55 protein-coding genes and 1 riboswitch (2 of these 56 running past the window's edge) are annotated in these 55,859 nt (G+C 71.3%); of the genes, 25 read left to right on the top strand and 30 right to left on the bottom strand.

What is annotated here, in order from left to right; all coding sequences use genetic code 11:
- Both qcrC and ctaE read right to left on the bottom strand, forming a co-directional pair.
- A protein-coding gene (gene qcrC / locus ABD205_RS11155) for a cytochrome bc1 complex diheme cytochrome c subunit (protein WP_425572848.1) crosses the window boundary here: on the bottom strand, positions 1 to 743 show its 5' portion. 133 nt of this gene lie to the left of the window's left edge; 743 of the gene's 876 nt are visible here — the first part of the coding sequence; the start codon lies at positions 741 to 743; the stop codon falls past the left edge of the window.
- Between the two features lie 31 nt (positions 744 to 774).
- The gene (gene ctaE, locus ABD205_RS11150) at positions 775 to 1,422 is read right to left on the bottom strand and encodes an aa3-type cytochrome oxidase subunit III (RefSeq protein WP_344044892.1); all 648 of its coding nucleotides are present in this window, start codon (positions 1,420 to 1,422) and stop codon (positions 775 to 777) included.
- A gap of 65 nt (positions 1,423 to 1,487) precedes the next feature.
- Between ctaE and ABD205_RS11145 the strand changes: the two genes are divergently transcribed.
- The 6 genes from ABD205_RS11145 to ABD205_RS11120 are packed head-to-tail and all read left to right on the top strand — an operon-like array spanning position 1,488 to position 7,623.
- Positions 1,488 to 2,435, top strand: coding sequence for a cytochrome c oxidase assembly protein (locus tag ABD205_RS11145; RefSeq protein ID WP_344044891.1), 948 nt, complete (start codon positions 1,488 to 1,490; stop codon positions 2,433 to 2,435).
- A 31-nt stretch (positions 2,436 to 2,466) separates the two neighbouring features.
- On the top strand, positions 2,467 to 3,792 hold the full coding sequence (locus tag ABD205_RS11140) for a hypothetical protein (protein ID WP_344044890.1): 1,326 nt from the start codon (positions 2,467 to 2,469) through the stop codon (positions 3,790 to 3,792).
- A complete protein-coding gene (locus ABD205_RS11135) occupies positions 3,789 to 4,196 on the top strand; it encodes an Rv3143 family two-component system response regulator (protein ID WP_344044889.1) in 408 nt (135 codons plus the stop codon). The genes ABD205_RS11140 and ABD205_RS11135 overlap by 4 nt, the downstream gene beginning before the upstream one ends.
- A gap of 2 nt (positions 4,197 to 4,198) precedes the next feature.
- On the top strand, positions 4,199 to 5,233 hold the full coding sequence (gene trpD / locus ABD205_RS11130; RefSeq protein WP_344044888.1) for an anthranilate phosphoribosyltransferase: 1,035 nt from the start codon (positions 4,199 to 4,201) through the stop codon (positions 5,231 to 5,233).
- 48 nt (positions 5,234 to 5,281) lie between these two features.
- On the top strand, positions 5,282 to 6,322 hold the full coding sequence (locus ABD205_RS11125; RefSeq protein ID WP_344044887.1) for an acyltransferase family protein: 1,041 nt from the start codon (positions 5,282 to 5,284) through the stop codon (positions 6,320 to 6,322).
- A complete protein-coding gene (locus ABD205_RS11120; protein ID WP_344044886.1) occupies positions 6,319 to 7,623 on the top strand; it encodes a hypothetical protein in 1,305 nt (434 codons plus the stop codon). Before ABD205_RS11125 ends, ABD205_RS11120 begins: the two co-directional genes overlap by 4 nt.
- On the opposite strand, the gene ABD205_RS11115 is transcribed toward ABD205_RS11120, so the two are convergent.
- The 4 genes from ABD205_RS11115 to ABD205_RS11100 all read right to left on the bottom strand — a co-directional run bounded on the left by ABD205_RS11115 (position 7,613) and on the right by ABD205_RS11100 (position 15,931).
- The gene (locus tag ABD205_RS11115; RefSeq protein ID WP_344044885.1) at positions 7,613 to 12,277 is read right to left on the bottom strand and encodes an Ig-like domain repeat protein; all 4,665 of its coding nucleotides are present in this window, start codon (positions 12,275 to 12,277) and stop codon (positions 7,613 to 7,615) included. The genes ABD205_RS11120 and ABD205_RS11115 overlap by 11 nt on opposite strands.
- A 125-nt stretch (positions 12,278 to 12,402) precedes the next feature.
- Positions 12,403 to 13,857 (bottom strand): hypothetical protein, encoded by a 1,455-nt coding sequence (locus ABD205_RS11110; RefSeq protein ID WP_344044884.1) that lies wholly within the window; start codon positions 13,855 to 13,857, stop codon positions 12,403 to 12,405.
- 9 nt (positions 13,858 to 13,866) lie between these two features.
- Positions 13,867 to 14,145 carry an Lrp/AsnC family transcriptional regulator gene (locus ABD205_RS11105; protein ID WP_344044883.1) on the bottom strand — a complete coding sequence of 93 codons (279 nt, stop codon included), beginning with the start codon at positions 14,143 to 14,145 and terminating at the stop codon, positions 13,867 to 13,869.
- A 4-nt stretch (positions 14,146 to 14,149) separates the two neighbouring features.
- The gene (locus ABD205_RS11100; protein WP_344044882.1) at positions 14,150 to 15,931 is read right to left on the bottom strand and encodes a DEDD exonuclease domain-containing protein; all 1,782 of its coding nucleotides are present in this window, start codon (positions 15,929 to 15,931) and stop codon (positions 14,150 to 14,152) included.
- 110 nt (positions 15,932 to 16,041) lie between these two features.
- Here ABD205_RS11100 and ABD205_RS11095 point away from each other — a divergent pair, with 110 nt between their 5' ends.
- From ABD205_RS11095 to ABD205_RS11080, 4 genes are all read left to right on the top strand, one after another.
- Positions 16,042 to 16,248 (top strand): hypothetical protein, encoded by a 207-nt coding sequence (locus ABD205_RS11095; RefSeq protein ID WP_344044881.1) that lies wholly within the window; start codon positions 16,042 to 16,044, stop codon positions 16,246 to 16,248.
- Positions 16,249 to 16,378: 130 nt separating this feature from the next.
- Positions 16,379 to 16,576: riboswitch (cyclic di-AMP (ydaO/yuaA leader) on the top strand.
- A gap of 80 nt (positions 16,577 to 16,656) precedes the next feature.
- Entirely contained in the window at positions 16,657 to 17,577 is a 921-nt protein-coding gene (locus ABD205_RS11090) for a C40 family peptidase (RefSeq protein ID WP_344044880.1), read from the top strand.
- 43 nt (positions 17,578 to 17,620) lie between these two features.
- Positions 17,621 to 18,853, top strand: a complete 1,233-nt coding sequence (locus ABD205_RS11085) for a hypothetical protein (protein ID WP_344044879.1) — start codon at positions 17,621 to 17,623, stop codon at positions 18,851 to 18,853.
- On the top strand, positions 18,850 to 20,115 hold the full coding sequence (locus ABD205_RS11080) for a M48 family metalloprotease (RefSeq protein WP_344044878.1): 1,266 nt from the start codon (positions 18,850 to 18,852) through the stop codon (positions 20,113 to 20,115). The genes ABD205_RS11085 and ABD205_RS11080 overlap by 4 nt, the downstream gene beginning before the upstream one ends.
- On the opposite strand, the gene ABD205_RS11075 is transcribed toward ABD205_RS11080, so the two are convergent.
- The 10 genes from ABD205_RS11075 to ABD205_RS11030 all read right to left on the bottom strand — a co-directional run bounded on the left by ABD205_RS11075 (position 20,112) and on the right by ABD205_RS11030 (position 31,401).
- Positions 20,112 to 20,315: a Flp family type IVb pilin gene (locus ABD205_RS11075; RefSeq protein ID WP_344044877.1), complete on the bottom strand. Its 204-nt coding sequence runs from the start codon at positions 20,313 to 20,315 to the stop codon at positions 20,112 to 20,114. The two genes, ABD205_RS11080 and ABD205_RS11075, sit on opposite strands and share 4 nt — an antisense overlap.
- An 82-nt stretch (positions 20,316 to 20,397) precedes the next feature.
- Positions 20,398 to 20,616, bottom strand: coding sequence for a Flp family type IVb pilin (locus ABD205_RS11070; protein ID WP_344044876.1), 219 nt, complete (start codon positions 20,614 to 20,616; stop codon positions 20,398 to 20,400).
- 170 nt (positions 20,617 to 20,786) lie between these two features.
- Positions 20,787 to 21,461, bottom strand: coding sequence for a response regulator (locus tag ABD205_RS11065; protein WP_344044875.1), 675 nt, complete (start codon positions 21,459 to 21,461; stop codon positions 20,787 to 20,789).
- Positions 21,458 to 23,062 carry a sensor histidine kinase gene (locus tag ABD205_RS11060; RefSeq protein ID WP_344044874.1) on the bottom strand — a complete coding sequence of 535 codons (1,605 nt, stop codon included), beginning with the start codon at positions 23,060 to 23,062 and terminating at the stop codon, positions 21,458 to 21,460. The genes ABD205_RS11065 and ABD205_RS11060 overlap by 4 nt, the downstream gene beginning before the upstream one ends.
- On the bottom strand, positions 23,062 to 23,988 hold the full coding sequence (locus ABD205_RS11055; protein ID WP_344044873.1) for a type II secretion system F family protein: 927 nt from the start codon (positions 23,986 to 23,988) through the stop codon (positions 23,062 to 23,064). The genes ABD205_RS11060 and ABD205_RS11055 overlap by 1 nt, the downstream gene beginning before the upstream one ends.
- A 1-nt stretch (position 23,989) precedes the next feature.
- On the bottom strand, positions 23,990 to 25,873 hold the full coding sequence (locus ABD205_RS11050; protein WP_344044872.1) for a type II secretion system F family protein: 1,884 nt from the start codon (positions 25,871 to 25,873) through the stop codon (positions 23,990 to 23,992).
- Entirely contained in the window at positions 25,873 to 27,411 is a 1,539-nt protein-coding gene (locus ABD205_RS11045; protein ID WP_344044870.1) for a TadA family conjugal transfer-associated ATPase, read from the bottom strand. The genes ABD205_RS11050 and ABD205_RS11045 overlap by 1 nt, the downstream gene beginning before the upstream one ends.
- Positions 27,408 to 28,592 carry a CpaE/TadZ family protein gene (locus ABD205_RS11040; RefSeq protein WP_344044868.1) on the bottom strand — a complete coding sequence of 395 codons (1,185 nt, stop codon included), beginning with the start codon at positions 28,590 to 28,592 and terminating at the stop codon, positions 27,408 to 27,410. The genes ABD205_RS11045 and ABD205_RS11040 overlap by 4 nt, the downstream gene beginning before the upstream one ends.
- A gap of 4 nt (positions 28,593 to 28,596) precedes the next feature.
- Positions 28,597 to 29,337, bottom strand: a complete 741-nt coding sequence (cpaB, locus tag ABD205_RS11035; RefSeq protein WP_344044867.1) for a Flp pilus assembly protein CpaB — start codon at positions 29,335 to 29,337, stop codon at positions 28,597 to 28,599.
- A 273-nt stretch (positions 29,338 to 29,610) separates the two neighbouring features.
- On the bottom strand, positions 29,611 to 31,401 hold the full coding sequence (locus tag ABD205_RS11030; RefSeq protein WP_344044866.1) for an AMP-dependent synthetase/ligase: 1,791 nt from the start codon (positions 31,399 to 31,401) through the stop codon (positions 29,611 to 29,613).
- Between the two features lie 144 nt (positions 31,402 to 31,545).
- Here ABD205_RS11030 and ABD205_RS11025 point away from each other — a divergent pair, with 144 nt between their 5' ends.
- Genes ABD205_RS11025 through ABD205_RS11005 form a run of 5 tightly spaced genes read left to right on the top strand, consistent with a single transcriptional unit; the run spans position 31,546 to position 35,671 of the window.
- Positions 31,546 to 31,983, top strand: coding sequence for an SRPBCC family protein (locus ABD205_RS11025; RefSeq protein ID WP_344044865.1), 438 nt, complete (start codon positions 31,546 to 31,548; stop codon positions 31,981 to 31,983).
- Complete coding sequence (locus ABD205_RS11020; protein ID WP_344044864.1) at positions 31,980 to 33,224, top strand: ArsA family ATPase; 1,245 nt, start codon at positions 31,980 to 31,982, stop codon at positions 33,222 to 33,224. The genes ABD205_RS11025 and ABD205_RS11020 overlap by 4 nt, the downstream gene beginning before the upstream one ends.
- The gene (locus ABD205_RS11015) at positions 33,221 to 33,619 is read left to right on the top strand and encodes a DUF5304 family protein (RefSeq protein ID WP_344044862.1); all 399 of its coding nucleotides are present in this window, start codon (positions 33,221 to 33,223) and stop codon (positions 33,617 to 33,619) included. The genes ABD205_RS11020 and ABD205_RS11015 overlap by 4 nt, the downstream gene beginning before the upstream one ends.
- Complete coding sequence (locus tag ABD205_RS11010) at positions 33,616 to 34,551, top strand: ROK family glucokinase (RefSeq protein WP_344044861.1); 936 nt, start codon at positions 33,616 to 33,618, stop codon at positions 34,549 to 34,551. The genes ABD205_RS11015 and ABD205_RS11010 overlap by 4 nt, the downstream gene beginning before the upstream one ends.
- 22 nt (positions 34,552 to 34,573) lie before the next feature.
- The gene (locus ABD205_RS11005) at positions 34,574 to 35,671 is read left to right on the top strand and encodes an ROK family protein (protein ID WP_344044860.1); all 1,098 of its coding nucleotides are present in this window, start codon (positions 34,574 to 34,576) and stop codon (positions 35,669 to 35,671) included.
- Here the strand turns inward: ABD205_RS11005 and ABD205_RS11000 are convergent.
- A complete protein-coding gene (locus tag ABD205_RS11000; protein ID WP_344044859.1) occupies positions 35,619 to 36,071 on the bottom strand; it encodes a hypothetical protein in 453 nt (150 codons plus the stop codon). The genes ABD205_RS11005 and ABD205_RS11000 overlap by 53 nt on opposite strands.
- A 10-nt stretch (positions 36,072 to 36,081) precedes the next feature.
- A complete protein-coding gene (locus ABD205_RS10995) occupies positions 36,082 to 36,864 on the bottom strand; it encodes an alpha/beta hydrolase (RefSeq protein WP_344044858.1) in 783 nt (260 codons plus the stop codon).
- A gap of 25 nt (positions 36,865 to 36,889) precedes the next feature.
- On the opposite strand from ABD205_RS10995, the gene ABD205_RS10990 reads away from it, so the two are divergent.
- The 4 genes from ABD205_RS10990 to ABD205_RS10975 are packed head-to-tail and all read left to right on the top strand — an operon-like array spanning position 36,890 to position 39,789.
- A complete protein-coding gene (locus tag ABD205_RS10990; protein WP_344044857.1) occupies positions 36,890 to 37,615 on the top strand; it encodes a lysophospholipid acyltransferase family protein in 726 nt (241 codons plus the stop codon).
- The gene (locus ABD205_RS10985) at positions 37,612 to 38,109 is read left to right on the top strand and encodes a flavin reductase family protein (protein WP_344044856.1); all 498 of its coding nucleotides are present in this window, start codon (positions 37,612 to 37,614) and stop codon (positions 38,107 to 38,109) included. The genes ABD205_RS10990 and ABD205_RS10985 overlap by 4 nt, the downstream gene beginning before the upstream one ends.
- The gene (locus ABD205_RS10980) at positions 38,106 to 38,939 is read left to right on the top strand and encodes an arylamine N-acetyltransferase family protein (protein ID WP_344044855.1); all 834 of its coding nucleotides are present in this window, start codon (positions 38,106 to 38,108) and stop codon (positions 38,937 to 38,939) included. Before ABD205_RS10985 ends, ABD205_RS10980 begins: the two co-directional genes overlap by 4 nt.
- On the top strand, positions 38,932 to 39,789 hold the full coding sequence (locus tag ABD205_RS10975; RefSeq protein ID WP_344044854.1) for a coiled-coil domain-containing protein: 858 nt from the start codon (positions 38,932 to 38,934) through the stop codon (positions 39,787 to 39,789). The genes ABD205_RS10980 and ABD205_RS10975 overlap by 8 nt, the downstream gene beginning before the upstream one ends.
- A gap of 6 nt (positions 39,790 to 39,795) precedes the next feature.
- On the opposite strand, the gene ABD205_RS10970 is transcribed toward ABD205_RS10975, so the two are convergent.
- Both ABD205_RS10970 and ABD205_RS10965 read right to left on the bottom strand, forming a co-directional pair.
- Positions 39,796 to 41,265, bottom strand: coding sequence for an FGGY family carbohydrate kinase (locus ABD205_RS10970; protein ID WP_344044853.1), 1,470 nt, complete (start codon positions 41,263 to 41,265; stop codon positions 39,796 to 39,798).
- The gene (locus tag ABD205_RS10965; protein WP_344044852.1) at positions 41,262 to 42,077 is read right to left on the bottom strand and encodes a DUF1028 domain-containing protein; all 816 of its coding nucleotides are present in this window, start codon (positions 42,075 to 42,077) and stop codon (positions 41,262 to 41,264) included. Before ABD205_RS10965 ends, ABD205_RS10970 begins: the two co-directional genes overlap by 4 nt.
- Before the next feature lie 56 nt (positions 42,078 to 42,133).
- On the opposite strand from ABD205_RS10965, the gene ABD205_RS10960 reads away from it, so the two are divergent.
- Complete coding sequence (locus ABD205_RS10960) at positions 42,134 to 43,192, top strand: 6-phosphofructokinase (protein WP_344044851.1); 1,059 nt, start codon at positions 42,134 to 42,136, stop codon at positions 43,190 to 43,192.
- A gap of 207 nt (positions 43,193 to 43,399) precedes the next feature.
- Here the strand turns inward: ABD205_RS10960 and ABD205_RS10955 are convergent, their stop codons facing one another.
- Positions 43,400 to 44,329: an NADP-dependent oxidoreductase gene (locus ABD205_RS10955; protein WP_344044850.1), complete on the bottom strand. Its 930-nt coding sequence runs from the start codon at positions 44,327 to 44,329 to the stop codon at positions 43,400 to 43,402.
- A 10-nt stretch (positions 44,330 to 44,339) separates the two neighbouring features.
- Positions 44,340 to 45,098, bottom strand: coding sequence for an endonuclease/exonuclease/phosphatase family protein (locus ABD205_RS10950; RefSeq protein ID WP_344044849.1), 759 nt, complete (start codon positions 45,096 to 45,098; stop codon positions 44,340 to 44,342).
- A gap of 30 nt (positions 45,099 to 45,128) precedes the next feature.
- On the opposite strand from ABD205_RS10950, the gene ABD205_RS10945 reads away from it, so the two are divergent.
- Together ABD205_RS10945 and ABD205_RS10940 are read left to right on the top strand one after the other, a co-directional pair.
- Positions 45,129 to 45,716, top strand: coding sequence for a hypothetical protein (locus ABD205_RS10945; RefSeq protein WP_344044848.1), 588 nt, complete (start codon positions 45,129 to 45,131; stop codon positions 45,714 to 45,716).
- 46 nt (positions 45,717 to 45,762) lie between these two features.
- Positions 45,763 to 47,106: a class II 3-deoxy-7-phosphoheptulonate synthase gene (locus ABD205_RS10940; protein WP_344044847.1), complete on the top strand. Its 1,344-nt coding sequence runs from the start codon at positions 45,763 to 45,765 to the stop codon at positions 47,104 to 47,106.
- A gap of 59 nt (positions 47,107 to 47,165) precedes the next feature.
- Here ABD205_RS10940 and ABD205_RS10935 read toward each other — a convergent pair whose 3' ends face one another.
- The 7 genes from ABD205_RS10935 to pknB form a co-directional block, all read right to left on the bottom strand.
- Positions 47,166 to 48,089, bottom strand: a complete 924-nt coding sequence (locus ABD205_RS10935; protein ID WP_344044846.1) for a DUF559 domain-containing protein — start codon at positions 48,087 to 48,089, stop codon at positions 47,166 to 47,168.
- Between the two features lie 237 nt (positions 48,090 to 48,326).
- Positions 48,327 to 48,782, bottom strand: a complete 456-nt coding sequence (locus ABD205_RS10930; RefSeq protein ID WP_344044845.1) for a GNAT family N-acetyltransferase — start codon at positions 48,780 to 48,782, stop codon at positions 48,327 to 48,329.
- Positions 48,783 to 48,808: 26 nt separating this feature from the next.
- Positions 48,809 to 49,693 (bottom strand): NADase-type glycan-binding domain-containing protein, encoded by an 885-nt coding sequence (locus ABD205_RS10925; RefSeq protein ID WP_344044844.1) that lies wholly within the window; start codon positions 49,691 to 49,693, stop codon positions 48,809 to 48,811.
- A gap of 23 nt (positions 49,694 to 49,716) precedes the next feature.
- Complete coding sequence (gene aroF, locus ABD205_RS10920; RefSeq protein ID WP_344044843.1) at positions 49,717 to 50,757, bottom strand: 3-deoxy-7-phosphoheptulonate synthase; 1,041 nt, start codon at positions 50,755 to 50,757, stop codon at positions 49,717 to 49,719.
- Positions 50,758 to 50,961: 204 nt separating this feature from the next.
- Entirely contained in the window at positions 50,962 to 51,825 is an 864-nt protein-coding gene (locus ABD205_RS10915) for a deoxyribonuclease IV (RefSeq protein ID WP_344044842.1), read from the bottom strand.
- A gap of 117 nt (positions 51,826 to 51,942) precedes the next feature.
- On the bottom strand, positions 51,943 to 52,107 hold the full coding sequence (locus ABD205_RS10910; RefSeq protein ID WP_344044841.1) for a hypothetical protein: 165 nt from the start codon (positions 52,105 to 52,107) through the stop codon (positions 51,943 to 51,945).
- 121 nt (positions 52,108 to 52,228) lie between these two features.
- On the bottom strand, positions 52,229 to 54,184 hold the full coding sequence (gene pknB, locus ABD205_RS10905) for a Stk1 family PASTA domain-containing Ser/Thr kinase (RefSeq protein ID WP_344044840.1): 1,956 nt from the start codon (positions 54,182 to 54,184) through the stop codon (positions 52,229 to 52,231).
- A gap of 113 nt (positions 54,185 to 54,297) precedes the next feature.
- Here pknB and ABD205_RS10900 point away from each other — a divergent pair, with 113 nt between their 5' ends.
- Genes ABD205_RS10900 through ABD205_RS10890 form a run of 3 tightly spaced genes read left to right on the top strand, consistent with a single transcriptional unit; the run spans position 54,298 to position 55,560 of the window.
- On the top strand, positions 54,298 to 54,681 hold the full coding sequence (locus tag ABD205_RS10900; protein ID WP_344044839.1) for an Rv2175c family DNA-binding protein: 384 nt from the start codon (positions 54,298 to 54,300) through the stop codon (positions 54,679 to 54,681).
- 2 nt (positions 54,682 to 54,683) lie between these two features.
- Entirely contained in the window at positions 54,684 to 55,124 is a 441-nt protein-coding gene (locus tag ABD205_RS10895; protein WP_344044838.1) for a guanyl-specific ribonuclease, read from the top strand.
- Positions 55,125 to 55,149: 25 nt separating this feature from the next.
- Positions 55,150 to 55,560: a barstar family protein gene (locus ABD205_RS10890; RefSeq protein ID WP_344044837.1), complete on the top strand. Its 411-nt coding sequence runs from the start codon at positions 55,150 to 55,152 to the stop codon at positions 55,558 to 55,560.
- Positions 55,561 to 55,580: 20 nt separating this feature from the next.
- Here ABD205_RS10890 and ABD205_RS10885 read toward each other — a convergent pair whose 3' ends face one another.
- Positions 55,581 to 55,859 carry the 3' portion of a polyprenyl synthetase family protein gene (locus ABD205_RS10885; RefSeq protein WP_344044836.1) on the bottom strand. It continues 801 nt past the right edge of the window, so only the last 279 of its 1,080 coding nucleotides appear in the window; its start codon lies beyond the right edge, outside the window; it ends in the stop codon at positions 55,581 to 55,583.

Raw genomic sequence — 55,859 nt, 5'->3', positions numbered from 1 at the left:
CTGAAGCCGCCGTAGCCCGGCTGCTCCTTCATCGACTGGATGTAGGCGATGACGTCACGCTTCTCCTCGGGGGAGAGGTTGCCGTTGGAGAAGTTGTCCATCGGGCCGGGGCCGGTGAGCATGGCCTCGTAGATGTGTCGCGGGGAGGTGTCCAGGATCCGCGGGGCGTAGCCGCCACGTGGCATCGCGCCACCGGCGCCGGTGAAGTTGTGGCAGGCGGTGCAGTTGGTCAGGAAGATCTGGCCACCGCGGACGATCGCCTCCTGCTTCTCCTGCTCGGTCATGCCCTCGGTCGAGTAGTCAGCCGACGTCGGGATGGCCGGTCCGGGCGCGAGCGAGGCGACGTACGCCGCGAGGGCGGCGATCTCGTCCTCGCTGTACGCGTCGCGCTTGACCGGGCCCTGCTGGCCGGGGCGCGCGAGCGGCATCCGGCCCGTGCCGACCTGGAAGTCGACGGCGGCCGCGCCGACGCCGGCGAGGCTCGGCCCGATCAGCTTGCCGTTGATGTCGACCTGGCCCTCGCCGTTCTGCCCGTGGCAGAAGGCACAGCCGACGAGGAAGAGCTCACGGCCCTGCTTGACGAGCGCGTCGTCGCTGGCGGCCGAGGAGGCCGAGGACGACGGTGAGACGGCGGCGTACACGCCACCGGAGAGCAGCAGGCCCAGGAGCAACACGACGAGCCCGGCGACCGGGCCACGACGGTACCGCGAGAGCCGACCGGCGGAGCGGTTCAGGAAACGCAATTCGAAGTCCTCACTCAGTCTGCTGCGCAGGTCACTTGATGATGTAGATCGTGGCGAACAGGCCGATCCAGACCACGTCCACGAAGTGCCAGTAGTACGAGACGACGATGGCGCTCACCGCCTGCTCGTGCGTGAACGTCCGGGCGATGTAGGTGCGGCCCAGGACGAAGAGGAAGGCGATCAGACCGCCGGTCACGTGGAGACCGTGGAAGCCCGTGGTCAGGTAGAACATCGTGCCGTACGCCGAGTTCGGGATCGTGATGCCCTCCTGGATCAGGGAGGCGTACTCGGTGGCCTGGCCGGCGATGAAGATCGCACCCATGATGTAGGTCAGGATGAACCACTCGCGCAGCCCCCAGCCCGTGACCTTCAGGAGGCCGGCGGAGCGGCCGACCTTGCCGGCCTCAGCCTTGAAGACGCCCATCTGGCAGGTCACCGACGAGAGCACCAGGATCGTGGTGTTGACCGCGGCGAACGGGACGTTCAGGTGCGCTGTGTTCTGCGGCCACAGCTCGGGGCTGACCGACCGGATCGTGTAGTACGCCGCGAAGAGGGCCGCGAAGAACATCAGCTCGCTGGAGAGCCAGATGATGGTCCCGACGCTGACCATGCTCGGTCGGTCGTGCTGACCCGTCAGACGGGATGCCGGAATAGCTGAAGCAGTCGCCACGGACGCCATTATGTCGGTCCTTCTTCCCGAGGGCACCCCGACCCCCTGTCTGGTGGCGTCATAAAGTTCACAGAGTGCTCGTCCCCCCGCTCAACACCCTTCCCGACCTCCCGCCGTTCGGCCTCTCCCGGCTGATCACGGAGTGGGGACTGTCCCCGATCCCGTTCATCGTGACGATCTGGGCGGGCGGCCTGTACCTGTGGGGTGTCTGGACGCTGAAGCGGCGCGGGGACCACTGGCCGGTCGGCCGGACGATCGCCTTCGTGGTGGTCGGGCTGGGCTTCTTCTACGTCGCCACGTGCTCGGGTCTGGCGGCCTACGACACGACGCTGCTGTCGGTGCACATGGTCCAGCACATGACGCTGTCGATGCTCGTGCCGCTCGCGCTGGCGCTCGGGGCACCCGTCACGCTCGCGCTCCGGACGCTGCCGCACGGGCCGCGGCGGTGGCTGCTCGCCGTACTCCACTCGCGGGCGGTGAAGGTGCTGTCGTTCCCGCCCCTCACGTTCCTGCTGTACGTCGTCTCGCCCTGGGCCCTCTACTTCTCCGGGTGGTACACCGCGTCACTGCACTCCGACTACGTCCACGAGATGATGCACGTGCACCTCGTGCTGGTCGGGGCCCTGTTCTTCTGGCCCATCGTGGGGATCGACCCGATCCCGGGGCGGGTGGCCTACCCGTTCCGGGTGCTCCTGGTCGTGCTGACGCTGCCGTTCCACGCGTTCCTCGGCATCACGATCATGGGGCAGACCGAGCTGCTCGGCGGTGACTGGTACCCCCGCCTGCACGACGGGCCGATGGGCGCCTGGCTGCCGGACCCGCTCGCTGACCAGCACCTCGCCGGGGGGATCCTCTGGGGTGCCGGGGACCTGGTCGGGCTGGCGTTCTTCGGCGTGCTGTTCACCCAGTGGGTGCGTGCGTCGATGAAGGAGGCCGTGCGCGAGGACCGGCGTCTGGACCTGCTGGAGGCCCGGGAGCGCGCCGCCCAGCGGTCCGGCACGAATATGTCCGACTCCACCTGAGACGGCATCCGGTTATGGCACCCTTCGTGCCATGCGAGGGACTCGGTGGGCCGCGTGGCTTCCCGTCCTCGTCTTCGTCGGAACAGCGTTGGTCTACTCGGCGACGATCTCCCGGCTTCCGAGCTACGACGCCACCACGGCGAACATGGTGTCCTGGAACATCGCGAACACCGGCAGCCCCGACGTCGCGCTGACCGACTTCCCGGGCTTCAACGGCCTGTCGACCCGCGACGGGTGGCTCGTGCACGACGCCCACGGCCACGAGATGATCGGGCGGGCTCCGGGCGTCATCGCCGCCAGCGTCCCGGCGTACCTGCTCGCGGGGCGGGGGGCGTTCACGGTCGTGCCAGGCGCCCTGACCGCAGCACTGCTGACCGCGGCGGCGATGGCCTGGCTCTTCTGGCTGCTCGCCCAGCTGGTGCCGACCCGCGTCGCCCTGCAGGCGGTGCTCGTCCTCGGATTCACCACGCCCGTGTGGACCGTCGCCGCGGACGCGATGTGGCCGCACAGCCTGACGCTCCTCGGCATGGTCGGCATGGCGGTCTGCGCGCGCTCCGACCGATGGTGGATGGTCGGGTTCTGGGGCGGTTTCGCGGCGACCGGTCGCCTCCACGTCGCCATCGTGTGCCTCGTGCTCGCCGTCGGCTGCTCCTGGCAACGCCGTCGGTGGGCGCCCATGCTCCAGGCCGGCGCGATCGGTCTCCTCTGGATCGGTGCGATCTCGCTCTGGACCCACTGGATGTACGGCAGGTGGGACCCGACGTCGGGCTACGTGGCGAGCAAGTTCGTCGACTACGCCGCCGGACATCGGTTCGACCTCGTCAACCTCCTCGGGTTCCTCGTCTCGCCCCACCGCGGCCTCCTCGTGTGGACACCGGTGCTCGTCCTGCTCCTGCCCGCGCTGGCGAGAGGCTGGCGTGAGCTGCCTGACTGGACCCGCTGGCTGGCCCTCGGCGGTGGTGTCTACCTGCTGGTGCAGGGGCTGCTGAACAGGTTCAGCGGCGGCTTCTTCTTCTACGGCTATCGCCTACCGCTGGAGACACTGGTCTGCGTGACGCCGGCGCTCGTGCTCTCGCGCGAGCACTGCGGAAGGGTGGCGCGGGCCCTGTTCGCTCCGCTCGTCATCCTCCAGGGCGCCCTGGTGATCCCCGGAGCGCTGACCGACCTGTACACGCCTCCGGTCGACTCGTGGACCACGAATGCGCTCTGGTACTGGTTCACCCGCAAGCCCGTCGCCATCGCCGGGCTGGTGCTCGCGAGCGGCCTGGCGACGGCCCTGGCCGTCCGACTTGCCGGTGCTCGAACGGTGACAGAGCCTGCAGAGGCCGAGCCCCAGCGAGTAGAGTCCGGGCCGTGACCGCGCAGAAGCCGCTCCGTGTGCTCGTCTACAGCGACGACATCGACATCCGTCAGCAGGTCATCCTCGCCCTCGGGCGACGCCCGCACCGCGACCTCCCCGAGGTCGAGTACGTCGAGGTCGCGACCGAGCCGGTCGTCATCTCGAACATGGACGCCGGCGGGATCGACCTGGCCATCCTGGACGGCGAGGCCGTGCCGGCGGGTGGCATCGGGATCGCGAAGCAGCTCAAGGACGAGATCTACGGCTGCCCGCCCATCGTCGTGCTCACCGGGCGTCCGCAGGACGCGTGGCTGGCGACCTGGTCGCGCGCGGACGCCGCCGTCCCGCACCCGCTCGACCCGATCGCGCTGGCGCAGACGGTCGTGACGCTGCTGCGCGACCGCGTGCCCGCGACCGCCTGACCATGGCACCCATCACCTGGCCCGACGTGCTCGGGACCCTGGTCGCGCGCGCCGACCTCACCGCGGCGCAGGCGTCCTGGGCGATGGGGGAGATCCTCGGCGGTCAGGCCACCGACTCCCAGATCGCCGGCTTCGCCGTCGCGTTGCGGGCCAAGGGCGAGACGACCGACGAGGTGCGCGGTCTGTCCGACGCGATGCTCGCCCGGGCGAACACGATCTCCGTGCCCGGCCGGCTCCTCGACGTCGTGGGCACCGGCGGTGACCGGTCGATGTCGGTCAACATCTCCACGATGTCGGCGATCGTGGCCGCCGGAGCGGGCGCGAAGGTGGTCAAGCACGGCAATCGCTCGGCATCGTCCCAGGCGGGCTCGGCCGACGTGCTGGAGGCGCTCGGCATCCGCCTGGACCTGCCGGTCGACCGCGTCGCCGAGGTCGCCGAGACCGCCGGGATCACCTTCCTGTTCTCCGCTGCGTTCCACCCGGCCATGCGCTACGCGGCGGTGCCGCGTCGTGAGCTCGGGATCGGCACGACGTTCAACTTCCTCGGCCCGCTGAGCAACCCGGCGCGCCCCCAGGCCAACGCGATCGGGTGCGCCGACCCGCAGATGGCCCCCGTCATGGCCGGCGTGTTCGCCGAGCGTGGCGCGGACGCCTGGGTGTTCCGCGGCGACGACGGTCTCGACGAGCTGACCACCACGACGACGTCGCACGTCTGGCGGGTGCGCAACGGTGCGGTGACGACCCACACCATCGACCCGCGCGACTTCGGCATCACGCTATCGGCCGCGGATGCTCTGCGCGGCGGGGACGTCGCCCACAACGCCGAGGTCGTACGCCGGCTGCTGGCCGGCGAGCAGGGGCCGGTCCGCGACGCCGTCGTGCTCAACGCGGGCGCCGCGCTGGCCGTCCACGAGGACGGCGCGGCGAGCGAGCTGAACCAGGAGCTGGCAGCAGGCGTGGCCCGGGCCGCCGAGGCGATCGACTCCGGTGCTGCGCAAGCGGTGCTCGAGCGGTGGATCGCCGAGTCGGCTCGCTGACTTCAGCGATTTCCCGCGCGGCGGAGCCTGTCCGCGGAGAATGGCGGGGTGCCGGGCCGCGGAGAGAGTCGCCTGTCGTACCGCCCGGAGCTCGATGCCCTGCGCGGCGTCGCGGTGTTGCTGGTCGTCGGCTCGCACGCGGGTGTTCCGGGTATGGGCTACGCCGGCACGGTCGGGGTGACCGTCTTCTTCGTGCTGTCGGGGTGGCTCATCACGAGGCTGCTCCTCGCCGAGCACGCACGATCCGGCCGGATCGACCTGCCGCTCTTCTGGCAACGCCGCGCCCGCAGGATCCTGCCGGCGCTCCTCGGCCTGCTCTTCGTGTGGAGCCTGCTCGGGGTGGTGAGTGGGAACGCCCGCGTCGCCAGTCCGCGTGCGGTCGTCGGAGCGCTGCTGTTCGTCAACAACTGGCTGGCGGTCCCGGGTGATCTCGGCGCCCTCAACCACACCTGGTCGCTCGCGGTGGAGGAGCAGTTCTACCTGGTCTGGCCGTTGCTGGTGACCTGCTGCCTGATCCGCGGCCGACGCAGCTGGGTGCGGAATCTGGCGGCGGCAGGCATCGCCGTGTCAGTCATCGAGAAGGCGTTGCTGCTCATGTCCGGTGCGCCCTGGGGCCGGATCTACTACGGCACCGACACCAGGATGGACGCGCTCCTGTGGGGCTGCTTCCTGGCAACCCTGGCGCCACCGTCCTCGCGGGGCTGGCGACGGGCAGCGGTCGCAGCTGCGGCCCTCGCGGTGCCGTTGCTCGGCTGGGCGCCGGGGGCGCGGGGTGACCTGTGGGCGCCGCCGCTCGCCGCTGCGGTGCTGGCGGGTGCGTTCATCCAGGCGACCGTCCACGGCACCGCGACCTGGATCCGCCCGCCATGGCTGGTCCACGTCGGCCGCCGGTCCTACGGGCTCTACCTGTGGCACCACGCCGTGATGACCCGACTGCTGTTGGGATCTCACGGCATGCACAGGGTCGCCCTCACGGTGGTCCTGCTCGCCGTGTCCTGGGCCCTGGCCGAGGCTTCGTGGCACCTGCTCGAGAAGCGCGCCCTGACGCGCCGACCACAGGCGTCAGCGGCTCGTGCGGTCGAGGCGTGACCAGCGTGTCGACGCCGGCCGTCGCGTCCCAGCGCGGCCGTGGCGCCACGACGATGAGCTGGGCGGGCTGGATCATGTCGCGTCTGGTCGTGCTCGCGCTCCTCGTCGCCGACCCGGCTCTCGGCAACGACACCAAGTACTGGAGCGGCGTGCTCGGCCTGGGTCGTGGCGTGGACGTGACGCTGGTCGAGTACCCGGTGCCGGCGTACGCCGTCCTCTGGGTGCCGGTGCAGCTCACCCGGCTGGTGGGCGGCACGCCGGCGGTCACGTTCGTGCTGCTGTTCCTCGCGCTGGACGCCGCCTTCCACGCCCTCCTGGTCCGCCATCGTCCCTCCGGACGGCTGGCCCTCGCCGGCGAGCTGACCTGGATCGCTTCGGCGCCGGCGCTGGGCGCGGTCTCCGCGGTGCACTTCGACATCGTGACCGGTGTGCTGGTCGGAGCGGCGCTGGTGCTGGGCGCCCGCTCGTCCGGCGCGGGAGCGGCGCTCGCCACCGTCGCCGCCGGGATCAAGTACTGGCCGGCCATCGTGCTGCCCGCGATCGTGCTGGGAGCACGTTCGCGCGGTCGTGCCGCGTGGACGGTCGTGCTCGTCGGCGCTGCGCTGGCCGGCGGCAGCCTGGCGATCGCGGACGCGCACCGGTTGTTCACCCCGCTCACGTGGCAGGGCGAGCGGGGGCTGCAGCTCGAGTCGGTCGCCGCGACGCCAGCCGTCGTCGGTCATCTCGTGGACCCGGGACGATTCCGGGTCGCCTTCACCGACCACCAGTCCTTCGAGATGTTCGGACCGGGGACCGCGGTGGCCCTGACGGCGGCGACCGTGGGCTCGGGCCTCCTCGTGGCGCTGCTGGGCGTGCTGTGGTGGCGCGGGCGGCACTTCCAGGGAGCGGAGGTGCTCGTCTGGACGACCCTCACGGCCACGACCGGCTTCATCGTCGTCGACAAGGTGTTCAGCCCGCAGTACCTGCTCTGGCTCACCCCGATCGCAGCAGCCGGTCTCCTGCGCGTGCGCCCCAGCGAGCGCGCCCGACTCGCCGCCTGGTCGGTAGGCCTCGTCGCCGCGTGCGTCGCCACCCAGCTGGGCCCGGTCCTCGGCCTCTGGTGGATCGTCGACTCCCGTGGCGGCGTCGCCGTCGCCACGGTCCTCCTCGTTGCGCGGAACGCGCTGATGGTGGGGCTGTTCGCCTACGCCGGTGTGAGGGCCCTGCACCTCGCGAAGCAGGACGAGCGCTACGACGTGGCTGGTGCGCCGGGGCCCCCGGACGACTCGTCAGACCGGGCGACTGCCGCGATCATCTCGTGACCTTGAGCGTGACCGAGCTCGACTGGGAGGCGGAGACGGTCGCCGATCCCGCGTAGCGCATCACGAGCGGATACCTGCCCCTCTTCAGCTTCGGCAGTCTGAACGTGAGCTTGCCATGCTGGCCGGCGGTCAGGGATTTCGTCGCGATGACGTGGCCCTTGGCCAAGATCTGAATCGTGCCGGTGGGGCCGGGGATCCCCGAGGCGGTGACGGTGATCGTGACAGTCGCCTGCTTGGTCCGCCGGACGGTGGCGCTCTTCAGTGAGAGCGTCGACCTGCTGGCGACCTTGGGCACCCGCACGACGGCTGATGTCGCGGTGCCCGGCGTACGACCGGCGATCGTTGCGGTGACGCGGACGCTGAGTGCCTTGGCGACGTCCGCGAGCCCGACCCGATAGGAGGAGGCCGTCGCGCCTGCGATCGGCGACCCGTTGCGCAGCCACTGATAGGTGTAGCGCGCGCCGCCGGGGGACCAGGACCCTGACGTGGCCGACAGCTGCGCACCGAGCCTGGGAGTGCCGGAGATCGAGGGGGATGCCGTCGAGACCGGAGCGCTGCCGATCGCGACCTGGACCGCAGCGCTGTCGGCATAACCGGTCTCGTAGCCGGCCGCCGTTCCCGCGGCACGCACGCTGATCGAGTGTCCGGCGTCGGCCGCCGTCAGGATGTACGTCGGCCTGGTTGCTCCGCCGATGGCGACGCCGTTGCGCAGCCACTGGTACGACGGCGTGACGGTCACGTTCGGGCCGGGCGCAGTCCATTGTGCGACGGCCGTGAGGGTTGCTCCGACGGTGTACGAAGGCCCACTGATCGAGGGGCCGTTGGAAACGACCGGTGCCGGACCAGGCGTCGGTGTCACGGGCCCGCCGACTGAGACGCCGTCCGCGTAGCCGGCGCGCTTCCCGGTGGCGACGACCGTGATCGACTTTCCGGCGTCTGTCCCCTTGAGCGTGTAGGTAGGACCGGTCGCGCCGGCGATGTTGCTTGTGCCGTTCTTCCACTGCCACGTCGTCGAGACGTCGCTGACGTTCCACACCGGGTCGCTCGCGCTGAGCTGCTCACCGACACGTGCGGTGCCCGTGATCTGGGGCGGCACGGTGGCGGAGGCAGCCGGCCCGGCTGCGACCATCTTCTGCGCGCTGGTGCTGGAGCCGGAGTTGTAGCCGTCGAGCGAGCCGGTCGCCCGGACGCTGATGTTGTAGCCCTTGTCGGCTCCAACGACGACGTACGTCGTGGCGGTGGCCCCCGTGATGGGAGTGCCGTTGCGCAGCCACTCGTACGACGTGGTGGTGCCTGCCAGGTCCCACGTGGGCGTCGTCGCCGTCAGCACTCCGTCGACGGAGAACTGGCCTGTGACGCTCACTGCCGTGGTTGCGATAGGGCTCGATTGGACGCTGTAGGACTGGATAGGCGTCGAGCCAAGCGGCTTTCCGTTGGGATCGAGCGCGGTGACCCACCAGTCGTAGGTCCCCGTGGCCAGTGACTCGGTCGGCGCGTAGGAGGTCGCCGGCGTCGTCACAGTCGTCGTCGTGCCCGGGCCCTGAAGGCGCCGCACGAGCGTGTAGCCGGACACGTCGATCCCGGCCGGCGCGGTCCAGCTGAACACGGTGTCGTTCGGCTTGACGGTGGCGCCGGCGCCGGGCGAGAGGGTCGCCGGGGCCGGGCCGTCCACCGTGAACGACTGCCAATCGCTCCAGGTCCACTTGATGGTCGCGGATCGACTGCCGCGTACGCGCCAGGTGTAGGTGCCGGGGGCGAGGACGCCGCGGGAGAGCGCGGTGCCCGCGCTGCTGCTCGAGGGTACGGTCCACGTCGAGTTCAGGATGCCGGACAGATTCACGACGCGGTTCGTCGTGCTTCCGCCGCTCGGGACGCCGCCCGCGTACACCTCGACATCGTAGTCACGGGCGTAGGCGAGGGGTGACCAGCTGAACGACTGCTTGCCGGACACGTGGCCGCCCGCGGGGGAGAGGCCGGTGGGCGCGTACGACGCTTTGGTGAAGCCGCGGATGCTGCTCCAGTTCATCGCACGGTTCGAGCCGTCGATCGCCCGCACCCGCCAGTAGACAGGGCCGTCGGGATACGTGGCAGACGAGGTGTACCAGGTCTGGTCGACCGTGGCGCTGTCGAGCAGGGTGCCGAAGTTCGGGTCGTTGGAGATCTGCACGTCGTACTGCCGTGCCGTCGTGGTGGCGACCGACCCGGTCAGGGCGGTGTCGGTCCCGTTGTCGGCGTACTCGGTGTCCAGGATGTCGTCCCAGGACAGCGTGACGTCGTTGTCGTCGGCGTACCCGCTGCGCACCGTGGGCAGGTTCGCGGTGTTCACGTTGTTCGGGTCGGGGACGACGACGCCGGGCCCGTTGCTGCTCGCGCCCAGCGACTTCTTGTTGAACGCGTGGGTCGCCGTCGCGGGCTCGCTCTCGCACACAACGCCCACACAGGGGACGACCACCCAGTAGTACGACGAGGTGACCTGCTCCTGTCCGGCCTGGGCGTCGTTGACGGTCGACGTGCTCGCCCACATGGGCTGGAGCGCTGTGAGTCGGGTCATCTGAGGGTACGGCGTCGTCTTCTCGGCGTCGGCGTAGAAGCTGATCCGGTAGGTGCTGATGTCGCGATTCCCGGTGGACCAGTCGAGCACCGGCGTCTGCCGCAGGTTCTGGCAGGTGGCCGGCAGCAGGTTCGAGCAGGTCTCCTGAGCCGCCCCGGCGTTGCCGTACAGCTCGTTGCCGCTGAGTGCGGCGTGGTAGTTCTGCTCCAAGATCGGGCCGGGGTCGAGGATGGTGAACGTGGTGTCGCTCGGCTGCGGGTCGGCCAGGTTCGGCGCGTGACTCGTTGCGAGCAGGATGTTGTTGTCGGCGTACGCCTCGACATACCAGCGATAGATCCCCGGGAGGCCGTAGGCGGCGGTGACGTCTTCGCCCGCCGGGAAGGCGAACGAGCCGAGCTTCGTGTAGGCGGTGGCTCCGGGTCGAGCCACCATGACGGTGTAGCTCTTCGCGCCGGTGACGGCGTTCCACTGCAGCGTCGGCGGCCGGTAGCCCGAGACGCCGGAGTTCGTCGGGTCGGGCGCAGCGGCCGTCTGTGAGTACGTCCCCGAGATGGTGAACGTCGGCTGACTGCCGGGGGCGAGGCCGACGCCGACGGAGCCGGACGCTGTGACGATCCGGACGTCCCAGCGGTAGCTCGCTGCCTTGAGCAGCGTGGGCGGGGTGAAGGACGTGGCGTCGGTCGTCCAGGTCTGCGCGGGAGTTCCATTGGCGTCGGTCGGGCTAATCGTGACCTGGTAGGTCTCGGCCATAGGCACCGGATCCCATCGCAGCGTCGGCACGTCGACCGTGCCTGAGAGCGGCCCAAGCAGGTTCGGACGCGAGAACGAGTAGGAGAACGCCCGGGTCGGCGCGACAGAGAACTGCGTGGACACCTCTGGAGACGTGCGCGGAGAGTCGAAGGCGACGACTCGCCACCAGTTGGTGCCGTCCTGGCGCGGGAAGCAGCCGGTGTCGAGAGTCGAACCAGGCACGAACGTCGTGTGGACCGTGGTGCAGCTCTGATACGTGTCCACGGCGAAGTTGGGCGTGGTCGAGACGTCCAAACGGTAGTAGGTCGCCAGCTTGACCGGGGCCCACTGGTAGTACAGGGGCTGCGCGTCGGTCAGGTCCGCGCCGTCGAGCGGCCACTGGGGCTGGGGCTGCTCGGTCCAGTTCTTGACGAAGGAGCGGGGCAGGTGAGCGGCCAGGAGTTGGTCGAACGTCGGCCCGTTGCCCGTCGCATCGAGCGGGCGGACCTGCCAGTACCACGAGCCGTTGTGGTAGGTCGTCGGAGGCGAATAGCTGGTCGCCTGGATGCCCGTCTTGCTGTCGTAGATCGTCTTGAAGTCGGCGTCCTTGCTGACGCGGATGTCGTAGCTCGCCGCGCCGGGCACGGGGTCCCAGTCCAACCGCACGCCGGTGATCGTCTGTCCGTCGGCGGGGTAGCGGAGGGTCGGCTCTGGCAGGGCGGAGACGGTGATCGCCGCCGGGTCCGTCCAGTCGCTGACCACGCCGTTGGCGAAGTTGGTCGAGACACGCCACCAGTACGTGCCTGGTGCGAGCTGGATGTTCGGCGTGAACGAGGACGAGCCGATCGAGGCTGTGACCTTGAGGTTGGACGCACCGAAGTCCGTGCCGTTGTTGGCGACCTGGACGGCGTACGAGGTCGCGCCGGGCACCGGCGTCCACTCGAAGTGGAGCGGGCTGCTCGGCACCGTGAACGTGCTGTCGCCCGCGGCGACCGGGAACGTCACCTGGGGAGCAGGAATCGCCGACCGAGCCAGATGCTGAGTCGTCGACCAGGCCCCCGTGGTGTCGTTGATCGATGCCTTCGCACGGACGTGCCACTGCAGGTCCCCACCGGAAGGCACGGGGAGCTGGACCGTCGGGATCCACGTGTCGTTGACGGTCTTCGCCGTGGCAGCCGTCGTCGCGAAGTTGTCAGCCGAGACCTCGACGTCGTAGCCCCACGCCCCGGGCACTCGGTCCCAGGTGAAGGTGGGTGGCTGCGTGGCGCTGGGTGTCGTGGCCGCCAGAGCAGGTGGCGCGGCGAGCGCCGAGGCCTGCGACGTCGTCACGGCGAGTACACCGACCGGCATCAACAGGGCGGTGATCGCACCCACCAACGCGCGACGAACGTTCTGTCCTCGAGACATAGTGCGATCCCTCTCCGGTTCACAGACAGGCCGAACCTAAGGTCCGGCCTTTGCCTTCGGGAGCGGTCCCGGGCGGAAATGGTCCGTTCGGACTACGAAGTGTGGCCGCTCGCGTCGAGCCAGCCCGGCGGCGCGACCAGGATCGCCACGTTCTTGTTGTGGTGCGTCATCGTCCAGCCGGCCTGCTGGAGTGCGTACACCGTCTGGGTGCCCGTCCGCTCGAGGGCGATCGTCGCGCCGGTGCTCCGGACGAAGTCGTCCCATCGCGGCTTGACGGTCTCGAGTCCGTCGCGCGCGCGTAGCTCGGAGAGCGTGTAGACGTCGGCGTACCCGTGCACGACGGGCTGGAGCGTCGGGTACTTCCACAGCAGGTAGCTGCCGACGGTCATCCCGGTCAGGACCGGAGTGCCGGCGGGCAGGCCGCCGATCTCGGAGTCGACCCAGGCAGGCTGCACCAGCTGGTCGGCCGACGTGTGCGGCACCGCGAGAGCCAGGCCGACCAGGAGGGACCCGACGACGCCGAGCACGACGGCTCTCTCGCGCCTGGTCGGCGCCGTGCGGTCGCCCATCAGGTCGCCGGCGACGGACGCGGCGAGTGGCACGAGGATCGCGACGGCGACCGGCACCGTGCGCTGCGAGTAGACGCTGCAGCCGAGCGCGCCGACCAGCAGCATGGTGTCGAACCACGTCGTGCGTGTGGACCTCACGAGTGCCACCGTCGTCGCGCCCAGCAGCACCAGCAGCATCCCCGCCTGGCGTGTGCGGAAGTCGGGCGGCCCCCACTCTCCGAAGAACTCGGCACGGGAGTTGACGAGCAGCACGGCGCCGTACAGCCGCGGGCCGACCGGTGTGAGGCCGGCGGCGACGAACGACAGCACCGGCACCGCCAGCAGCTTGGCGACGTGTGCCCGGGGCGGTCGGAGATCCAGGGCGATGCCGATCGTCGCGGCGACGCCGATCGCGATCCCGATCGGCCACATGCCGTGGAGCATCGCCCACAGCCAGGTCGTCGGAATGAGCAGCCAGGGCACGCTCGAACGGTCTCTGGCGCGCTGCCAGACCGCCACCGTCACGGTGACGAGGATGAACGACGCGACCTGCGGCCGCGTGGTGATGTTGGACCAGCAGGCGATGACGGCGACGGGCACGATGATCGCGGCCGGCAACAGTGCCGCCTGACGCCGCGCCGCCCAGAAGAGGACCCAGACGAACAGGACGTAGAGGAGCCCGAACGCCCAGGCGACGCCCGCCAGGCCGAAGACGTCCTCGTCGAGCGCCATCAGCACCTGCGAGAGCCACTGGGTCGGCAGCCACCGTTCATGCTCGAACGACGTCAGGTGACCCGGGTGCCACGGCGCCCAGCCTCCGTGCACGAACTCGTGGCCGATCCTCAGGTGGAAGTAGGCGTCGACGTTGTCGAGCGGCGTCGCCGCCTTCCGGGCCACCGCGCACATGGTCAGCACGAGGAGCAGGAACGGAACCGTCCGGCGGGTGAGCGTGTTGACGTGCCTGTCGAACGCGCTGGGCGCGCTGGCTCGCTGGAGCATCGGGTGCCGTCAGTCCAGACCGATGGAGAACGCCGACTCGAGGTCGTGCTTGGAGTAGGCACGGAACGCGATGTGCGTCTCGGTGTCGGCGACGCCCGGCACCTTGTTGAGCCGGTCGGCGACGACCGCGGCGATGTCCTCGTGGTTGCGGACGCGGACCAGCGCGATGAGGTCGATCTGACCCGTCGTCGAGTAGACCTCGCTGACGCCGTCGAGCGCGGCGATGGCCTCGGCGACCTCCGGGATGCGGGCCGTGTCGGCCTTCACGAAGACGATGGCGGTGATCACGGGCTCACCGTACCGGCTGGTGGACGGTCGTGAGGGTGCGTTGGTCATCAAAGGGCACGAGGCTCTTGCGCGACTCGTTGACGGCGTCGTGGACCGCCAGATGGCGGCTCGCACCGGCCACCGGGCAGGTCCATTCGCCGTCGACGTCGACCAGCCGGATGCCGGGCGCCTCGAGCCATCGCAGGATCACCTCCGACTCCTCGGCCGACGCGGAAGGGGTCGGGCCGGGACCCGCTGTCACCGTCTCTGCACTGGCCTTCAACTGCTCGACGTAACGGTGCGCGTCGGCGCCGGGCGGGATCACGCCGGCCGCGGCGAGCCTGCCGTGACGGACGACGTGGACGCTCCAGCGCCCGCTGTCCTCGCGACGCGCGGCGACGATCTCGGGGCAGCGGGTCAGCGCGGCGAGCCGCTGCGTGCGGGCGGCCGCCCTGATGAAGGCCGCGAGCCTGTCGCGGTGGACGCCGGCCTCCTCGAACCGCTCGTCCGAGGCGAGCGTGGCCATCCGGGCGGTGATCGAGTCGACGACCTGGTCCGGCTGGGCCGACATGGACCGCCGCAGCTGGGCGACCACGTCGCCGTACGCCGCCTCGTCGGTGCTGCCGTCGCACGGGGACAGGCACCTGCCCATCTCGGCCAGCACGCACGCGCTGCGCGACGGTCGTCGCGCGAGCCTCTCCGAGCACTGCCGGATCGGGAAGCTGTCGTGGAGGGCCTGGACAGCCTTCTCCGCGACCTTCTTGGAGCTGAACGGGCCGAGGTAGTCGGCGTCGTCGTCGAGCACGCGCTTCACCAGCGCCAGCCGAGGCCACGGCTCCCGGGTCAGCTTGATGAAGTGCACCTTCTCGGGGAAGCGTGAGCGGCGGTTGTAGCGCGGCTTGTGCTGCGCGATCAGACGCAGCTCGCGCACCTGCGCCTCCAGCGTCGTGGCGCACTCGATGCCGGTGACCCGCTCGGCGATGCCGACCATCTCGCCCATCCGGGTGCGGGTCTCCGAGGCGGTGAAGTAGGAGCGGACCCGCGTGCGCAGGTCGCGGGACGTGCCGACGTACAGCACCCGGCGTCGCTCGTCCTCGAACAGGTAGACGCCCGGAGCGTGGGGGAGCGCCTCCGCGAGGTGGCGCTTGCGGCGCTGGGCGGGGGTCACGCGTCCCGAGAAGGTCTGCAGCTCCTCGAGCGTGTGGACGCCGAGACCACCCAGTCGCTCCATCAGTCCGTGCAGCACGTCGACGGTCGCGCGGGCGTCGGCCAGCGCTCGGTGGTTGGGCGTGGTCGGGGAGTTGAACAGCTGGGCGAGCGAGGAGAGCTTGCAGTTCGGTGTGTCGTCGCGGGTGACGACCCGGCGGGCGAGCCTCGCGGTGTCCAGCACCTCGAACGCCGGCCACGGCCGCCCCTGCTGGTCGGCGAAGAACTTGAGGAAGCCGACGTCGAACGGCGCGTTGTGCGCGACGAGCACGCATCCCTGGGCGAACTCGAGGAACGCGGGCAGGGCCGACTCGATGGACGGTGCGTCGGCGACCATCGAGTTGCTGATGCCGGTGAGGACGGCGATGAAGGCGGGGATCTCGCTGCGCGGGTTGACCAGTGTCTGGAACTCGCCGAGGAGCTCGCCGCCCCGCACCTTGACCGCGCCGATCTCGGTGATCATCGAGCCGCCCTCGGCCGAGCCGCCGGTGGTCTCGAGGTCGACGACGCAGAAGGTGATGTCGCGCAGCGGCCGGCCGAGCTCGTCGAAGCTGCGCTGGGCCTCCCAGTGCGGCTGCTCGGTCCGGACGGCGCTGCTCATGTCGGTGACGTTAGGAGGCGCCTCCGACAATCTCGGTGCGACGCGCTGAGCCGGCCCGCTTCGGCGGAGCCCGATCACCACTGTCGGTGCCGGGTGCCACCCTCATGGGCATGACGACAAGGATCGACTGCGACTCGTGCATGGTGCGCGGGCTGGCGTGCCACGACTGCGTGGTGACCGTGCTGCTCGGGCCGCCGCCCGAGCTTGCGTTCGACGACGACGAGCGCCACGCGCTCGACGTCCTGGCGGCAGGCGGACTGGTGCCGCCCCTTCGGATGGTGACCCCGACGGCAGGCGGCGAGGTCGAGTCCGCGTGACCCATGTGACTGATGGGACGGAAGTGACGGCATTGACGACAACACACCCCGGGGGTGGATTGGCCGCGCTCCCAGAAGGCGGTTAGAGTTCACCACTCAGATGCCCGTGGAAGTGGGTCAACCGACCTGCTCGGGCATCGCGCTGAGTTTCGACTGGATTCGGGCCAGTCGGGAGCCGGGGAACCAACCGGCACCACCACGGTGGTGTCATCTGGGGTGAATCACCCGCGAGGCGCGGCCCTTGGAGACAGGGGCGGCGAGGAGCGGGGGTAGGGCCAGTCGTGCCCGAATCCGTCAGCTCACCCGGTAGGCGTACGACACAGCAAGGGAGACCGCCCGCTCGTGCTGAACGGTCGGAAACGAGTCACCGCAGTGGTGGCGGGCTTTGGGCTCGCATGCACCCTCGGGATGACCGCAGCGACGCCCGCCGAGGCGAAGCCAGACATCAAGGACGTGCAGGCGCGCGTCGACGGCCTCTACAAGGACGCCGACCAGGCGACCGAGAACTACAACGAGGCCCGCCTGCGGCTCGCCGGGCTCCAGCAGGAGCTCTCCAGCCTCCGTGCCGACCAGCAGCGCCAGGACGCCGCACTCGCGGCCGTCCGCGAGCAGCTGCGTGACTCGATGCTGCAGCAGTTCGAGGGCTCGAACCTGTCCGCCGTCGGGCAGGTCTTCGTCTCCGACGACCCGAAGGCCTTCCTCGGGCAGCTCTCGACGATCTCGGCCTACGACAGCCTCCAGGCCGGCCTGTACCACGACTACTCGACCCAGCTCGACGCCCTGCGCCTGCGTCGCAAGGCGACCGAGCAGCGCACGGCCGACGTCGCCGCGACCGAGAAGAAGCTCGCCGCGGACAAGAAGGCGGTCGAGACCAAGCTCGCCGACGCGAAGCAGCTGCTGTCGAAGCTCCAGGCCACGCAGCGTCAGGCGCTCCTCTCGCGCGACACCCCGCGGGACCAGGTCGTCGACGTGCCCGCCAGCGGCCGGGCGGCTGCTGCCGTCGCCTACGCGAAGGCCCAGCTCGGCGACGCCTACGTCTGGGGCGCCACCGGCGACAACGCGTTCGACTGCTCCGGTCTGACCATGCGCGCGTGGGGCGCCGCCGGTGTCTCCCTGCCGCACTCCTCGCGTGCGCAGTACAGCTCGGGCCCGCACGTCGCCGAGAGCGACCTGCAGCCGGGCGACCTGGTCTTCTTCTACAGCCCGATCAGCCACGTCGGTATCTACATCGGCAACGGCATGGTCCTCCACGCCGCCAACCCGAGTGAGGGCGTGCGGATCTCGCCGCTGCACTCGATGCCGTACTCCGGTGCGGTCCGCCCTGGCTGAGTCGCCACCGACCATGCACAAGGCCGGTCGCCCACGTTGGTGGGTGGCCGGCCTTGTCGGATTTCTCTGCCTCGCCGTCGGGACGCTGGCCTGGCTGGCCCTCAGGCCGGACACGTACGTCGCCTCGCCCGGGCGGCCGGCGTACGCGTCAGCCAGGCCCGACCTCGCCGCCGGGACCTTGGACGACCTGCAGCAAGCGGTGACCCGGCGCGACGCCCACGCGGCCGAGGGCCTCGCGGCCGACGATCGTGCGCGCTCGCTCCTGGGCGCCGTCGTGACGAACGCGGAGTCGCTCGGCGTCACCGACTTCACCGCGAGGTACGTCGACGAGGGTGGCGCCGTCGCGAAGGACGGCCGCTGGACGGCCGCCGTCGACCTGACCTGGCGGTTCGGTCACGACGACCCCTCGCCCGTGCACGAGGAGGTCGAGGTCGGATTCGCGACTGCGGCGTCCACCGCCTCCAACGCCTCCGGTGGGCAGGACGCCGTCCGCATCACGGGCATCGGCGGAGGCGGGCAGCGCAGCCCGCTGTGGCTCACCGAGGCGCTGCGCGTGCGGTCCGGAGCCGGTGTGCTGACCCTTGGAGCCGACGCGGCCGCGGTCGACCGCTACGCGACCTTGGCCGCACGGGCCGTCCCGGTGGTCGCCCGCGTCGTCAAGGGTTGGGCCGGCCCGCTCGTCGTCGAGGTGCCGCGCTCCGAGGCGGAGCTCGACGCCGCCCTCGGCGCCGCTCCGGGGACGTACGCCGGCGTCGCTGCGGTCACGGCGAGCGTCGACGGCTCGATGGCCTCGGACGCCCCGGTCCACGTCTTCGTGAACCCTGAGGTGATGGGCACGCTCGACGACCAGGGCGCGCAGATCGTGCTCAGCCACGAGGTCACCCACGCGGCCACGAAGGCAGCCACCAACACGCACCGGCCGATCTGGCTGACCGAGGGGTTCGCCGACTACGTCGCGCTGCGCGATGTCCACCTGCCGATCACGAAGACCGCCGGCCAGATCATCACCCAGGTCCGCAAGAGCGGGCCGCCCGACCACCTGCCCGGCCAGGGTGACTTCGACTCCCACTCGAGCAGCTTCGGCGCCGAGTACGAGGCCGCGTGGCTGGTCTGCCGCGTCATCGCCGAGCAGGCGGGGGAGCGTGGACTGCTGGCGGTCTACGACCGTGTCGGTGCCGGTCAGGACCTCGACGCCGTGCTCAGGGACGTGCTCGGGGTCGGCACGCCGGGGCTGACGCGGCTCTGGCAGCGGCGTTTGTCAGACTTGGCCGGGTGAGCGGACCCAGCGTGGGTGAAGGGGCGGCGCCGGCGCGGCGCGTCGCGGTCGCGGTGCTCGGCGTGGGGCTGGCCCTGTTCGTCGCGCTGGCCGTCGTACGGGTCCCGTGGCACCCCTATCCCGGCGGGGCGCTCGAGCCGCCGCCCGCCGACACCGTGTTCACCCACGCGCAGCTGTCGTTGATGGACGCCTACTCGTCGTTCGCCCGGTTCTGGTCGCGTTCGGGCCTCGTCATCTCGGTCGTCGTCGCCTGCGTCATCGGCTTCTCCTCGCTCGGTCGGCGGCTGATGGCGCTCGCACGGGGGCCGTGGTGGCTGCGGGTCATCGAGGGGGTGGTCGTCCTCGAGGTCGTCGCCGCGCTCGCCACGCTGCTGCCCGCGGTGCTGCTGCGCAGGCGTCAGCTCGAGGTCGGCCTCTCGCACCAGGCCTGGAGCGGGTTCGCCACCGACCGGGCCACGAGCCTCCTCGTGTCGATCGTCGCCACGTCGTTGGGCCTGGTGGCGCTGATGGCCTGCGCCAGGCGCTGGCAGCGGTGGTGGCCGGCCGTCGCGGGGGTGCTGCTCGGTGGCCTGATCATGCTCGGCTCGTTCGTCTACCCGGTGCTCGTCGAGCCGCTGTCCAACAACTTCACGTCGCTGCCGGACGGGTCGCTGCGCTCGGACGTCTTCGCGCTCGCGAAGACGGAGGGGGTGCAGATCGACGACGTGCTCGTCGCTGACGCCTCGCGTCGTACGACCACGCTCAACGCCTACGTGTCCGGGTTCGGCGACACGCGCCGGGTCGTGCTCTACGACAACCTGGTCAACGACGTCCCGCGGGCCGCCACGCTGTCGGTGGTCTCGCACGAGCTCGGCCACGCCAAGTACGACGACGTGCTGACCGGGTCGCTCCTGGGCGCGGCCGGCGCGCTGGTGGCCGTCGGGCTGCTGGGGGTGATCGTCGAGCGTCGCCGTGGCGGCGCGTGGGGCCGCGGGGTCGGGGACCCGGCGAGCGTCCCGCGGCTGCTGGCGCTCCTGGCGGTCGGGTCCGTGCTCGTGCTGCCGGTGCAGAACACGATCAGCCGGCAGATCGAGACGAGGGCGGACGTCACCGCCCTGAGGACGACGAAGGACGCCGGTGCCTTCGTGACCCTTCAGCGTGAGCTCGCGTTGAGCTCGCTGTCGGATCCGACACCGGCGTCCTGGTCGCAGTTCTGGTTCGGGTCACACCCGACGGCGTTGCAGCGGATAGCGCTGGCTGCCAGGGTCCTGCCCCGAGACTAGGGGCAGTTCGTCGTGGCCGACCCGTTGACCCGACTCTGGATCGCGCCACCGACGGATCCGCAGTCATGACCCATCTTGTCGCCCATCAGGTGGCCGAAGCTGTAGACAGCCACGGCGACCATGGCGGCGATGCCGGCGATGAGCAGGCCGTACTCCACGGCTGATGCACCCCGCTCGCGCGATTGCAGGCGATGGAACACGCCGATCTCCTCCCTGGAAAACGATTCGAGGCGCCATGACGGCTGCGCCGCCATGGCGCCTCGACCGACGCTGGTCAGATGATCAGCTGCTGCAGGTGCCGGTGACGGCGGTGCTGCCGCTGGTGATGGCGTCGCAGGTGGAGCTGAAGGCGTTCTTCACGATCGGGCCGAGGGCCATGACCGCGACGACGATGACGGCAGCGATGCCGGCGATGAGCAGGCCGTACTCGACGGCGGAGGCGCCGCGCTCCTCCATCTTGGCGAGGCGGGCGTTGAGCAGAATGCGGAAGTAGTCGACCATGATGTTTGTCTCCCCTTGAGATTGTCGGTCGTGGCTGGGCTCCGGACGAGGTTTCCCGGAAGTCCGTGGAGCCCCTGCCCCACGACTCAATCGTGAGGGAAGCGCAGGTCGCGCCGAATCGGGTGACTGTGCTGACCTGGATAGCCCTTTCGGACTACGAGGTCCCAACCTCATCCGACGGGGCGACCACCCGGCTGGACACTGGAGAGCAGCCCGATCCGCATGGCCGTGACCAACGCTTGGGCACGATTGGCCGCGCCGAGCTTCTGGTAGATCTTCGCGATGTGCGACTTCGCGGTCGACTCCGACAGGTAGAGCTGCTGGCCGATCTGTGCCGCACCGAGGCCGTCGGCGAGCAGCAGGAGCACCTCGTGCTCCCGGTCCGAGAGCCGGGTCGACTCCGAGGTGGCGCGCCGCATCATCGCCTGGGCGAGCCCCGCGCACACGAAGGAGCGCGGTGAGACCGCAGCGTGCCGCGCTGCGCGGACCACCTCGCCCGAGGGCGCGTCCTTGCCGACGAAGCCGGACGCGCCGGCCTCCATCGCGGCGAAGATCTGGTCGTCGCCCGAGTGCATCGTCAGCACGACGAGGCCGGTCCTGTCGTTGCGCTTGCGGATGCTGCGCACGATGTCGAGCCCCGTGCCGTCCTGCAGCTGCAGATCGGCGATGACGACGTCGGGGGAGAGGTCGGCGTACGCCGTCAGGGCCTCGGCCACCGTCCCCGCCTGGCCCACGACCGTCATGTCGTCCTCGAGGTCCATCACGCCCGCGAGGCCCTCGCGGATGAGCTCGTGGTCGTCCACCAGGAGGAGCTTGATCCCAGACTCCCGAATGTCAGTGCTCATGCCTTTACCCTCGTCCCGTTGTCGAAGTCTGGTTGCACGACTGTGATCTCCTCAGGTCCTCCGTCGCCTCGGATGGTGACAGACACGCAGAGGCCACCGCCAGGGGCGTCGGTCAGCTCGAGGTGCCCGCTGACCAACAGTGCCCGCTCGCGCATGATCTTCAACCCGTGCGAGTCGCGTCGCCCGGGCTGCAGGCCGCGTCCGTCGTCGGTGACGGTGATGCGGGCGGCCGGTGCGCGCACCTGGCAGTGCACGTCGATCGAGTCCGCATGCGCGTGCTTGACGGCGTTGTTCATCGCCTCCTGGGCGATCCTGAACAGCTCCGCCTCGACCTCCGGGCGGAGCCGCTCGGTCAGCTCGTCGGCCGTCACGTGGATCGGCACGCCCGAGACCTCCGAGAGGTTGCGCGCCACCGAGGCGATGGCGGCGCCGAGGCTCTCGCTCTCCCCGATGCTGGTGCGCAGGTTGACCAGCGACCGGCGGATCTCGGCGACGATCGCACTGACCCGCTCGCGCAGCAGCGTGATCCGCTGGTGCTGGGCATCGGTGGTCGCGACGGCCGCGAGCGCGTCGGCCAGGTAGCCGAGCGACGCGATGTCCTGCGCCACGCCGTCGTGCATCTCCCGCGCCAGCCGGCGGCGCTCCTCGGCGCTCGCTGCGTCGCGGAACGCCGCGAAGAGCAGCGCGGTGTCCAGGTGCACGGCACTGGGCCTCAGGGTGCCCGCCAGGCGGCGTACGGCCTCGTCGAGACCGATCGCCCGCACGCCGGCGCCCTCGGGCAGCGCCGCGACGACGACCCCGGTCGCCCCCGAGTCGGCCAGCAGCGGGAAGGCGAAGACGCGGTCACGTCGGACCGGCGCACACTCGCGCCAGCAGTCTGCGGCGAGGCCCTCGAACTGGCGCACCTCGTCGGGGGTGCCCAGCGACTTGGTGACGAGCGGCAGCAGGGCGTCCCCGCGGGCGACGTACAGCGTCATCGCGACCGTGGGCACCTCGTCGCGCACGGCAGACAGGATCGAGCCGCCCAGCGCGACGGGGTCCAGCCCGCTGTCGAGGCCCTCCGAGATGTCGATCAGCTGGCGCAACAGGCTCTGGGCATAGTGGTACGGCGCGAGGGGGTCGCTCCGCTCGACGAGGGTGCCGTGCAGGAACGTGCCGATGAGGCCGAGGCCCAGACCCGTCACCGACCAGCTGAAGGCGGCTGACCCCTGCTCGGGCGTGAGCGTCCCGCCGATGAGGAAGGCGAACACGACCAGCATCGCGAGCTCGGCGCACAGGGACGTCGCCATGCCCCACAGCCCGCGGAAGACCGACGCCGTGAACGGTGGCACGCACAGGGCGCCGATGACGGCGGTCGAGGTGTCGACGACGATGCCGCAGACCGCGCCGACGAGCAGCGCCTCCGCGGTGGTGAGCACCGCGATCGGCAGCACGCCGCGCAGGTCGACGATCGTCGCGAGCGCCCAGATGGCGCCGATGACGAGCAGGGCGAGCAGCGCGGCCGCGTCGCGGGTCCAGAGAACCGGCCCGGTCAGGGCGATCAGCACGATGATCCGTGCGATCGCCGCGACCCGGAACGGGAGCCGGTCAGCGTCGGTCATCAGCCGCCGAAGTTGTCCATGATGTTGATGGCTGCGGGGCCCATGACGGCGACGAACAGCGCCGGGAGGATGCAGAAGATCAGCGGGATGGTGATCTTCACCGGCACCTGCTGGGCCTTCTCCTCGGCCCGCTGCCGGCGCTTGACCCGCATCTCGCCCGACTGCACGCGCAGCACCTGGGCGATCGGGATGCCGAAGGAGTCGGCCTGCACCATCGCCGAGACGAAGGAGCGCAGGTCGTCGACGTTGGCGCGCTCGCCGAGGGATCGCAGCGCCTCGCCACGGCCCATGCCGAGCTGCATCTCGCGGATCATCCGAGCGAACTCGTCCGCGAGCGGTCCTTCGGTGTTCTGGGCCACCTGCTGCACGGCGGCGTCGAAGCCGAGGCCCGACTCGACGCTGATGGTCATCAGGTCGATCGCGTCCGGCAGCTCGCGCTGCAGCTTGTTCGCCCGGTCGTAGGCGAGCTGGTAGAGGTAGAGGTTGGGGCCGAAGAACCCGATGACCAGGCCCGCAGCGCCGAAGATCAGCCGCGTAGTGAGAGCGTCCGCGAGGACCAGACCGACGGCGAGGCCGATCAGGAGACCGAGCCCGGCCCCCATCACCTTGCCGGCGGTGATCCGGTCGACGGTCCAGCCAGCCGGGTTGCCGGCGAGGTCGAGCTTGCGGCGGAGCCGCTCTGCCGAGTCGGCGCCGGTGATGCGGCGACCGACCTTGAGCGCGCGAGCCTGCAGCGGCTGGAGGACACGATCTGCGAACGGCTTCTCGAGCTCGGCGGACAGCTCGCGCGGCGCATCGGTCATCGCCTGCAGCACCGCGAGCGAGCGGTTGATGCCGCGGGCCTCCTCTGCTGGACGCAGCCCCATCGCCAGCAGCGTGATGGCGACGGCGAGCAGCAGCAGCCCGAGGACGAAGAGGAGCACCATGTCAGACCTCGACCTTAACGAGACGACTCATCCAGAACACGCCGACCCCCAGCCACAGTGTGCCACCGGCCAACATGACGAGGCCCCGGATGTCGGTGAACAGCGGCGAGACGTAGGTCCAGTTGGTCAGCGTCAGGTACAGCATGAACAGCGGGGGCAGCAGGCCGAGGACGATCGCGGACAGCTTGCCCTCCGCAGCGAGAGCGCTCACCTGGCGACGCAGGTACTCGCGCTCGCGCATGGTGGCGGCGACCGTGTCGAGCAGCTCGGCCAGGTTGCCGCCGACCTGACGCTGGATGCGGATCGCCATCACGACCCAGCCGAAGTCCTTGCTCTCGAAGCGGGCCGCGACACCCACCAGCGCCTCCTCGAGGGCGACGCCGAGCCGGGTCTCGACGAGGACCCGGCGGAACTCGCCCGCGATGGGCTCGACGCCGTCGTTGACGACCGTGTCCAGCGCCTGCTGGAGCGAGAGGCCCGCGGCGAGCGACCCCGAGATCAGCTGCAGGGTGTCCGGCAGGCCCCGGTTGAACGCCTTGCGACGCCGGTTGCGCCGCATGCCGAGGTAGATCCAGGGCCCGACGACCCCGAGTGCGAGGAAGACGATCCCGATCACGAGGTTGCCGCGGCCGAGCAGCAGCCCGAACAGCGTGGCCACGACCGTGATGGCGGTGTGCAGCAGCAGCCACTCGGCAGGCTTGAGCTCGCTGCCTGCCGCGTCGAGCCGGGCGGCGATGCGCGCCTCGAGGCCGGCGTTGCGCTTGAGCAGGTCAGCGGCGGCGGTCTTCGCCCCGGCGAGCACCTCCTCGGACTCCGCCCGGTGGCCGCGACGCTTGGGGGCGTTGCGACCCGTCGCCGTGTAGGAGACGACCCGCTGCTCCGCCGAGAGCGGCGCGACCGGCCGCGGGACGAGCAGGACGAGCAGCACCATGAGGCCGAGCCCGAGGGCGGCGACGCCGCCGTACATGCCCCAGTCCGGCAGCACGAACCCGGCCGGCGCCGAGGCGACCGCCGGAGTCGGAGCCTGCGCGGCTCGGACCTTGCCGAAGGCACTGGCCGTGACGGCGCCGAAGCTGACCTTGACGGTGGCCTCGGTCGCGGCGACGCTCGACGGCACCTGCGCGGTCACGAGGACCTGGCGGGCCAGGGCCTGCGCCTCTCCGGTGAAGGTCGTCGCGAGGGCGGTGGGGTCGGCCGGGAGCACCTTGCCGTGGCCCGCGTCGGCGAGCGATGTGAGGGCCGAGTCGCTCGCGGCCTGGTCGACCGCGACGACATCGACGAGCGCGCCGGCGTCGGAGATCGCCGAGGTGGCCGAGCCGAGCGGTGTCGTGCTCTCGTCGGCGCCGTCCGAGAGGACGAGCAGGGAGCGCTGGCCGTCGGAGCCGGACGCCTGTACGGCGGCGACCACGCCGTCGTACAGGTGCGTGCCGGCGCTCAGCGTCAGGCCGTTCACGACGCCCGTCGCCGCGGCGCGGTCGCGGGTGGGCTTCAGGTCGGTCGCGACCTTGCCGTCGAATGTCACGACGCCGACGTACACGTCGTCGGGGACCGAGGCGAGGAACTGCAGGGCGGCCGCCTTGGCGGCGCTGAACTTGGCGCCCTTCATGGAGTTGCTCGTGTCGATCGCGAGCACGGTCGTACGCCGAACAGCGGCCGACGTCCCGACCGCGGCCGCCGTGGCGTCCACCGTCGTGCCGTCGACGGTCACCGCGACGTCGCCCAGCTTCACGTCGGCGCCCTCGGGCACCGAGACGAGCAGCTGCAGACCGTCAGCGGTCTGCTGCATGTGGGTGATCGCGCTGTCGCCGCCGGCGGCCCGCGCCGTGGGCTGCGCGAGTGCAAGCGTTCCGAGGGCCGCCACGACGACGGCGAGCAGCCGCTTCATCATCCCCGGTCCGGCACGAAGATCATGGGGTCCACCGACACGTTGGCGTTCGCCATCTTCTCGAGGAACTTCGGCCGCAGCCCGGTCGGCTTGAGCCTGCCCAGAGCGCGGCCGTCGGCGTCCCAGCCGGCGGCGTTGTCGTAGGCGAAGATGTCCTGCAGTGTGATGACGTCGCCCTCCATCCGCTCCACCTCGGTGAGGTGGGTGATCTTGCGTGTGCCGTCCTTGAAGCGCGTCTGGTGCACGATCAGGTCGACCGCGGAGGCCACCTGCTCGCGGATCGCGCGCACCGGCAGGTCCATGCCGGCCATCAGCACCATCGTCTCCATGCGGGCGAGCGTGTCGCGGGGTCCGTTGGAGTGCAACGTACAGATCGAGCCGTCGTGGCCGGTGTTCATCGCCTGGAGCATGTCGAGCGCGGAGGCGTCTCGGACCTCACCGACGATGATGCGGTCGGGGCGCATGCGGAGGCTGTTCTTGACCAGGTCGCGGATGGTGACGGCGCCCTTGCCCTCGATGTTCGAGGGGCGGGACTCGAGCCGGACGACGTGGTCCTGCTTGAGCTGGAGCTCGGCGGCGTCCTCGATCGTGACGATGCGCTCGTCGTACGGGATGAACGACGACAGCACGTTGAGCGTCGTCGTCTTGCCGGCGCCCGTCGAGCCGGACACGATCACGTTCAGACGGCCGCGCACGCAGGCGTCGATGAACTGGCGCGACGCCGGCGTCAACGATCCGAACCGGACCAGGTCGTCGGCGGTCAGCGGGTCGGCGGAGAACTTCCGGATCGTCAGCGCCGAGCCGTCGATCGCCAACGGCGGGACGATCGCGTTGACACGGCTGCCGTCGGGGAGGCGGGCGTCGACCATCGGGCTGGACTCGTCGACGCGACGACCGATGCGGGACACGATCTTGTCGATCGTCCGGCGCAGGTGGGCCTCGTCGGCGAACTGGCCGTCGGCCTTGATCAGCTTGCCGGAGCGCTCCAGCCAGATGTCGGCATGACCGTTGACCATGACCTCGGAGACCTCGGGGTCCCGCAGGTAGGGCTCGATCGGCCCGTTGCCCATGATGTCGTCGCTGATCTCCTGCATGACGCGCTGGCGATCGCTGTTCGACAGCGGGCGCTCCTGCGACGACATCACGTCCTGCAGCACGCTGCGGACGGCCTGGTCGAGCTCCTTGGCGTCGAGGTCCGACTCGTAGAGCTGCGGACCGAGCTGCTTGAGCAGCTCGGTGTGGACGCTGCTCTTGATGACCTCGAACCGGTCCGCCTGCTGGCCGGTCGCGAGAAGCCTGCGCGAGTCCGCGGCCGGTGACGGCGCGGGCGCAGGGGCGGGCGCCGCGGGGACGGGCTCGAGCGGTTCGAGGGCTTCCGGCTCGGCGGGCACCTCGGCGCGGCGCTTGCCGGCGGGCGTGTCGACCGACGCGTCGGGGGCGAGCCCCTGCTCGACGACGTGCTCGGGTCCCTCACCGGCCGCGGCCGGCTCGGGAGCACCCGTGCGGCGTGCCGCAGCGATGCGATCGGCGAGACTCATCGACGCCTCCTCAGACGACGCTTCGACTGTTGCTCGGCGGCGGGCTGCTCGGCGCCCGCCGTCACCGGTGTGGCGATGTCCTCGCCGGCCAGCTGCGAGGCGAGCGCGATGATCGCCGTGCTGGTCGGGTGATAGGGGTTCTTCACCACGATCGGGCTGCCCGCGTTGGTCGACGCGGCGACCTCGAGCGAGGTGGCGACCAGGGTCTCGGGACGCATGCCGAGGATGCCCTCGACGCGGTCGGGGCTGATGCCCACCTCGTCGTCGGCACGGTTGAGCAGGAGGTGCCGGCGCTCCTGGGCGATGTTGAGCATGTCGAGCGTCTCGAGCCCGACCTTGACGTTCTTCAACGTCGGCACGTCCAGCGTCGCGATGATGACGATCTCGTCGGTCTCGTCGAGCGCCGTCAGCGTCTGCTCGTCGAAGGCAGGAGGCGTGTCGACCACCACGAAGTCGAACGACTCCTTGAGGGTGCGCAGCACCTGCGACACGAGGGTGGGGGAGACCCGGTCGCGTACGTCGGGGTGCGACGGCGCCGCGAGGATCATCATCGAGTCCTGGTGGCGGGTGAGCAGCCCGTTGAGCAGCTCGGCGTCGATGGAGCTCTCCGAGCCGATCGCGTGCTCGATCGAGTGCGTCGGGAAGAGCTGCATCGTGATGGCGACGTCGCCGAAGGCGAGGTCGAGGTCGACGAGGCAGACCCGGCGCGCACCACCCTCGGTGAGCGCGAGGCCGAGGTTGACCGACATGGTCGTCTTGCCGACGCCACCCTTCGGCGACCAGACCGTGATCACCTTGCCGCTGTGGCTGGCGCCGCCGGGGCCGCGCAGCGCGATGAACAGCTGGTAGGCGCGCGTCACGGCGGCCGAGACCGCCTCCAGCGACCCCGCCTGGAGGACGTCACGCGCACCGGCCTGCATCGCGGCGGTGAGCACCTCGGTGGTCAGCTCGTCGCGGATGAGGACGACGCTGACCGTGGGTCGGATCGTGCGCAGGTAGTCGCACAGTGCGAGCGCCTCGGACACGGCCACGGTGGGACCGACCACGACGACGTACTCGTCGTGGTGCTGGGCGAGCCAGGCGCGCACCCGGTCCATGCTCGCGACACCCTGCGAGCCCGCGGGGAGCGAGCGCAGCAGGGTCGCGACTACATCCTGGTCGTGATCGACGATGACCGGCATGGGATCACCCGAAGAGGTTGTCGAAGTCGGTCCGGACGCCGGCCTTGACCGTCGCCTTGCCGCTGGCCGGGAGGAGGCCGAAGGCGAGCTCGCCGTTGCCCTGGCTGAAGAGGATCTTCTGCGCGTCCTGCTGGCTGACCGCCAGCGTCAGGAGGGTGCGGGGCAGCTGCTCGGTGGTCTGGGCGCCCGTCTGGTCGGTGGTGGTGGTCGACACGGGCGTGGTCGAGCCGACGCCGATCACGGTCACCTGCGGCAGCAGGAGCTCGGTGAACGGCTTGCCGGCCTTGGAGTCGGTGCCGTTGAGGAAGATCGCGACCGTCGAGCCCGGGTTCACGAAGCCGGCGACACGGGCCGGGTCGGTCAGGTTGACGGAGATGGCGATCTTGTCGTCGGGGATCTGCAGCGTCGAGACCGGCGCCACGGACGTGCCGAACTTGGACGAGATGATCTGCTCGCCCGGGTAGATCGTGGTGAGCGCGACCTTGCCCGACAGCGCCGCCAGGTCGACCTGGTGGTCGGGCAGCAGCGAGTTGTTGGTGACGGCCTTCTTGATGATCTTGCCCGCGCTGGACGCGGCCTCGATCGTCTCGCCGGCCTGGATCGGCTGCGTGGCGACGAGGACGTCGGTGGTCTGGAACTGATCCTCGGCCCGCGTGTCAGCGCCACGCACGTAGAGGAACACCAGGACCGCGCCGAGCGCTGCTACGAGTGCTGCGGCGACCACGAGGATTCTGCGTCGCTCCATCGACGACCTTTCGACTCAGGGGTCCATCCGAGCTCGGCCCCGCACTGGCGAGAACTGTAGGGACTCGGTGGTGCGGATGTGGCGGAACGGACGTCAAAGTCGTGGACCCCGGATCGACGGCTCGTGCGACGAGCGGCGCCTGCCCGGGCGGTCCCACGTAGGGCAGCGTGGAGTCCTCGTCCGGCATGGCCCGAACGGGTGGTGCGGGTAGTCCGTCCGGGGTCGGGAAACCACCCGCTCGGCGTCCACGATGTGAGACGCTTTTGAGGCCCGTCAGGCCTCGTAGAGCGCCTCGACCTGGTCGCGGAACTCCTTCATCACGACGTTGCGCTTGAGCTTGAGGCTCGGCGTCAGCTGGCCGCTCTCCTCGGTCCACACGTCCGGCAGGATCGCGAACTTGCGGATCGCCTCCGCCTTCGAGACCGCCTTGTTGGCGTCGTCGACCGCCACCTGGATCTCGGCGACGAGCTCCGGGTCGTCGATGAGGACGGCCAGGTCGACCGGTTTGCCGTGCGCCGCGGCCCACGCCGGCAGCGACTCGGAGTCGAGCGTGATGAGGGCGGCGATGAACGGCTGCCCGTCGCCGACGACGATGCACTGGTCGACGAGCGCGTGCGCGCGCAGCCGGTCCTCCAGGACGGCCGGCGCGACGTTCTTGCCGCCGGCGGTCACCAGGATCTCCTTCTTCCGTCCGGTGATCCGCACGAAGCCCTCGTCGTCGACCTCACCGAGATCGCCGGTGTGGAACCAGCCGTCGGTCGTGGCCTCGGCGGTGGCCTGCGGGTTCTTCCAGTAGCTGTGGAAGATCTGGCCGCCCTTGAAGAGCAGCTCGCCGTCGTCGGCGACCCGGACCGTGGTGCCCTCGAGTGGCCGGCCGACGGTGCCGATCTTGATCGCCTCGGGCATGTTCACGGTCAGCGCCGCGGTCGTCTCGGTCAGGCCGTAGCCCTCGAGCACGGTCAGCCCGAGGCCACGGTAGAAGTGGCCGAGCCGCTCGCCGAGCGGTGCGCCGCCGGAGACGGCGTACAGGCAGTTGCCGCCGAGCGCGGCGAGGAGCTTGCTGTAGACGAGGCGCGCGAAGACCGCGTGCTGCAGGCGCAGCACCAGCGGCACCCGGCCCTTCTCGCTGGCCCGGGAGTACGCGATCGACACCTCCGTGGCCTTGTCGAAGATCTTGCCGCGCCCGTCGGCGGCCGCCTTCTGCGAGGCGGTGTTGAAGACCTTCTCGAAGACCCTCGGCACGGCCAGGATGAACGTCGGCTTGAACTCGCCGAGGTCGTCGAGGAGGTTCTTGATGTCGGGGGAGTGGCCGAGCCTGGTGCGGGACTTCACGCAGCCGATCTGGATGATCCGGGCGAACACGTGCGCGAGCGGCAGGAAGAGCAGCGTGCTGCGGCCCTCGGTCTGGAAGAGCTCGTCGAGCTCGTGCACCGCGACACCCAGCTCGAACATGAAGTTCCCGTGGGTGAGCACGCAGCCCTTGGGGCGCCCGGTGGTGCCCGAGGTGTAGATGAGGGTGGCGGTGTCGGCCGGCGTGACCGACGTACGCCGCTTCTCGACCTCGTCGTCGGGGACGTCCGCGCCCAGGCGCGTGAGCACGTCGACGCCGTTGTCCGCGAAGGACCACACCTGGTTGAGCTCTGTCAGGTCGCCACGGATCTCGGCGATCCGTGCGACGTGCTCCGGGCCCTCCGCGACGACCGCCTTGGCGCCGGAGTCGGCGAGGATCCAGCGGACCTGCTCGACGGAGGAGGTCTCGTAGATCGGCACCGTCACGGCGCCGGCGAACCAGATCGCGTAGTCGAGCAGGGTCCACTCGTAGCGGGTCTTGGAGAACAGGGCGACCCGATCGCCCCGCTCGACGCCGGCAGCGACCAGGCCCTTGGCGACCGCGGTGACCTCGGCGAGGAACTCGGCTGACGTCACGTCCTCCCAGGCGCCGGTCCGGCCGCGACGGCTGAAGACGGCGAGGTCCGCTGCCTCCCGGGCGTTGACGACGACGTCGTCGGTGAGGTTGCCGACGTCCGGCAGGTCGATCGTCAACGGCGTGGAGAACTCGCGCACCAGGGGCCTCCCTGTCGGGGTTACTTGGAGGTAATCGCCCAGCAGATTACCGCCGCCGGGCCGGGCCGTGGCATCCGGTACGCTCGCCGGGCACGCCAGCCGCACCTGGCGACCCGCCCGCCGAGACTGCTGGGACTCCATCACATGGCTGAACAGACCACCTCCTCGATCGTCGTCGACGCCCCGCCGGCGGCGGTCATGGCCGTGATCGCGGACTTCGCCGCGTACCCCTCGTGGGCCAAGGGCGTGAAGGTGGCCGACGTCGAGTCGACCGGCGCCGACGGCCGGGCCAGCGAGGTGCACTTCGTGCTGGACGTGGCGCCGATCAAGGACAACTACACCCTCGCGTACACGTGGGACGGCGACCAGCAGGTCACCTGGACCCTGACGCGCGGCAACATGCTGCGGGCGCTGGACGGCGCCTACGTCCTGCGCGACCTCGGCGGGCGCACCGAGGTCACCTACCGGCTGGCCCTCGACCTCACGATCCCGCTCATCGGCATGCTCAAGCGCCGCGGCGAGAAGATCCTCATCGAGACGGCGCTGCGGGGGCTGAAGACGCGCGTCGAGTCGGTGTCTTGAGGGTCATCCTCTTCACCGGCAAGGGCGGCGTCGGCAAGTCGACGCTGGCGGCGTCGACCGCCGCGCTGGCCGCCGCTTCCGGCAAGCGGACGCTGGTCCTCTCGACCGACGCCGCGCACTCGCTCTCCGACGCGTTCGGCACGCCGGTCGGCGCGGAGCCGACGCTCGTCGCCCCGAACCTGTACGTCGAGCAGGTCGACGCCCAGCTCCGGTTCGAGCAGTCCTGGGCCGACATCCAGCGCTACCTCCTGTCGGTGCTCGACGTCGCCGGCATGGACCCGGTCGCGGCCGAGGAGCTGACCGTGATCCCCGGGGCCGAGGAGGTGCTCGCCCTGCTCGAGCTGCGGCTGCGTGCCCGCTCGGGTGAGTGGGACGTCATCGTCGTCGACTGCGCTCCCACGGCCGAGACGCTCCGGCTGCTGGCACTGCCGGAGGCGCTCGGCTGGTACATGGCCCGCGTGTTCCCGATGCAGCGCCGCCTCGTCAAGGCGCTCAAGCCGGTCCTCACCCGTGCCGCCGGCGTCCCGATGCCGGGCGAGACGGTCTTCGACGCGCTGCAGCGGCTGCACGACGAGCTGCTCGAGGTGCGCGACCTCCTGACCGGTCCGACGGCGAGCGTCCGCCTGGTGCTGACCCCCGAGACCGTCGTGGTGGCTGAGGCCAGGCGCTCCTACACGATGCTGTCGCTCTACGGCTACCGCGTCGACGGCGTCGTCGCCAACCGGGTCTTCCCTGCCGACGGGGCGGACGACTGGCGGGCCGGCTGGGTGGTCGCCCAGGACGAGGTGCTGGTCGACGTGGACGCGTCGTTCCCCGGGCTGCCGCTGTGGCGCTCGACCTACCGGCCGCGCGAGCCGGTCGGCGTACAGGCTCTCGAGGTGCTGGCGCGCGAGGTGTACGCCGGTCAGCCGGCCGACCCACTCGCCCCGCCGACGGGCGACGGCCCGTTCCGCGTGACCCGCAACGCGACCGGCGCGGTCGCCCATCTCGCGCTGCCCGGTGCCACGAAGGACCAGGTCCACCTGGCCCGCAACGGCGACGACCTCGTCGTCACCGTCGGCTCCTACCGCCGCCTGATGACCCTGCCGCAGGGCATCGCCCGGCTCAGGATCGCGGGCGCGAGGGTGGAGGCCGGTGAGCTGCAGGTGCGCTTCGTGGAAGGATCAGCACGCTCGGGCGGAGAGTCCGGCGAAGAAGCCGGTGATCGGGCCGACGGATCGAAGGGACGGAAGAGGCAGTGACGGGTTCGGACCAGGACCCTGCCGGCGGGCAGGACCGGATCGGGTCGGCGGCCGAGGAGGCGGCGAAGCTGTTCGGCGCGCTCTCGGGCTGGGCCAGCGACCTGGGCCAGAACCTCGACACCCACCTCGCGACCGGCGCGGCGGAGTGCACGTACTGCCCCATCTGCCGCACCGTCCACGTCTTCCGCGAGGCGAGCCCCGAGATCAAGACGCACCTGGCGAGCGCCGCGGCCTCGCTGATGCAGGCCGCGGCCGGCGTGCTCGCTGCCGTTGCGGCGTCGTCCGCCCCCGCGAGCGACAGGTCGGCGGAGGTCGAGAACATCGATCTCGACAACGGCGGAGACTGGCCGGAGTCGGAGCGACCGGAGACAGAGCAACCGGAGGAGGGGCAGTGAGTCTGGCCTGTGGAGTGGACGTCGGCGGGACCAAGATCCTGGCCGGCGTCGTCGACGACGAGGGCACGATCGTCGAGGAGGCCCGGGTCGAGTCCCCGGCGACCGACGTCGACGCCATCACGACCGCCGTCGCGGGTCTGGTGGACGACCTCGCGAAGCGGCACGACTTCGCGCACGTCGGCGTCGGCGCGGCCGGCTACATCGACAAGGCGCGCAGCACGGTCCTCTTCGCTCCCAACATCGCGTGGCGAGACGTCGACCTGCGCGCCCACCTCGAGGACCGCACCGGCAAGGCCGTCGTCATCGAGAACGACGCCAACGCCGCCGCCTGGGGCGAGTTCACGTACGGCGCCGGGGCCGACATCGACGACTTCCTGCTGATCACCGTCGGGACCGGGGTCGGTGGCGGACTGGTGCTCGACGGCGCGCTCTACCGCGGCGCCTTCGGGATCGGTGCCGAGATCGGCCACATGCGGGTCGTGCCGGGCGGCATCCTGTGCGGCTGCGGCAACCTCGGCTGCTTCGAGATGTACGCCAGCGGCAACGCGCTCGTCCGGATGGCCCGCGAGGCGGCCGAGGCCGGGCGCGCCGACGACCTGCTCAAGCGTGCGGGCGGCTCCGTGGAGTCGATCAACGGTCCACTCGTGACGGCCGCGGCCCGCGAGGGCGACTCCGTGGCGATCGCGCTGCTCGGTGAGCTCGGGCGGTGGCTGGGCGAGGGCATCGCGTCCCTCACCGCCGTGCTCGACCCGGCGACCGTCGCGATCGGCGGAGGGGTCTCCGAGGCCGACGAGCTGCTGCTCGAGCCGGCCCGCGAGGGCTTCCTGAGCCAGCTGACCGGCCGGGGTCACCGCCCCGAGCTGGTGATCCGGAAGGCCACGCTCGGAGACCGGGCCGGCCTCATCGGCGCCGCCGACCTGGCCCGCCGGTGAGTCGAGCGGACTGCGCGACAGCGTGACGCTCTACATCGGCGTCGACATCGGCGGCACGAAGGTGCTCGCCGGTGAGGTGCTGCCCGACGGCACCGTCGGGCGGACGGCGCGGCGCTCGACCCCCGGCCGGCTCGTCGACGTCACCCTCGTCGAGGACGCGCTGACCGAGGCCGTGCAGGAGGTCGCCGACGGACGGCGGATCGACGGCGTCGGCCTCGCGGCGGCCGGGTTCGTCGACGCCGCCGGAGAGCGGGTCATGTTCGCGCCGCACCTGCCGTGGCGGATGGACCCGACCCGTGCCCGGCTGGAAACGCGCTGGGGCGTGCCCGTCGCGCTCGACAACGACGCCAACTGCGCGGCCCGCGCCGAGTACGCCTTCGGGGCGGCCCGTGGCTACACCGACGTCGTCATGATCACCCTCGGCACCGGTATCGGCGGCAGCCTCGTGCTCGGCCGGACGCTGCTGCGCGGCCACAACGGCATGGCCGGCGAGTTCGGCCACATGCAGGTCGTCCCCAACGGCCAGGCGTGCGAGTGCGGCGGCACGGGCTGCTGGGAGCAGTACTGCAGCGGCAACGCCCTGGTCCGCTTCGCGCGGGCCCGCCTGGACGGCCGTCAGACGCTGCTCGACGACGCGTGCGGCGGGGACCCCGCCGCCCTGACCGGTCCGATGGTCACCGACGCCGCCCGGCTCGGTGACCCGGTCGCGCTCGAGGCCTTCGCCTCCGTCGGTGGCTGGCTGGGTGTCGGAGCCGCGAACCTGATCGCGGCCTTCGACCCCGAGCTCGTCGTCGTCGGTGGTGGGGTCTCCGCAGCCGGAGACCTGCTTCTCGAGCCGGCGAGGGTGGCGCTCGCCGAGTCGCTGGTGGGTGCCGGGCACCGCGAGATCCCGACCCTGCAGCAGGCTCGGTTCGGCCCGGAGGCCGGCATCGTCGGCGCCGCCGACCTGGCCCGCGCCGAGGCCGTCCGGCCGATGTTCCGACGCCGGCGCGGCGAGCTCGTCAGGCGGGCACGGCGCCGGGAGCGGCTGCAGCGCTTCCGCGACCTGGTGACGCCCGAGACCGCTGCTACAGCCTCGCGCCGTCGTCCCAAGGGTCGTCGCGGTCCTTCGGCATCGTGACGACCAGGTAGCCGAAGCCGCCGAGGAAGGCCGCGACCAGCAGCCACCCGAACCAGTGGGGGACCGACATGTTCGTCGCGGTCACCACGACGGTCGCGATGAGCGCGAGCACGGGCGCGCCGAGGACACCGGACCACGCCGCGGTCCGCGCGGGGCCGAGATGGATCGGCTCAGGCTCCGGCGGCACGAAGCCGTCGTCGACCGGGTCGGACGGCGCCTCGAAGGCCTCGTCGACGTCGTCGCCGAACTCCCCGAACCGGATCGAGTACGCCGGTCCCGACTCGGTCGCGGGCTCGACCGCTGCGGCGTCCGGCGGCAGCTCCGCCCGGTCGCCGTAGTTCTCAACGATCTCGCGCCAGGCCGCCAGGTCCGGGTCGTTGGGTTCCTCCGTCTGCGGCACGCCGCCGAGCCTAGTCCGCGGTCACCCTCGCGACGAACGCGGCCGACTCGTCGAAGATCCGCTGCGCGTCGTTGTCGAGCGTCGCCACGTGGTAGCTGTTCTCGAGCCTGATGACGGTGACGTCCGTCGAGCCGATCTGACGCAGGATGATCGGCTCGGACACCTCGTCGACGACGTGGTCCTCGGTCGAGCGGAGATAGAGCAGCGGCGCGGTGACCTTGGCCAGGTCCGGGACGAGCAGCTTCAGCGCCTGGAACAGCGTGTGGATGGCCTTGAGGGGTGTGTGCAGGTAGGACTGCTCGACGGCGTCGGCCTTCTTGATGTCGCTGCCGATGCCCTTCAGTGCGGGCACGACGTGCTTGAGCACGGGCAGCAGCTTCACGTCGAACCGCTTGGTCGCCACGATCGGGTTGACCACCACGACGCCGCTGACCTGATCGGCGTGGTCGGCGGCGAGCCGCAGCGACAGCGCGCCGCCCATGGACAGTCCGGCGACGACGACGGCGTCGTTCTCCGCGGCGAGCTGCTCGAAGACGCGCTCCACCTCGCCGTACCAGTCGGCCCACGACCGGGTGTTCAGGTCGCGCCAGTCGGTCCCGTGCCCGGGGAGTCGCGGCACCTCGACGGCGTACCCCAGCTCGGCGAGGTGCTCGCCCCAGGCCCGCATGGAGCCGGGCGAGCCGGTGAAGCCGTGGGTGAGCAGGACGCCGATCCGGCGGCCGCCGGTCAGCTCGGGACGGGCAGGAAGGGAGAGGGGCTCGGCGCCGGCGAGCACGGGCGGGGTAGTCGTCACAGGTGCATTCTGCAAGGATTCGGCTGTGTTCGTGAGGGTGTTCTACTCGGTGCTCAAATGGGTGGCCATCGGCCCATGGCTGAAGCTCGTCTTCCGACCGCGCGTGGAGGGCGCCGAGAACGTCCCCGCGGAGGGCCCCGCGATCCTGGCGGGCAACCATCTGTCCTACGCCGACTGGCTGTTCATGCCGCTCGGCCTGCCCCGGATGGTGCGCTTCGTCGCGAAGGCGGAGTACTTCACCGAGCCCGGCGTGAAGGGCTGGTTCAAGAAGACGTTCTTCTCCGGCACCGGCAACGTGCCGATCGACCGCTCCGGCGCCGATGCGGCCGAGGGGGCGCTGCTCGCCGCGCGCAAGGTGCTCGACGAGGGGGAGCTGTTCGGCATCTACCCCGAGGGCACCCGTTCGCACGACGGCCGGCTCTACCGCGGCAAGACCGGCGTCGCCCGGCTCGCACTCATCACCAAGGCGCCGGTCATCCCCGTCGCTGTGCTGAAGACCGACGAGGTGGCCCCTCCGGGCAAGGCCTTCGGCCGCTTCGCCCAGCCGACCGTGCGATTCGGCAAGCCGCTCGACTTCTCCCGCTACGACGGCCTGGAGAACGACCGCTACATCCTGCGCTCGATCACCGACGAGATCATGTACGAGATCATGAAGCTCTCCGGCCAGGAGTACGTCGACATGTACGCCAGCCGCGCCAAGGAGCTCGCCAAGCAGCAGGCGCCCGAGGCGCACGACAAGCCGGCCGCTTGACCATCCACCAGTCGCACCCGTTCCCGACGCCGGACGACCCGGTACGCCGGCTGCGGGGGCGGCTCGGCGGGACGGTGACGCTCTGGACGTCGTCCCGTGCCGGGGAGGGCGCCGGCCTGACCGTGTCGTCGCTCATGGTCGCCAACGGCGATCCGGCCCGCCTGCTGGCGCTGCTCGACCCCGACAGCGACCTGGCCGAGACGTTGAGCGAGACGGGCCGGGCCGTCGTACAGCTGCTGTCGTGGCGGCACCGTGATCTCGCCGACGCGTTCGCCGGGACCGCGCCGGCCCCGGGCGGCCCCTTCCGGATGGGGGACTTCGAGGAGACCGCGTGGGGGCCGCGGCTCGCCGACGCCACCACCTGGGCGGGTGTCGCGCTGGAGTCGGCCACGTCGGTGGGATGGTCCGAGCTCGTCACGGTGGTCCTCGAGGAAATCGTGGTGGGCGAGGAGGACGAGCCGCTCCTCCACCGGCGCGGGAGGTACGTGCGATGAGCGTCGACGGCTACCTGGCCCGGCTGGGCGTCGAGCGTCGCCCCGAGCCCAGCGCGGCGACGCTCGTCGACCTGCACCGTCGCCACCTCGACGCGGTGCCCTACGAGAACCTGGCCATCATGCTGGGTGCCCCGACCTCGGCCGACCCGGCCGAGACGCTGGCGCGGATCGCCGACGGCGGGAACGCCGGCTACTGCTTCCACCACAACGGCGCCGTCGAGCTGGTGCTGCGCGAGCTGGGCTTCACCGTCGAGCGGCACCCGGCATCGATGCTCCAGGAGGTGGGCTCCTCAGGCGAGCTCGACCACCTCGTGCTCGTCGTCAGCGGCCTTCCGACACCGGAGAACCCGGGTGGGCGCTGGTGGCCCGACCTCGGCTACGGCGATGGGTTCCGCGATCCGCTGCCCCTTGTCGCGGGGGTGCACCGACAGGGGACGTTCGTCTACCGCATCGCGCGGCTCTCCGAGCGCGGCTGGACCTTCCACCACGACCCGTCCAACAGCTTCCTGGGCAGCCTCGTCGGGCCTGTGGGTGTGTCGCAGGCGGACGTCGACGCCAACCACGCACGGCTCTCGACCCCGCCCGACGGCGCCTTCACGCGACTCCTCGTCGTGCAGCGCCGCGACGAGCGTGGAGCCGAGACCCTGCGCGGCATCCGGCACCTGCGCGCCGGCGAGGGCGCCTTCGCCCGCGACCTCCGTGCCTACGACGACTGGCGACGCGTGATCGCCGGCCTCGGCGTCTCGCTGGCCGGTGTCGACGAGGACGCGTTGCGCCTCCTGCACCGGCGGATGCTGGTCGCCCACGAGGACTGGCTCGTCCGTGGCTGACCTGCTGCCGATCGCCGACGAGCTCTACGCGCTGCCCCTGGCCGCGTTCACGCCGGCGCGCGACGCCCGCGTCAAGGAGCTCGACGACCCGGCGGTCAAGGCCGCGGTCAAGGCACTGCGCAAGCCGTCGCTGGCGGCCTGGGTCGTCAACCTGCTCGTGCGCCACGAGACCGAGCAGGTCGAGCAGGTGCTCGCGGTCGGTGAGGCCCTCCGCTCCGCGGCCGCCGGGATGGACGCCGCGCAGCTGCGCGAGCTGACCAAGCAGCGACGCCAGCTGACGGCCGCCGTGACTGCGCGGGCCCGGGCGGTCGCTCGCGAGCGTGGCGTGAGGGTGACCGACTCCGTGGCCGACCAGGTGGAGGCCACGCTGACGGCGGCGATGCTCGACCCCGGCGCCGCCGCGGCGGTCCGAAGCGGGCTGCTCGTCGCACCGCTCGCCGCGACCGGGGTCGATGCGGTCGACGCGGCCGCGGCGGTCGCGGTGCCGGAGGCGCTCGGGTTCGCGGCCGCGCCGGTGTCACGGGAGCTGCGCGTCGTACCCGATCCGGATCCGGGGGAGGCCGAGCAGGCACGCTGGGAGAAGGCGCTGGAGGAGGCACGCGCCGCTCTCGACGAGGTCCGCGAGGAGCACGAGGAGGCGCAGGCGGAGGTCAAGGCGCTGGAGGCCCGTGCGCTCCAGGTCGCCGCGGAGCTCGAGGAGGCGCGTCGCCGGGTGGCGGACCTCGAGGAACGGGCCGAGGAGGTCGACGACGAGCTCGCGGAGGCGGAGGAGACGCGCGACGTCGCGGCCGACCAGCTCGCCGATGCCCAGGCCGAGGTCGACCGGCTGCAGGGCGAGGCGCCGCGCTAGGACCCGCTAGGCCTGCGCCCACCCGCGCGACCGCTCCACGGCGTCGCGCCACCGGGAGTACGCCGCATCGGCGGCGTCGCGCGAGGCGGCGGGCGCGAACTCCCGGTCGACCGACCAGGTGGCGCGCAGGTCGTCGGTGGAGGACCACACGCCCGTCCCGAGACCGGCGAGGAACGCCGCGCCGAGGCCGGTCGTCTCGACCTGCTTCGGGCGGGTCACGGTGACGCCGAGCTGGTCGGCCTGGAGCTGGCAGAGCAGGTCGTTGGCCGCCGCCCCGCCGTCGACGCGCAGCGAGGAGAGGGCCGGCATCGTCTCCAGCACGTCGCGGACCTCGAACGCGATCGCCTCGAGCGTCGCGCGGATCAGGTGGGCGCGGGTGGTCCCGCGGGTGATGCCCACGATCGTGCCGCGGGCTTTCGGGTCCCAGTACGGCGCGCCCAGACCGGTCAGCGCCGGGACGAACACAACATCGCCGCTGTCGGGCACCGTGCTCGCGATGGCGTCGGTCTCGGCGGCCGACCCGACGATCTGGAGACCGTCGCGCAGCCACTGCACCGCAGCGCCGGTCACGAAGATCGCGCCCTCCAGAGCGTAGGTGAGCTCGCCCGCCGGTGAGCGCCACGCGGCGGTCGAGAGCAGTCCGGCGTCGGACCGCTCGATCGTGGAGCCGGTGTTGGTGAGGACGAAGGATCCGGTGCCGTAGGTGCACTTGGCGTCCCCGGCCTCGAAGCAAGTCTGTCCGAACAGTGCCGACTGCTGGTCGCCCGCCAGGCCGGCGATCGGCAGCTCGAGGCCCAGGAACGTGCGCGGGTCGGTGACCATCGGCGCGCCCCAGTTGGGCACGAGCTCCGGCAGCGCGTCGCGCGGGACGCCGAAGAGCCCGCACATCTCGTCGGACCAGTCGCCCGCGGCCAGGTCGAGGAGCAGGGTGCGGCAGGCGTTCGACACGTCGGTGACGTGCCAGACCCCGCGTGTCATCCGGGCGACGAGATAGGACTCCACCGTGCCGATCGCGTAGCGCCCGGCCTGCACCAGCGACCAGGTGTGCGGCTCGTGCTCGGCGATCCAGGCGAGCTTGGTGGCGGAGAAGTACGGGTCCAGCCGAAGCCCGGTCACCTCGGTCACCCGGGGCTCGTGGCCAGCCTCGCGCAGGCGGTCGCAGATGGCGGTCGTCCGCCGGTCCTGCCAGACGATCGCCCGCCGCGGCGAGCCGAGCGTCTCGCGGTCCCACAGCAGCACCGTCTCGCGCTGATTGGTGATCCCGAGCGCGGTCAGCGGGCCGTCGTACGACGCGACGGCCTGGTGCGTCGCGGCCAGGGTCGCCGCCCAGATCTCCTCGGGGGAGTGCTCCACCCAGCCCGGCTGAGGGAAGTGCTGCGGGAACTCCTGGTAGCCGCGAGCGACGATCGCCCCGTCCGGCGTCACGACGAGAGCGGTGACTCCCGTGGTGCCGGCGTCGATCGCCAGGACGCTCATGAGCCTCGGACGATCGCGAGGATCTGCTCGTCGATCCAGGAGAGGTCGTCGGCCACCCGCATCTCGTAGTTCTCGCTGCCGACCCACGCCAGGAAGTCGCGGGCGCCCTGAGCGCGCGCGAACGCCTCGAGTTCGGCCTCGATCTCTGGCGTGACCGGCACCTTCTCGGCCTCGGTCGAGGCGGTCAGGTACAGGTCGTTGAGGTCGAGCAGCCGAAGCAGCTCGGGGATGGGTGCTGCATGGTCGTCGACGCGCAGGTCGACGGCGATGTCGTCTCCGCCGTCGTACCCGGCGTCCTCGCGTACGACGAGCACCGCCGCGCTCTGCCGGCCCCGGCTGTCGCCGCCGGCCTGGTCGCCCGCGGCAAGCGCGGCGAGCAGCCGCCGGGCCAGCGGTGCTTCCGGGTCGGAGCCGAGCCACGCGGCCTCCATCGCCTCGACCACCTCGGAGCCGGTGAGGATGTTGCCCTGGATGGCGTAGCCGTCGCCGGTCAGGGACCCGGCCCAGTCCAGGCATGCCGGCCCGGTGTGGGAGGCGGCGTTGCCGTCGACGTCGACGATCCCGACCTGGCGCTGGTCGCGTCCGTCGTCCTCCTCCAGGAGGCGCTGCAGCGCGACCGACGCCGTCGCGCCGTCGTCGAGGTGAGCGAGGGCCTGACCCTTGTAGGCGACGTTGGCGTGCGCCTGGGTGGCGATGGCGCCGACCCCGGCGACAGCGGCAGGCACGGCCGATCCCACGGCCAGGAACTTGGAGGCGACTGCCACGCCCCACGACTCACCGTCGGCGGAGCGGGCCACGATCGAGAAGGTCATGGGCCGACCATAGTGGCGTGGCACGCTCGCCAGAGGTTGACACCTCGTGTCAGGCTGTGAGCGAGATCACATACAAGGAGGTCGGCATGCGCGTCGGAGTCCTGACCGGGGGTGGCGACTGCCCCGGCCTGAACGCAGTCATCCGGGCGGTCGTGCGCAAGGGCGTATCGGTCCACGGCTTCGACTTCGTCGGCTACCGCGACGGCTGGAAGGGGCCGCTGGAGGGGCTGACCATGGAGCTCGGGATCGAGCAGTGCCGCGGGATCCTTCCTCGCGGCGGCACCATCCTCGGCTCCAGTCGCACCAACCCGCTGAAGGTCGCCGACGGCGTACGACGGATCCACGACCAGCTCACCGCCGACGGCGTCGACGCGCTCGTGGCCATCGGCGGCGAGGACACGCTCGGCGTGGCGACCGAGCTCGCCGAGGAGGGCGTCCGGGTCGTCGGCGTGCCGAAGACGATCGACAACGACCTCTCGGGCACCGACTTCACGTTCGGCTTCGACACGGCCGTCAACATCGCCACGGAGGCGATCGACCGGCTGCACACGACCGCCGAGTCCCACCACCGTGTCCTCGTCGTGGAGGTGATGGGACGCCACGCCGGCTGGATCGCGCTGCACAGCGGCATCGCCGGGGGCGCGAACATCGTGCTGATCCCGGAGCAGCCCTTCGACATCGACGAGGTATGTGCTCTCGTGAAGAGCCGCTTCGAGTCGCGCTACGCGCCGATCCTGGTCGTCGCCGAAGGGGCGGTCCCGCGCGACGGCTCCGGCATGACGCTGCAGGACGGCGAGCTCGATGCCTTCGGTCACGTGCGGCTCGGCGGTATCGGAGACCGGCTCGCGCACGAGATCGAGCAGCGGGTCGGGTGCGAGGCGCGCGCCGTCGTGCTCGGGCACGTCCAGCGCGGCGGCACCCCGACGGCCTTCGACCGCTGGCTCGCGACCCGGCTGGGCCTGCACGCGATCGACGCCGTCGCCGACGGCGAGTTCGGCGTGATGACGGCCCTGCGGGGCGCCACGATCGTGCGGGTGCCGCTCTCGGTGGCCACCGGCGAGCTCAAGCTGGTCAGCCCCGAGGAGTACGCCGAGGCGCAGGTCTTCTTCGGCTGAGCGTGTGCGTCGCGCTGCCGCGCGAACTATCACCGTGACGGTTTGGGCGATGGGTGACAGCTGTGAAGTGTCACCGGTCGCGCGAACTATCACCGTGACAGTTGCGAACTGTCACCGTGACAGTTCGGGCGACGGGTGACACCTACGAAGTGTCACCGGTCGCGCCAACTATCACCGTGACAGTTTGCGAGGGGCCCCGGCACACGGCTACGGGATCAACACGACCTTGCCACCCGAGTGTCCCTCGGCGACGAACCGGTGGGCATCAGCGACGTCGGTGAGCGGGAAGGTCCTGCTCACCCGGACCTTGATGGATCCGTCGCCGGCCAGCCGGACCAGCTCGGCACGGGCCGCGTTGCGGATCTGAGTGCCGGGATCGGCACCGGGGCCGCCTCCGATGGCCCGGATGCCGGCATCGACCGCCGCCTGCCGGGGCGAGGCCGTGACGACTCGCTCGGGGTCGCCGACGAGCTCCAGCGAGACGGAGAGCGCCTCGTCGGTTCCGGCGAGGTCGACGGCGGCGGTGGGTCCCTCGGGGGCCAGCGCGCGGACCCGGTCGGCCAGCCCGTCGCCGTACGCGACAGGCTCCGCGCCGAGCTCGCGCAGCAGGTCGGCGGAGCGCTCGCTGCCGGTGCCGATGACGCGTACGCCGCGCAGCCGGGCGAGCTGCACGAGCTGCTGGCCGACGCCGCCGGCCGCGGCGTGCACGAGCAGCGTGTCACCCTCGCCGACGCCGGAGGCTTCGAGGGCGTGCGCGGCCGTCGCGCCGACGAGCAGCAGTCCGGCGGCCTCCTCGAACGGGAGGGACGCCGGCTTGCGGAAGACGTTGGTCGCCTTGGTGATCAGCTCGGTGGCGTACCCGCCTGAGACGCGGTACGCGAGCACCTCGTCCCCGGCCGAGAGGCCGGTCACGTCGGTGCCGACCTCGGCGATCACGCCGGAGATCTCGCTGCCGAGCCGCAGCGGGAGCGGAGGCCGTCCGAAGACGCCCTCGCGCAGCTTCACGTCGGCCGGGTTCACGCCGGCGGCGCGGACCGTGATCCGCACCTCGCCGGGGCCCGGGGAAGGAACGTCGGTCTCGACCACGTCGAGCACCTCAGGTCCGCCGAAGTCACGTGCCACCACCATCGTCGCCATGCGGGCGACCCTAGCCGTCGATGTCGGCGACCAGAGCCAGGTGGTCCGACACCGGCAGCCGGCGTACCGATGACCGGGCCCGCAGCGGGGGGTCGGCGAGGATGTGGTCCAGCTGCACGCTCGGCGTGTCCCACGGGAACGTGAGGTGGTCGGCGATGCTCGTCAGCCCCGTCGCCAGCGCCGCGCGGTCGGGACCCATGTTGAGGTCGCCGGTGAGCAGCAGCGGGCGGGGCAGATGGGCGAGCGAGCGTGTCAGCAGCCGCAGCTGCCGACCGTTCCACCAGCGCACGTACGACAGGTGCGTGTTGGCGATCGTCATCGAGCCGAGCGGCGTGTCGACCACGGCGGCGACGGCGACCCGCGGCTCGTCGCGGACCACCGACGGCAGCCTCCGCCCGGGATGCCGCACCGGCGCGGGGACCGGTACGGCGGGCAGGCGCACGGTCTCCCACGCGGACACCGGGTAGCGCGACAGCAGCGCGATGCCGTACGCCGCGCTGTCAGGCTGTTCCTCGCCCGTCGCCGCGGTCCAGGTCGCCCCGGGCGTGCCGGCGAGCGATGCGACGAACAGGTGCTCCTCGGCGCCTGTCGCCTCGGCCGCGACCGCCGTGAGGTCGGCCCGCCCGGAGCGGGGCTGGAACCGGTCGACCTCCTGCAGCGCGAGGACGTCCGCGTCGAGGCTATTCACCGCCGCGGCGAAGGAGGCGATGTCCACCTCATGCCGGTCTGGTGAGCGCCCGTTCAGGATGTTGAAGGTGACGACGCGCATGCGGGGCTGGTACCCGGGTAACGGCGAGGGATGCCGGAGGTCAGGCTCGACATCAGAGGAGCCCAGCGGGACCTGAGGGAGGCGCTCAAGCTCGTCGCCGTCACGCTCAAGCAGGATGACGCGCCGTTCGCGCTGACCGGGGGCTACGCGCTCTGGGCACGCGGCGGGCCGGAGCCCGAGCACGACGTCGACTTCATGGTCGCCGAGGCCGATGCGCCGCTCGTCATGGCGCGACTGGCCGAGCAGGGACTGCAGGTCGTCCAGCCGCCGGAGGACTGGTTGTTCAAGGTCTTCGTCGGGGAGGGGGAGTCGCCGGCCATGGTCGACATCCTGTTCCGCAGTGCGGGCGTCCCTGTCGAGCGGAGCCACTTCGACGGCGTCGACGAGATCGAGGTCGAGTCGGTGTCGATGCCGGTCCTGCCCGCCACCACGCTGATGAGCGACAAGCTCAACGCGATGGAGGAGCACGCCTGCGACTTCGGCAAGGCGCTCCCGGCCGCGCGCGCGGTGCGCGAGCAGGTCGACTGGGCGGTCGTGCGCACCGAGACGAAGGCGAACGACTTCGCCTACGCGTTCCTCGTCCTGCTGGAGCGGCTGGGGATCATCCCGCCCGCCTGATGGCCGACGTTCGTTCGTGGGGTCCTGGTCGCCGTACCCTGATGCGGTGACATCCGAGATCCCGAGCATCGCCGATCTGCACGCGCTGGGCGCGGCTCAGCAGCCGGCCTACCCCGACGCCGAGGCCGTGCAGGCCGCCGTCGACAAGCTGCGCACCAAGCCGCCGCTCGTCTTCGCAGGCGAGTGCGACGACCTCACCGGGCGGATCGCGGCCGTGACCCGGGGCGAGGCGTTCATCCTGCAGGGCGGCGACTGCGCCGAGACGCTGGCCGGGGTGACCGCCGACAACGTGCGGGCGAAGCTGCGGGTGCTGCTGCAGATGGCGGTCGTGCTCACGTACGCCGCCTCCGTGCCGGTCGTGAAGATCGGCCGCCTCGCCGGGCAGTACGCCAAGCCCCGCTCGAACGACTCCGAGACCCGCGAGGGTGTCACGCTGCCGGCGTACCGCGGCGACGCCGTCAACGGCTACGACTTCACCCCGGAGTCGCGGGTGCCGGACCCGCAGCGCCTGGTGGACGTCTACAACGCCTCCGCCGCGACCCTCAACCTGGTGCGCGCGTTCGTCACCGGTGGCTACGCCGACCTGCGCCAGGTCCACACCTGGAACCAGGACTTCGTCAAGGGCTCGCCGTTCGCGGCCAAGTACGAGGCTCTGGCGGGCGAGATCGACCGGGCGATGGCGTTCATGCAGGCCATCGGCGTCGCGGACCCCGACGAGTTCCACCGCGTCGACTTCCACTCCTCGCACGAGGCGCTGATCCTCGAGTACGAGCACGCACTCACCCGCATCGACTCCCGCACCCAGCAGCCCTACGACGTCTCCGGGCACTTCGTCTGGATCGGCGAGCGCACCCGCCAGATCGACGGCGCCCACGTCGAGCTGCTCTCGCGCATCAAGAACCCGATCGGCGTCAAGCTCGGCCCGTCCACGAGCCCCGACGACGCGATCTCTCTCGCGGCCAAGCTGAACCCCACCAACGAGCCCGGCCGGCTCACCTTCATCACCCGCTTCGGCGCGAGCAGGATCCGCGAGGGTCTGCCGCCGATCATCGAGAAGGTCACGGCCGAGGGTCTGCAGGTCGCTTGGATCACCGACCCGATGCACGGCAACACCTTCGAGGCGCCCTCGGGCTACAAGACCCGCAACTTCGACGACGTGCTCGACGAGGTGCAGGGCTTCTTCGACGTGCACCGCGCGCTCGGCACCTGGCCGGGTGGACTGCACGTCGAGCTCACCGGCGACAACGTCACCGAGTGCCTCGGCGGCGGCGAGATGCTCACCGACGCCGACCTGGCCCACCGCTACGAGTCGGTCTGCGACCCTCGGCTGAACCGGGTGCAGTCGCTGGAGATGGCCTTCCTCGTCGCCGACATGCTCCGCAAGGCCTGAGGCTCGCCCCGGGGCCCGCCGACATCCGGGTTGTGGCTCGCTGAGATCGGGGTTGTGGGTCACCAACGACGGTTCGAGTACGACGGTCGCAGCGCCGCTGCGAGCCGGGCGAGCCACCGATCCAGCGCGAGGCCGGTGAAGTCACCTTCGCGGAGGACGATGACCGTCCATCCGTGGGCGCGCAGCCACGCCCGGCGAGCGGTGTCGTGCTCACGCTGCTCGGCGGTCAGATCGTGCGCGTCGCGGCCGTCGTACTCCACCGCGACCCGGAGTCTGCGGTAGGCGAAGTCGAGGCGATAGGTCGGCACTCCGTCGATCTCGATCCAGACCTGCGGCTCGGGAAGGGGAAGCCCGGCGTCGTGGATCGCCAACAGCGTCCACGACTCGCGGACGGACTCGACGCGCGGCTCGATGAGAGGGATGAGCGCCCTGAGCTGGCGTACGCCGCGGCGCCCGCGGAATCGGCGAGCGACCTCGGCCGTCAGCTGCTGCGGCGTGATCGCGTGCCGGCGGGCGAACTCGTTCAGTGCGGCGTAGGCCTCGCGGCGCCGGAGCAGACAGCCCAGATCGAGGGCAGTGCGAACGGGCGTCGTCACACGTAGACCGTGGATCACCATGATGTCGACGGCTTGGAGGTCGCGTTGGTGGCCGTCGACGTCGACCCGCTCGGTGTTGTGTCGGCCCTTGAGCGTGCATGTCTCGATCGGGGGAAGCACGTCGAGCTCCGCGGCCGTCAACACGTCGACCTCGTGCAACCAAGCGGCGGTCCGGTCGCAGACGACGTGGTGCTCGTCGACGGCGATCGCCACCGCCTGCGCCCGAAGCAGCACGGTGTCGGCGGCATCGGCCCGGACGTAGATCCCCCGCAGCAGGCGACGGACCTGTCCGGTCTCGATCATCTGTCGCAGGTGGGCGCGCGAGAGCTCGAGGCTGGACAGGTCTGAGGCGCGGAACGGGGTCTCGGGAAGGGTGGCAAGGTCCATGACCAGACTCTGGAGCGAGCCGGAGATCGCGAGAGTGGTCGACGACATCGCCTGTGGACGGCGTACGCCGCTCGCGGGTTGTGGATGGCAAGTGGCCCCGCGCTGCGCCACAACCCGGATCTCGGCGGGCCACAACCCGGATCTCGGCGGGCCACAACCCGGATCTCGGCGGGCCACAACCCGGATCTCGGCGGGCCACAACCCGGATCTCGGCGGGCCACAACCCGGATCTCGGCGTCAGCCCCAGACCAGGTGGACGATCTCGTCGCCGTCCTGCAACGTCGAGCGGTTGCCGGAGTCGACGAAGCCGGCGCCGAGGTAGAGCCGCCGGGCGCGCCGGTTGTCGGCGCGGGTCCAGACAGAGAGTCGCGGCCAGCGCGTCTGCAGGTCGCGGAGCAGCTTCGTGCCGACGCCGGAGCCCCACACGGCCGGGTCGACGAAGACCATCGAGATGTGGCCGGTGGCGGGATCGGGGGAGCCGCCGTCGACGTAGGTCTCGGCCAGCGCCATGCCGGCCGGCCGTTCGCCGTAGTGGGCGAGCAGCACGAGCTCGCCGGTCTCGAGCTTCTCGCGGACGCGCGCGGTGCGCACGGCGCCGGCCGGACGACGGTGCGTGGCGTCGGCGGCCGTCCAGATCGCCATCACCGCGTCGAGGTCCTCGGCCGAGGCGGCGGCGACGGTGATGCGGGGCACCTCGGTGAGGATACCCAGGTCGGGGCTCAGCCGGCGGTGCCTGAGAGCGCGATCTCGCTGATGGGGGTCATGTTCCGCGCCGCGGCGCCCTTGCCCGGGGCGGTGACCTCGACCAGGCGAAGGCGGACGGTCTTGGCGGTCACGTGGACCGCGGTCGTCTGCACGTCAGTCGTCTGGCGCAGGTCCTGGGTGACGGACGTGCCGTCGTCGAAGAGCCACTCGACCCGGAGGATCCGACGGTTGCCGGCGTACCAGTCGACACGGCCCGCGCCCTGGCCGCTCGCCTTCGCGTAGCCGTTGATGAGGCCGACCTGCGTGAGGTGCGTCCGCTTGGCGAGCGTGAAGGTCAGCTCCTTGCCCGTGCCGTCGCCGGGCATCTCCCAGGCGGTGGTGGGATCGCCGTCGAGCATGTTCGAGGCGTCGTACGTCGTCTTGTTGCCCGCCGTGTCGACGCCCGGCGCCCTGGTCAACGGCGCCGAGGCGGTCGCGGTCGCGGCCACGTCGTCGGCCCCGCCCGCGGCCCCGGCGGTCGGCGTCGGGACGTCCTTGCGGCCGGAGTCCGACGAACCGCCGTGCAGGAGGAGCCACGCTCCGGCCAGGAGCGCGACCACGACGACCGCCGCCAGGGCGAGCCAGAACGTGCCCGGCACGCGGCGCGGCGGCACCACCGGGACGGACGGCAGCCGCACCTGGGTCTCGGTCGGCGTCGACGCGGAGGCGCCGACCGACTCGACGGGTGCCATGAGGACCCGACCCGACGTGTTGACGGTGACGGAGTCGACCTCGTCGGCGAAGAGCGGATAGCGCACACCGTCCGCCGGGAGCTGCGGGGCGGGCAGCGGCTCGACCGGGACGGTCGTGCCGCAGCTCGGACAAGTGCGGCTGGCCCCGAGCTCATGGCCACACTGCATGCAGAACTTCATCGCACGGCAGGTTACGCCAAGATCCGTGCTCGCTCCGAAGCGTCGACGCGGCCGAGCAGTCCCGGCATCGTCCGGACCGCGCCCGCCAGCTCGCGCAGCTCGCTGCCCAGAAGCGCCTGCGGACCGTCGCACAGGGCGTCCTCGGGGTGGGGGTGGACGTCGACGATGATGCCGTCCGCGCCGACGCCGATCGATGCCCGCGACAGGGGCACGACGAGCTCCTTGCGGCCGGCCGCGTGCGACGGGTCGACGATGATCGGGAGGTGGGAGGTCGCCTGCACGACCGGCACCGCGGAGATGTCGAGGGTGTTGCGGGTCGACGGCTCGAACGTGCGGATGCCCCGCTCGCACAGCACGATGTCGAGGTTGCCGCGCTGGGCGACGTACTCCGCGGCCATCAGCCACTCCTCGATCGTGGAGCTGAAGCCCCGTTTGAGCAGGACCGGCTTGCCCGCGTTGCCGACCGCCTGGAGCAGCCCGAAGTTCTGGGCGTTGCGGGTGCCGATCTGCAGCATGTCGGCATGCTCGGCCACGACCGCGACGTCACGCGCGTCGACGACCTCCGTGACGATCGGGAGCCCGGTCGCAGCCCGTACGTCGGCGAGGATCTCGAGGCCGCGGACGCCCAGCCCCGGGAAGGCGTACGGCGACGTGCGCGGCTTGAACGCGCCTCCCCGCAGGATCGTCGCGCCCGCCGCCTTGGCCATCTGCGCGGCCTCGAGCGTCTGCTCCGGGGACTCGACGGCGCACGGGCCCGCCATGAACGTGAACGTGTCGGGCCCGATCGGCACGCCGCGCACCCAGACGGTCGATCGCTCGTGGTGATGCTGACGGCTCACCAGCTTGTACGGGTCGGAGATCCGGTGCACGTCCGCGACCCCGGCCAGCGTCCTCAGGTTGAGGTGGTGGAACGAGTCGATGTCGCCGACCAGTCCGATGATGGTGCGGGTGAGGCCCTTGCTGACGAACGCCTCACCGCCCACGCTCTCGACCCGCTCGACGACGCGCGCGATGTCCTCGTCGGTGGCGTCCGGAGCCATGACCACGACCATGATGTGTTCCTCTCGTCGGCCCGCCCGGCCCCGGATATGACGAACGCCCCGGGCACCGGCCGGGGCGTCTCGTTGGTGTGTGAGCGGTCCTTACGACAGGACGGCCCGCACGGGAGCTCCCGGCAGGCGTCCGAAGAAATACGAAGTCGGCGTCACGGCGGAGACACTAGCCCAGCCGTCCGGGATGCGGGACTGGGCGTCCGACTACTGGGACATCTCGCGCAGCCGCTTGAGGAGCGGGATGTCGACGTTGTCGGCGTCGCGCGAGTCAGGCGTCTCCAGGACGAACGGCACGCCCTCGGTCGCCGGGTGGGCGAAGAGCTCCTGGAACGCAGCGGTGCCGATGTGGCCCTGCCCGATCTTCTGGTGACGGTCCAGGTGCGCGCCGCGCACGTCCATCGAGTCGTTGGCGTGGACCAGCCGAAGCCGGCCGGGCCCGCCGATCTCGGCGATGCGGTCGACGGTCGCGGTCGCGCCGCCGGGCTCGTCGAGCGGCGCGCCCGCCGCGAAGACGTGGCAGGTGTCGAGGCAGATGCCGGCCTTCGGGTGGAGGTCGAGCGCGGCGAGGTACGCCGTCAGGTCCTCGACCCCCGCGCACAGCGACCGGCCCTGGCCGGCCGTCGGCTCGAGCAGGAGCCACGGCGCGTCCTCGCCTTCGATCGTCTCGAGGACCGGCAGCAGTGCCTCCCGCACCTGGCGCATCGCCGTCGCGAGCTGCGCCTCTGGGTCGCCGTCGGTCGAGACGAACGACCCCGTGTGCACGACCACGCCCTCCGCCCCGATCTCGACCGCCCGGCGGAGGTTGTGAGCGACCGTCGCGGCCGACCTCTCGTACGTCGCGGGCGTGGGGGAGCCGAGGTTCACCAGGTACGGCGCGTGGATGAAGGCGCGCATGCCGCGACTCTCGAGCTGCCGCCTGAACTCCTTGTCCTCCGCCGGCCTGCCCTGCGAGAGGGCCCAGCCGCGCGGGTTGCCGACGAAGATCTGCACCGTCTCGCAGCCGAGCAGGTCGGCCTGGGCGAGCGCTCCGGCGACCAGCCCCTTGCCGACCTGGACGTGGGTGCCCACAGGTCGGGACTGTCGATGGTCAATCGCGGCGGGACTCGGCACGGCGTCAGGGTAGGGTCGCGGGCTGACCCGACGGCAATCGGAGCGTCGCTCGTCGAGCGACGGCCAGGATCGCCCTTACCGCCCGCCGCCGAACCAGCCGCCGCCGGACCAGCCCCCGCCGGACTTCCTGTACTTGCGCGCGAGCCTGTCGCCCGGACCGCGCTCCGGAAGACCGGCGCTCCACCACAGGAGGGCGAGCAGCGCGCCCACGGCGAGCACCAACAGGATCAACCTGATCACGGCGTCCTCCTCGTGCCACTGGCATCGAAGACTGCGCACGCCTGTGCCCAGGTCGCTATGAGTCGACGGTGCTCGTCGCAGCTCTGTTGCCGACAAACACGACCGGACGGCACCTGAGGCGTCAGGAGATCCAGACCTTGATCGTGGAGCCCTTGGGCAGCATGTCGCCGGCGTGGTCCTGCTTCATCACGAAGCCGAGTCCGAAGAAGGGGCTGTAGTGCTCGACCTGCACCTTGAAGCCCGCCGCTCTCAGGTCGTCGGTGGCCGACCCGATGCCGTGGCCGGTCACCCGCGGGACCTCGACGAGCTCCGGCCCTCGGGAGACCACCAGGCTGACCGTGTCGCCCTTGTAGAGCGTGCCGGTGTCGGGGCTCTGGCTGATCACCCGGCCGGCGGGCACACGGTCGTCGTACTGACCGGTGGTCTCGACCTTCAGCCCCGCCTTCTGCAGCGCCGCCTTCGCGGCATCGGCGTCCTTGCCGCTCCAGTCGGTGACCGTGACCGGCTGGCGGCCCCTGCTCACCCAGACGTCGACGGGAGTGCCCGGCCGCAGGGTCGTGCCCGCGGCCGGGTCGGAGCGGATGACCTGGCCCTGAGGCACGGTGTCGGACCACTTCGGGACGGCCTTGCCGTAGGTCATCTTGATGGCGAGCAGAGCGTCTTGGGCCTGGTCGACGGTCTTCCCGGCCAGGTCGGGCAGCTGGTACTGCTCCGCGCCCTTCGAGAGCGTGAGCGTCACCGTGCCGCCGTCGAGGACGCGGTCGCCGCCGGAGGGGTCGGTGCGCAGCACGCGGCCCGCCTTGACGGTGTCGGAGTACGCCGGCGCGCCGACCGCGACGTCGAGCCCCGCCGCCTTCAGCCGGGTCGTCGCCGCCTGCTGGGTGAGGCCGAGAACACCCGGCGTGCTGGTGTAGCGCGCGTAGCCGAACCACCACGCGCCGGCGCCGAGCGCCGCGACGAGGAGCACGGCCAGCACGACCGCCAGCGGTCCGCGCCTGCGTCGACGGGGCGGCGCGGCGAGGCGCACGGGGGCGGGCGCGGGGGCCGGCGCCGGTGCGGGCGCCGGGCGCTGCACGGCACGCGTCGAGTGGCTGGTGTCCTCGGCCCACAGCTGCCTGGTGTCGGGGCTCACCCGGGGCGGCAGCGCCAGGTCGGCCGTGAGCTCGCCGTCCTCGCTCATGCCGGCCGCGAGCGCGGAGGCGACGCGCTGCGCCTGACGCAGCATCACCCCGGCGTCCGCAGGCCGCAGCCCGGGCTCGCGGGCGGTGGCGCGGGCGACCAGCGCGTCGACGTACGCCGGGAGGCCGGGCACCAGCCGCGACGGCGGGGGGACGTCCTCGTGGACGTGCTTGTAGGCGACCTGGATCGGCGTCTCGCCCTCGTGGGGCTTGCGGCCGGTGAGCAGCTCGTAGAGCACGACCCCGGCCGCGTAGACGTCCGCGCGCGCGTCGGCGCGACCCTCGGTGACGATCTCCGGCGCGATGTAGGACACGGTGCCGATCAGCACGCCGGTCGAGGTGTGCTGCGTGTCGGCGGTCACGGCCTTCGCGAGCCCGAAGTCGGCGACCTTGATCGCGCCCTCGTCGGAGATGAGCACGTTCTCGGGCTTGACGTCGCGATGCACCAGGCCGGCCCGGTGGGCCGCGGCGAGCGCGGCGAGGACCGGCTCGAGCACCGCGAGCGCGCGTCGTGGGGCCATCGGGCTCTGTGAGGTGATCGTGTCGCGCAGCGTGTGGCCCGGCACCAGCTCCATCACCAGGTAGGGGGAGCCGGAGTCCTCGCCCTGGTCGTAGACGGCGACCACGTTCGGGTGCGACAGCCGGGCGGCCGCGCGCGCCTCGCGCACGAAGCGGGCGGCGAACTCCCCGTCGCCGCCGCCCATGCCGCTGTGCATGACCTTGACCGCGACGGTGCGGTCGAGCCGCAGGTCGGTCGCCTCGTAGACGCCGGCCATGCCGCCACGCGCGATGCGCGATGTCAGCCGGTAGCGGCCGTCCAGGGTGCGGCCGGTCAGCGGATCGTGGTCGACGCGCGCCTCAGCGCCGGCACGGCTCTGCCCACGCCGGTCAGCCTGCATGTCGACCCTCCTGCTACCGGTCGGGGAAGGGACCGGCTCGATGCCATGGTACGGATCCACGGAGCCGCCGGCGGGTCGCGACTCGCCAGCAGGCGCCGCCTAGGATCACCCCCATGGACGCTCCGATTCGACTCGCCGACCACGACCTGGCCGCGCTGGTGACCGACTGGATCGACTGGGCGGAGGCCGCGAAGCGGCTCGGCGTGACCGTCGGCAAGGTGCGCACGATGATCCGTGAGCATCAGCTGGCGGCGGCGGTGCCGAACCCGGGCGAGAAGGGTGCCGGCCAGCGGGTGCCGGCCGACTTCATCGTCGACGGCGAGCCCGTCAAGGGCCTGTCCGGGCTCCTGACCGTCCTGCACGACGGCGGTTACGACGACCGCGAGTGCATCGCCTGGCTCTACCTGGACGCGAACCTGCCCGGCCGGCCGATCGACGCGCTGCGCGAGAACCGGGGCGCCGAGGCCAGGCGCCGAGCCCAGGCGATGGCCTTCTGAGGATGAGCCGCAGGGCGCTGTCGACGATCGGATCGGTCGTCGCGGTGCTGGCCGTGGTGGCGGTCATGCTGTGGGGCCGGTCGGGCGACGACCCTGCCGCGCAACCGCAGCGGGACACGACGGGGTCCGTCCGTGCGTCGACCGACGTCGACCCGGCGTCCGGCCTGCCCTGGATCGACGCCTCCGACCTCCCCGCGCAGGCGCAGGACACGCTTCGGCTGATCGACTCCGGTGGTCCGTTCCCGTATCCCGGCAAGGACGGCAGCACGTTCGGCAACCTCGAAGGACTGCTGCCGAAGCAGCCGCGGGGCTACTACGCCGAGTACACCGTTCCGACTCCGGGGTCGCGCGATCGCGGCGCACGGCGGATCATCACTGGTGACGGCGGTGAGTTCTACTGGACCGCCGACCACTACTCGCACTTCGAGAGAGTCAGGCGATGAAGATGGTTCGAAGGGACAGCAGGCGATGAGCGGGCTCGCGGGCATCCTGGCCGGGCACCACGCACCGGGTGTGTACCGCTGGCACGCGGCGTTCGGCCCCGCCGACGTCCGGCACACGGTGGAGCACGCCGGTTGGCGGTTCGCCCGGGTCGACGGCGTCGGGGTCGAGGACAAGACGGCGCTGATGGGTGCGCTCGGCGCAGCCGTCGGCGCGCCCGACCACTACGGGCACAACCTCGATGCCGTGTGGGACGTCCTGCGCGACGTGGACGGGCCGATGCTGCTGCTGTGGGACGAGTGGGGCCCGATCGCCCGGGCCGACCGCGACACGTTCGACAGGGTGACGAGCCTGCTCAACGACCGTGCGGAGCAGGGCGGGCTCGCGGTCCTGCTGCGGGGCGAGGGCCCCGAGATCGACGTACCGTCGCTCGACTGAGGCGACCGGATCGGCCGACCTCAGACGGTGCGCTGGGTCGCGGCACGCGCCAGACCGAGCAGTACGCCGCGGGCGTGCTCGTCGACGTCGGCGCGCTCGAGCGCCGCGACCGCGGAGCCGGTGAGCCCCGCGATGGCCGCCTCGACCTGCTCGCGCGCCCCGGAGGCGTCGATGATGCCGCGCAGCTCGTCGACCTGCTCGACGCTGAGCGGCCGCCCCAGCGCGCCGTCGAGCACGGCCGCGTCGCCGGGGGAGGCCTCGTCGAGCGCCAGCGCGACGAGGACGGTCCGCTTGCCCTC

This window comes from Nocardioides panacihumi, assembly GCF_039530925.1.
In the GTDB taxonomy this organism is placed as follows: domain Bacteria; phylum Actinomycetota; class Actinomycetes; order Propionibacteriales; family Nocardioidaceae; genus Nocardioides; species Nocardioides panacihumi.
Note: the sequence above shows the minus strand (reverse complement) of the source record. Positions and strands in the feature narration are given on the sequence as shown.

What these genes read in the sequence shown, in the direction of transcription:
- ctaE (WP_344044892.1), bottom strand. Translation starts at nt 1,422, where the DNA reads ATGGCGTCCGTGGCGACTGCTTCAGCTATTCCGGCATCCCGTCTGACG.
- ABD205_RS11140 (WP_344044890.1), top strand. Translation starts at nt 2,467, where the DNA reads ATGCGAGGGACTCGGTGGGCCGCGTGGCTTCCCGTCCTCGTCTTCGTC.
- trpD (WP_344044888.1), top strand. Translation starts at nt 4,199, where the DNA reads ATGGCACCCATCACCTGGCCCGACGTGCTCGGGACCCTGGTCGCGCGC.
- ABD205_RS11110 (WP_344044884.1), bottom strand. Translation starts at nt 13,857, where the DNA reads ATGCTCCAGCGAGCCAGCGCGCCCAGCGCGTTCGACAGGCACGTCAAC.
- ABD205_RS11100 (WP_344044882.1), bottom strand. Translation starts at nt 15,931, where the DNA reads ATGAGCAGCGCCGTCCGGACCGAGCAGCCGCACTGGGAGGCCCAGCGC.
- ABD205_RS11095 (WP_344044881.1), top strand. Translation starts at nt 16,042, where the DNA reads ATGACGACAAGGATCGACTGCGACTCGTGCATGGTGCGCGGGCTGGCG.
- ABD205_RS11090 (WP_344044880.1), top strand. Translation starts at nt 16,657, where the DNA reads ATGACCGCAGCGACGCCCGCCGAGGCGAAGCCAGACATCAAGGACGTG.
- ABD205_RS11070 (WP_344044876.1), bottom strand. Translation starts at nt 20,616, where the DNA reads ATGGTCGACTACTTCCGCATTCTGCTCAACGCCCGCCTCGCCAAGATG.
- ABD205_RS11065 (WP_344044875.1), bottom strand. Translation starts at nt 21,461, where the DNA reads ATGAGCACTGACATTCGGGAGTCTGGGATCAAGCTCCTCCTGGTGGAC.
- ABD205_RS11060 (WP_344044874.1), bottom strand. Translation starts at nt 23,062, where the DNA reads ATGACCGACGCTGACCGGCTCCCGTTCCGGGTCGCGGCGATCGCACGG.
- ABD205_RS11055 (WP_344044873.1), bottom strand. Translation starts at nt 23,988, where the DNA reads ATGGTGCTCCTCTTCGTCCTCGGGCTGCTGCTGCTCGCCGTCGCCATC.
- ABD205_RS11050 (WP_344044872.1), bottom strand. Translation starts at nt 25,873, where the DNA reads ATGAAGCGGCTGCTCGCCGTCGTCGTGGCGGCCCTCGGAACGCTTGCA.
- ABD205_RS11045 (WP_344044870.1), bottom strand. Translation starts at nt 27,411, where the DNA reads ATGAGTCTCGCCGATCGCATCGCTGCGGCACGCCGCACGGGTGCTCCC.
- ABD205_RS11040 (WP_344044868.1), bottom strand. Translation starts at nt 28,592, where the DNA reads ATGCCGGTCATCGTCGATCACGACCAGGATGTAGTCGCGACCCTGCTG.
- cpaB (WP_344044867.1), bottom strand. Translation starts at nt 29,337, where the DNA reads ATGGAGCGACGCAGAATCCTCGTGGTCGCCGCAGCACTCGTAGCAGCG.
- ABD205_RS11025 (WP_344044865.1), top strand. Translation starts at nt 31,546, where the DNA reads ATGGCTGAACAGACCACCTCCTCGATCGTCGTCGACGCCCCGCCGGCG.
- ABD205_RS10980 (WP_344044855.1), top strand. Translation starts at nt 38,106, where the DNA reads ATGAGCGTCGACGGCTACCTGGCCCGGCTGGGCGTCGAGCGTCGCCCC.
- ABD205_RS10970 (WP_344044853.1), bottom strand. Translation starts at nt 41,265, where the DNA reads ATGAGCGTCCTGGCGATCGACGCCGGCACCACGGGAGTCACCGCTCTC.
- ABD205_RS10965 (WP_344044852.1), bottom strand. Translation starts at nt 42,077, where the DNA reads ATGACCTTCTCGATCGTGGCCCGCTCCGCCGACGGTGAGTCGTGGGGC.
- ABD205_RS10955 (WP_344044850.1), bottom strand. Translation starts at nt 44,329, where the DNA reads ATGGCGACGATGGTGGTGGCACGTGACTTCGGCGGACCTGAGGTGCTC.
- ABD205_RS10950 (WP_344044849.1), bottom strand. Translation starts at nt 45,098, where the DNA reads ATGCGCGTCGTCACCTTCAACATCCTGAACGGGCGCTCACCAGACCGG.
- ABD205_RS10945 (WP_344044848.1), top strand. Translation starts at nt 45,129, where the DNA reads ATGCCGGAGGTCAGGCTCGACATCAGAGGAGCCCAGCGGGACCTGAGG.
- ABD205_RS10935 (WP_344044846.1), bottom strand. Translation starts at nt 48,089, where the DNA reads ATGGACCTTGCCACCCTTCCCGAGACCCCGTTCCGCGCCTCAGACCTG.
- ABD205_RS10925 (WP_344044844.1), bottom strand. Translation starts at nt 49,693, where the DNA reads ATGCAGTGTGGCCATGAGCTCGGGGCCAGCCGCACTTGTCCGAGCTGC.
- aroF (WP_344044843.1), bottom strand. Translation starts at nt 50,757, where the DNA reads ATGGTCGTGGTCATGGCTCCGGACGCCACCGACGAGGACATCGCGCGC.
- pknB (WP_344044840.1), bottom strand. Translation starts at nt 54,184, where the DNA reads ATGCAGGCTGACCGGCGTGGGCAGAGCCGTGCCGGCGCTGAGGCGCGC.
- ABD205_RS10900 (WP_344044839.1), top strand. Translation starts at nt 54,298, where the DNA reads ATGGACGCTCCGATTCGACTCGCCGACCACGACCTGGCCGCGCTGGTG.
- ABD205_RS10895 (WP_344044838.1), top strand. Translation starts at nt 54,684, where the DNA reads ATGAGCCGCAGGGCGCTGTCGACGATCGGATCGGTCGTCGCGGTGCTG.
- ABD205_RS10890 (WP_344044837.1), top strand. Translation starts at nt 55,150, where the DNA reads ATGAGCGGGCTCGCGGGCATCCTGGCCGGGCACCACGCACCGGGTGTG.